The sequence below is a fragment of the Lentibacillus populi genome, from assembly GCA_014642895.1.
GTDB classification, from domain to species: Bacteria; Bacillota; Bacilli; order Bacillales; family Amphibacillaceae; genus Lentibacillus_C; species Lentibacillus_C populi.
The window spans coordinates 1-57,671 of record BMJD01000026.1 but is presented as its reverse complement, the minus strand read 5'-3'; the positions used below and the strand labels follow the sequence as shown (position 1 = coordinate 57,671).

General features: G+C 41.0%; 61 protein-coding genes, 1 pseudogene and 1 riboswitch. Of the genes and pseudogenes, 50 read left to right on the top strand and 12 right to left on the bottom strand.

The genetic code is table 11. From position 1 onward, the window contains the following. Window positions 1-333 precede the first annotated feature (333 nt). The 7 genes from IEX12_RS14915 to msrA all read right to left on the bottom strand — a co-directional run bounded on the left by IEX12_RS14915 (window position 334) and on the right by msrA (window position 3,893). Window positions 334-1,104, bottom strand: a complete 771-nt coding sequence (locus IEX12_RS14915) for a hypothetical protein (protein ID WP_102415866.1) — start codon at window positions 1,102-1,104, stop codon at window positions 334-336. Beyond that, window positions 1,086-1,634, bottom strand: coding sequence for a T7SS effector LXG polymorphic toxin (locus tag IEX12_RS14910; RefSeq protein ID WP_214613727.1), 549 nt, complete (start codon window positions 1,632-1,634; stop codon window positions 1,086-1,088). The genes IEX12_RS14915 and IEX12_RS14910 overlap by 19 nt, the downstream gene beginning before the upstream one ends. After that, window positions 1,624-1,911 (bottom strand): TIGR04197 family type VII secretion effector, encoded by a 288-nt coding sequence (locus IEX12_RS14905; protein WP_088053248.1) that lies wholly within the window; start codon window positions 1,909-1,911, stop codon window positions 1,624-1,626. The genes IEX12_RS14910 and IEX12_RS14905 overlap by 11 nt, the downstream gene beginning before the upstream one ends. A 5-nt stretch (window positions 1,912-1,916) precedes the next feature. Then, complete coding sequence (locus IEX12_RS14900) at window positions 1,917-2,228, bottom strand: YwqH-like family protein (RefSeq protein ID WP_155554833.1); 312 nt, start codon at window positions 2,226-2,228, stop codon at window positions 1,917-1,919. A gap of 118 nt (window positions 2,229-2,346) precedes the next feature. After that, a complete protein-coding gene (locus IEX12_RS14895) occupies window positions 2,347-2,529 on the bottom strand; it encodes a hypothetical protein (RefSeq protein WP_088053250.1) in 183 nt (60 codons plus the stop codon). A 147-nt stretch (window positions 2,530-2,676) separates the two neighbouring features. Then, a complete protein-coding gene (locus IEX12_RS14890) occupies window positions 2,677-2,961 on the bottom strand; it encodes a helix-turn-helix domain-containing protein (RefSeq protein WP_155554834.1) in 285 nt (94 codons plus the stop codon). 401 nt (window positions 2,962-3,362) lie between these two features. Then, window positions 3,363-3,893, bottom strand: a complete 531-nt coding sequence (msrA, locus tag IEX12_RS14885) for a peptide-methionine (S)-S-oxide reductase MsrA (protein ID WP_188725435.1) — start codon at window positions 3,891-3,893, stop codon at window positions 3,363-3,365. Between the two features lie 195 nt (window positions 3,894-4,088). Here msrA and IEX12_RS14880 point away from each other — a divergent pair, with 195 nt between their 5' ends. From IEX12_RS14880 to IEX12_RS14870, 3 genes are all read left to right on the top strand, one after another. Next, window positions 4,089-4,799 (top strand): MOSC domain-containing protein, encoded by a 711-nt coding sequence (locus IEX12_RS14880; protein ID WP_188725434.1) that lies wholly within the window; start codon window positions 4,089-4,091, stop codon window positions 4,797-4,799. 488 nt (window positions 4,800-5,287) lie between these two features. After that, window positions 5,288-5,503, top strand: a complete 216-nt coding sequence (locus IEX12_RS14875; RefSeq protein WP_088053254.1) for a DUF2922 domain-containing protein — start codon at window positions 5,288-5,290, stop codon at window positions 5,501-5,503. A gap of 92 nt (window positions 5,504-5,595) precedes the next feature. After that, window positions 5,596-5,730: a YvrJ family protein gene (locus IEX12_RS14870; protein ID WP_088053255.1), complete on the top strand. Its 135-nt coding sequence runs from the start codon at window positions 5,596-5,598 to the stop codon at window positions 5,728-5,730. 258 nt (window positions 5,731-5,988) lie between these two features. Here the strand turns inward: IEX12_RS14870 and IEX12_RS14865 are convergent, their stop codons facing one another. After that, the gene (locus IEX12_RS14865) at window positions 5,989-6,420 is read right to left on the bottom strand and encodes an Hsp20/alpha crystallin family protein (RefSeq protein WP_088053256.1); all 432 of its coding nucleotides are present in this window, start codon (window positions 6,418-6,420) and stop codon (window positions 5,989-5,991) included. A 228-nt stretch (window positions 6,421-6,648) separates the two neighbouring features. On the opposite strand from IEX12_RS14865, the gene IEX12_RS14860 reads away from it, so the two are divergent. The 16 genes from IEX12_RS14860 (at window position 6,649) to IEX12_RS14785 (ending at window position 22,580) form a co-directional block, all read left to right on the top strand. Next, window positions 6,649-7,251, top strand: coding sequence for a DUF2179 domain-containing protein (locus IEX12_RS14860; RefSeq protein WP_230856102.1), 603 nt, complete (start codon window positions 6,649-6,651; stop codon window positions 7,249-7,251). A gap of 283 nt (window positions 7,252-7,534) precedes the next feature. After that, a riboswitch (purine riboswitch) is annotated at window positions 7,535-7,635 on the top strand. Next, a complete protein-coding gene (locus IEX12_RS14855; protein ID WP_088053257.1) occupies window positions 7,633-7,887 on the top strand; it encodes a hypothetical protein in 255 nt (84 codons plus the stop codon). It overlaps the preceding riboswitch by 3 nt. A 13-nt stretch (window positions 7,888-7,900) precedes the next feature. After that, window positions 7,901-8,392, top strand: a complete 492-nt coding sequence (purE, locus tag IEX12_RS14850) for a 5-(carboxyamino)imidazole ribonucleotide mutase (RefSeq protein WP_088053258.1) — start codon at window positions 7,901-7,903, stop codon at window positions 8,390-8,392. Next, window positions 8,379-9,512, top strand: coding sequence for a 5-(carboxyamino)imidazole ribonucleotide synthase (gene purK, locus IEX12_RS14845; RefSeq protein WP_088053259.1), 1,134 nt, complete (start codon window positions 8,379-8,381; stop codon window positions 9,510-9,512). Before purE ends, purK begins: the two co-directional genes overlap by 14 nt. Then, entirely contained in the window at window positions 9,505-10,800 is a 1,296-nt protein-coding gene (gene purB / locus IEX12_RS14840) for an adenylosuccinate lyase (RefSeq protein ID WP_102415864.1), read from the top strand. The genes purK and purB overlap by 8 nt, the downstream gene beginning before the upstream one ends. Window positions 10,801-10,896: 96 nt before the next feature. Beyond that, a complete protein-coding gene (gene purC / locus IEX12_RS14835) occupies window positions 10,897-11,610 on the top strand; it encodes a phosphoribosylaminoimidazolesuccinocarboxamide synthase (RefSeq protein ID WP_088053261.1) in 714 nt (237 codons plus the stop codon). Beyond that, the gene (gene purS, locus IEX12_RS14830; protein WP_088053262.1) at window positions 11,607-11,858 is read left to right on the top strand and encodes a phosphoribosylformylglycinamidine synthase subunit PurS; all 252 of its coding nucleotides are present in this window, start codon (window positions 11,607-11,609) and stop codon (window positions 11,856-11,858) included. The genes purC and purS overlap by 4 nt, the downstream gene beginning before the upstream one ends. Beyond that, window positions 11,855-12,538, top strand: a complete 684-nt coding sequence (gene purQ, locus IEX12_RS14825; RefSeq protein WP_088053263.1) for a phosphoribosylformylglycinamidine synthase subunit PurQ — start codon at window positions 11,855-11,857, stop codon at window positions 12,536-12,538. The genes purS and purQ overlap by 4 nt, the downstream gene beginning before the upstream one ends. Then, complete coding sequence (purL, locus tag IEX12_RS14820; RefSeq protein ID WP_188725433.1) at window positions 12,522-14,765, top strand: phosphoribosylformylglycinamidine synthase subunit PurL; 2,244 nt, start codon at window positions 12,522-12,524, stop codon at window positions 14,763-14,765. Before purQ ends, purL begins: the two co-directional genes overlap by 17 nt. Continuing rightward, window positions 14,741-16,147, top strand: a complete 1,407-nt coding sequence (gene purF, locus IEX12_RS14815) for an amidophosphoribosyltransferase (protein WP_088053265.1) — start codon at window positions 14,741-14,743, stop codon at window positions 16,145-16,147. The genes purL and purF overlap by 25 nt, the downstream gene beginning before the upstream one ends. A 21-nt stretch (window positions 16,148-16,168) precedes the next feature. Next, a complete protein-coding gene (gene purM / locus IEX12_RS14810; protein ID WP_188725432.1) occupies window positions 16,169-17,182 on the top strand; it encodes a phosphoribosylformylglycinamidine cyclo-ligase in 1,014 nt (337 codons plus the stop codon). Beyond that, the gene (purN, locus tag IEX12_RS14805) at window positions 17,182-17,757 is read left to right on the top strand and encodes a phosphoribosylglycinamide formyltransferase (RefSeq protein WP_188725431.1); all 576 of its coding nucleotides are present in this window, start codon (window positions 17,182-17,184) and stop codon (window positions 17,755-17,757) included. The genes purM and purN overlap by 1 nt, the downstream gene beginning before the upstream one ends. Beyond that, complete coding sequence (gene purH / locus IEX12_RS14800) at window positions 17,757-19,280, top strand: bifunctional phosphoribosylaminoimidazolecarboxamide formyltransferase/IMP cyclohydrolase (RefSeq protein WP_188725430.1); 1,524 nt, start codon at window positions 17,757-17,759, stop codon at window positions 19,278-19,280. Before purN ends, purH begins: the two co-directional genes overlap by 1 nt. A gap of 145 nt (window positions 19,281-19,425) precedes the next feature. Next, a complete protein-coding gene (gene purD, locus IEX12_RS14795) occupies window positions 19,426-20,688 on the top strand; it encodes a phosphoribosylamine--glycine ligase (protein WP_188725429.1) in 1,263 nt (420 codons plus the stop codon). Window positions 20,689-20,805: 117 nt separating this feature from the next. After that, on the top strand, window positions 20,806-21,894 hold the full coding sequence (locus IEX12_RS14790) for a sensor histidine kinase (RefSeq protein ID WP_088053270.1): 1,089 nt from the start codon (window positions 20,806-20,808) through the stop codon (window positions 21,892-21,894). 2 nt (window positions 21,895-21,896) lie between these two features. Then, complete coding sequence (locus tag IEX12_RS14785) at window positions 21,897-22,580, top strand: response regulator transcription factor (protein WP_088053586.1); 684 nt, start codon at window positions 21,897-21,899, stop codon at window positions 22,578-22,580. A gap of 186 nt (window positions 22,581-22,766) precedes the next feature. On the opposite strand, the gene IEX12_RS14780 is transcribed toward IEX12_RS14785, so the two are convergent. The 3 genes from IEX12_RS14780 to IEX12_RS14770 are packed head-to-tail and all read right to left on the bottom strand — an operon-like array spanning window position 22,767 to window position 24,862. Next, window positions 22,767-23,381: a DUF2306 domain-containing protein gene (locus tag IEX12_RS14780; protein ID WP_188725428.1), complete on the bottom strand. Its 615-nt coding sequence runs from the start codon at window positions 23,379-23,381 to the stop codon at window positions 22,767-22,769. 25 nt (window positions 23,382-23,406) lie between these two features. Beyond that, window positions 23,407-23,841 carry a hypothetical protein gene (locus IEX12_RS14775; protein ID WP_102415862.1) on the bottom strand — a complete coding sequence of 145 codons (435 nt, stop codon included), beginning with the start codon at window positions 23,839-23,841 and terminating at the stop codon, window positions 23,407-23,409. A gap of 16 nt (window positions 23,842-23,857) precedes the next feature. Beyond that, window positions 23,858-24,862, bottom strand: coding sequence for a DJ-1/PfpI family protein (locus IEX12_RS14770; protein ID WP_088053273.1), 1,005 nt, complete (start codon window positions 24,860-24,862; stop codon window positions 23,858-23,860). 295 nt (window positions 24,863-25,157) lie between these two features. Between IEX12_RS14770 and IEX12_RS14765 the strand changes: the two genes are divergently transcribed. The 28 genes and pseudogenes from IEX12_RS14765 to rlmD all read left to right on the top strand — a co-directional run bounded on the left by IEX12_RS14765 (window position 25,158) and on the right by rlmD (window position 55,233). Beyond that, window positions 25,158-25,844 carry a response regulator transcription factor gene (locus tag IEX12_RS14765; RefSeq protein WP_088053274.1) on the top strand — a complete coding sequence of 229 codons (687 nt, stop codon included), beginning with the start codon at window positions 25,158-25,160 and terminating at the stop codon, window positions 25,842-25,844. A gap of 1 nt (window position 25,845) precedes the next feature. Continuing rightward, window positions 25,846-27,171: a sensor histidine kinase gene (locus IEX12_RS14760; RefSeq protein WP_088053275.1), complete on the top strand. Its 1,326-nt coding sequence runs from the start codon at window positions 25,846-25,848 to the stop codon at window positions 27,169-27,171. A 515-nt stretch (window positions 27,172-27,686) separates the two neighbouring features. Beyond that, entirely contained in the window at window positions 27,687-28,094 is a 408-nt protein-coding gene (locus tag IEX12_RS14755; RefSeq protein ID WP_102415861.1) for a DUF6220 domain-containing protein, read from the top strand. A gap of 1 nt (window position 28,095) precedes the next feature. After that, window positions 28,096-28,281: a DUF5957 family protein gene (locus IEX12_RS14750; RefSeq protein WP_088053277.1), complete on the top strand. Its 186-nt coding sequence runs from the start codon at window positions 28,096-28,098 to the stop codon at window positions 28,279-28,281. A 205-nt stretch (window positions 28,282-28,486) separates the two neighbouring features. Further along, window positions 28,487-30,229: an adenine deaminase C-terminal domain-containing protein gene (locus IEX12_RS14745; RefSeq protein ID WP_188725427.1), complete on the top strand. Its 1,743-nt coding sequence runs from the start codon at window positions 28,487-28,489 to the stop codon at window positions 30,227-30,229. Between the two features lie 42 nt (window positions 30,230-30,271). Further along, a complete protein-coding gene (locus IEX12_RS14740; protein WP_088053278.1) occupies window positions 30,272-31,303 on the top strand; it encodes a DUF3048 domain-containing protein in 1,032 nt (343 codons plus the stop codon). A 62-nt stretch (window positions 31,304-31,365) separates the two neighbouring features. Continuing rightward, window positions 31,366-31,677, top strand: coding sequence for a YerC/YecD family TrpR-related protein (locus IEX12_RS14735; protein ID WP_088053279.1), 312 nt, complete (start codon window positions 31,366-31,368; stop codon window positions 31,675-31,677). 522 nt (window positions 31,678-32,199) lie between these two features. After that, window positions 32,200-32,607: a YwqH-like family protein gene (locus IEX12_RS14730; RefSeq protein WP_088053280.1), complete on the top strand. Its 408-nt coding sequence runs from the start codon at window positions 32,200-32,202 to the stop codon at window positions 32,605-32,607. Further along, window positions 32,608-32,889 carry a YwqI/YxiC family protein gene (locus tag IEX12_RS14725; protein ID WP_088053281.1) on the top strand — a complete coding sequence of 94 codons (282 nt, stop codon included), beginning with the start codon at window positions 32,608-32,610 and terminating at the stop codon, window positions 32,887-32,889. A 57-nt stretch (window positions 32,890-32,946) separates the two neighbouring features. Continuing rightward, the gene (locus tag IEX12_RS14720) at window positions 32,947-34,677 is read left to right on the top strand and encodes a ribonuclease YeeF family protein (RefSeq protein WP_188725426.1); all 1,731 of its coding nucleotides are present in this window, start codon (window positions 32,947-32,949) and stop codon (window positions 34,675-34,677) included. Between the two features lie 13 nt (window positions 34,678-34,690). After that, window positions 34,691-35,152 carry an Imm30 family immunity protein gene (locus IEX12_RS14715; protein WP_088053283.1) on the top strand — a complete coding sequence of 154 codons (462 nt, stop codon included), beginning with the start codon at window positions 34,691-34,693 and terminating at the stop codon, window positions 35,150-35,152. A gap of 149 nt (window positions 35,153-35,301) precedes the next feature. Beyond that, window positions 35,302-35,487: a hypothetical protein gene (locus IEX12_RS23485; protein WP_286171173.1), complete on the top strand. Its 186-nt coding sequence runs from the start codon at window positions 35,302-35,304 to the stop codon at window positions 35,485-35,487. Between the two features lie 83 nt (window positions 35,488-35,570). Further along, window positions 35,571-35,861, top strand: a pseudogene (locus IEX12_RS14710) (ATP-binding cassette domain-containing protein); the annotation flags it as partial. Between the two features lie 228 nt (window positions 35,862-36,089). Next, window positions 36,090-36,803 (top strand): heptaprenylglyceryl phosphate synthase, encoded by a 714-nt coding sequence (gene pcrB / locus IEX12_RS14705; protein ID WP_371871327.1) that lies wholly within the window; start codon window positions 36,090-36,092, stop codon window positions 36,801-36,803. Window positions 36,804-37,066: 263 nt separating this feature from the next. Then, entirely contained in the window at window positions 37,067-39,277 is a 2,211-nt protein-coding gene (gene pcrA, locus IEX12_RS14700) for a DNA helicase PcrA (protein WP_188725439.1), read from the top strand. Window positions 39,278-39,292: 15 nt separating this feature from the next. Then, the gene (ligA, locus tag IEX12_RS14695) at window positions 39,293-41,296 is read left to right on the top strand and encodes an NAD-dependent DNA ligase LigA (protein ID WP_102415854.1); all 2,004 of its coding nucleotides are present in this window, start codon (window positions 39,293-39,295) and stop codon (window positions 41,294-41,296) included. A 203-nt stretch (window positions 41,297-41,499) separates the two neighbouring features. Continuing rightward, a complete protein-coding gene (locus IEX12_RS14690) occupies window positions 41,500-42,741 on the top strand; it encodes a CamS family sex pheromone protein (protein WP_188725425.1) in 1,242 nt (413 codons plus the stop codon). A gap of 115 nt (window positions 42,742-42,856) precedes the next feature. Next, the gene (gene pruA, locus IEX12_RS14685) at window positions 42,857-44,410 is read left to right on the top strand and encodes an L-glutamate gamma-semialdehyde dehydrogenase (protein ID WP_102415852.1); all 1,554 of its coding nucleotides are present in this window, start codon (window positions 42,857-42,859) and stop codon (window positions 44,408-44,410) included. A gap of 245 nt (window positions 44,411-44,655) precedes the next feature. Continuing rightward, the gene (locus tag IEX12_RS14680; protein WP_102415851.1) at window positions 44,656-45,921 is read left to right on the top strand and encodes a helix-turn-helix domain-containing protein; all 1,266 of its coding nucleotides are present in this window, start codon (window positions 44,656-44,658) and stop codon (window positions 45,919-45,921) included. Between the two features lie 12 nt (window positions 45,922-45,933). Next, on the top strand, window positions 45,934-46,074 hold the full coding sequence (locus tag IEX12_RS14675; protein ID WP_188725424.1) for a hypothetical protein: 141 nt from the start codon (window positions 45,934-45,936) through the stop codon (window positions 46,072-46,074). Between the two features lie 326 nt (window positions 46,075-46,400). Next, entirely contained in the window at window positions 46,401-47,921 is a 1,521-nt protein-coding gene (putP, locus tag IEX12_RS14670) for a sodium/proline symporter PutP (RefSeq protein WP_088053289.1), read from the top strand. A 173-nt stretch (window positions 47,922-48,094) separates the two neighbouring features. Then, window positions 48,095-48,385: an Asp-tRNA(Asn)/Glu-tRNA(Gln) amidotransferase subunit GatC gene (gatC, locus tag IEX12_RS14665; protein ID WP_088053290.1), complete on the top strand. Its 291-nt coding sequence runs from the start codon at window positions 48,095-48,097 to the stop codon at window positions 48,383-48,385. Between the two features lie 12 nt (window positions 48,386-48,397). Then, window positions 48,398-49,873: an Asp-tRNA(Asn)/Glu-tRNA(Gln) amidotransferase subunit GatA gene (gene gatA, locus IEX12_RS14660; protein WP_088053291.1), complete on the top strand. Its 1,476-nt coding sequence runs from the start codon at window positions 48,398-48,400 to the stop codon at window positions 49,871-49,873. Further along, on the top strand, window positions 49,870-51,300 hold the full coding sequence (gene gatB / locus IEX12_RS14655) for an Asp-tRNA(Asn)/Glu-tRNA(Gln) amidotransferase subunit GatB (protein WP_088053292.1): 1,431 nt from the start codon (window positions 49,870-49,872) through the stop codon (window positions 51,298-51,300). The genes gatA and gatB overlap by 4 nt, the downstream gene beginning before the upstream one ends. A 191-nt stretch (window positions 51,301-51,491) precedes the next feature. Then, window positions 51,492-52,400, top strand: a complete 909-nt coding sequence (locus tag IEX12_RS14650) for a diacylglycerol kinase (protein WP_088053293.1) — start codon at window positions 51,492-51,494, stop codon at window positions 52,398-52,400. Window positions 52,401-52,811: 411 nt separating this feature from the next. After that, on the top strand, window positions 52,812-53,366 hold the full coding sequence (locus IEX12_RS14645; protein ID WP_088053294.1) for a DUF6036 family nucleotidyltransferase: 555 nt from the start codon (window positions 52,812-52,814) through the stop codon (window positions 53,364-53,366). Next, a complete protein-coding gene (locus tag IEX12_RS14640; protein WP_286171170.1) occupies window positions 53,345-53,722 on the top strand; it encodes a hypothetical protein in 378 nt (125 codons plus the stop codon). The genes IEX12_RS14645 and IEX12_RS14640 overlap by 22 nt, the downstream gene beginning before the upstream one ends. A 125-nt stretch (window positions 53,723-53,847) precedes the next feature. Beyond that, window positions 53,848-55,233: a 23S rRNA (uracil(1939)-C(5))-methyltransferase RlmD gene (gene rlmD, locus IEX12_RS14635; protein WP_188725423.1), complete on the top strand. Its 1,386-nt coding sequence runs from the start codon at window positions 53,848-53,850 to the stop codon at window positions 55,231-55,233. Between the two features lie 12 nt (window positions 55,234-55,245). Here the strand turns inward: rlmD and IEX12_RS14630 are convergent, their stop codons facing one another. After that, complete coding sequence (locus IEX12_RS14630; RefSeq protein ID WP_188725422.1) at window positions 55,246-56,646, bottom strand: recombinase family protein; 1,401 nt, start codon at window positions 56,644-56,646, stop codon at window positions 55,246-55,248. Between the two features lie 50 nt (window positions 56,647-56,696). Here IEX12_RS14630 and tnpA point away from each other — a divergent pair, with 50 nt between their 5' ends. From tnpA to IEX12_RS14615, 3 genes are all read left to right on the top strand, one after another. Next, complete coding sequence (gene tnpA / locus IEX12_RS14625) at window positions 56,697-57,026, top strand: IS66 family insertion sequence element accessory protein TnpA (protein WP_088049256.1); 330 nt, start codon at window positions 56,697-56,699, stop codon at window positions 57,024-57,026. Next, on the top strand, window positions 57,020-57,376 hold the full coding sequence (gene tnpB, locus IEX12_RS14620) for an IS66 family insertion sequence element accessory protein TnpB (protein ID WP_102414971.1): 357 nt from the start codon (window positions 57,020-57,022) through the stop codon (window positions 57,374-57,376). The genes tnpA and tnpB overlap by 7 nt, the downstream gene beginning before the upstream one ends. A 67-nt stretch (window positions 57,377-57,443) precedes the next feature. Next, a partial coding sequence (locus IEX12_RS14615) for an IS66 family transposase (protein WP_188725437.1) occupies window positions 57,444-57,671 on the top strand: 228 nt, incomplete at its 3' end.

Here is a 57,671-nt window from a genome sequence, read left to right as displayed (position 1 = left end):
CAGGCATCTAGGTGAACGAGCGTTTGCCTATTATTGATAAATGAACCCTGGTTTAGGCATAAAAAAGGCAGGAGATTTTTATTTTCCCCTGCTCTCTTCGTGATCCAATTTAAAATAAAAACTTTTCAACACCAATTAACACAATAGATAATAAAACAAATCTAATAAATACATCTTTCTTTGATAGCTTTTCTTTTTCAATATATTTATCTGCCAGTACTAGCAGGAAAGCTAATATTATTAAACTAATGGTAGGCATGTATCCACCCCGATTAAAATTTATATTCTAATTCATCGTAAAACCTTTTCAACACTTTACCAATCAAATATTAACTAAAATTCTTTTGAGGTTATACCACCGTCCGCATGTACTTCAAAACGTACCTTTCCATCCCACGTTTTGCCGTCATTATCGCTAATGTATAGGATAACTTCTTTGCTACCTATTTTAGGGACAGAAGTACCAACAATCTTATTCCATACTGGTATTTTATCTTGAATCGTATAAGATGCCCCGTGTTTTGCAACCCCTTTTACGTTTGGATTTATTTTAATTTTATTTACTACGTTTTTAATCGTATTTATTTTATCAACAGAATACTTTCCGATTCTTCCAACGGCCAATGTTCCTAAAAAATTTGCCGTTATCCAAGTACCTTTTGCTGCATAATAATTAATTACACCCTGCTCGGCGTTTTGCGTGAAGTATTTTAAATCAGGGTTATCCTTAAAAATGATAAAATTACCGTCTTTCATGGTGTAATTAACGTCATAACCTTTTAGATCAATGGTCGATGGATTAATGCCTAATCCGTCATAATCAACCCGTTTACCCCTACTGACCTCCATATTATTTTTTTTCCATTCTACTATTCCGGAACCGTCTGCACCTTCCGTATTATAAAAATTTTCCTTTGATACGGTATGACCAAATTCAGTATAAGGCAATCCCATTGCATTAAACATATTTTCTCTCCGGTACGTTTGGATGTAACCTTTTAACACTGGAAGCCCTTCAAACGCTAACGTACTCATATAATCTGTAAAACGTGCTTCTCCTTTTTTCGTTCCAGCTCTGTCCATTGTCACTTGGATTTGATGCAATAAGTCCTCTGTTTGGTGTCTATTCTTCTGTTGAGTAAAGGAAGCAAGCTTTCTTCTAAATCTGTTATGGTTTTAATCGTATCATTTTTTATACTTGTAACGGGCTTAAAATCAGGTTTAATTGCACTGCTAATATCGGCCACATTATCAATGGTTCCATTAATGGATTGTTTTACATTCTCCATTTTCCCATACATTTCTTCAATATCTTGTTCCAGGTCGAGCAAATAATTGCTTTGGATACGTGCAGCGCTGCTTGTATCTACGTTGGTATAAAAAGTCTCTATATGCTGTTCTAAATTTTGCTGAAGGTCTGTGAATAATTTGATGAAGGCATCTAATAGTGTCAAATGAATTTCTGCAAAATAATTTTTTGCCTGATCTGCTGCTTTTCCGGAAAAAGAATCCATTGTTTGAATCTTACTGATACCCGACTTAATGTTTTCCAGGGTTGTTTTTGTTTCTTCTGCGGACACTTTGAGGTAATTTGAAAACTCGGTTACTTCTTCCATATCCACCTTATGGGCCATTGGTTTCCACCCCCATTTCATTTGCCAATTGTTTATCTGTTGCTTGCATACGCTCACCTACATGTACAAGCGTATCCAAATCTGAATTAAGTAATGTTTGGTATTGATGAATCATTGTTATGGATTGCTTTGTCATTTCTAAATCCTGTACAAATACTTCTATGTTGGTTTGATCGAATTCTGTTTCAGTTCCGGGTTTTAAATTAGAAAGAACGGATCTCACATTTTCAATGTTCTTCCGTAATTCATTAAATTTAATATTAATCTCGTTGGCCATCACCTTCACCTTTTACTCATATTATCCGACAGAATGGCTTTTAATGATTCCGTCCTCCTAATATCATCATCTATTGTTTCTTTCGTATCTTCTGCATTTGAAATATAGGCTTTTATTGCATTTTTTAAATCCGCATACTGTTCAACAAATTTGTTTTCTTCCTTCCCTTTCCAAATTCCTTCATTAACCATTAAATTATCGGCATAGGTTTTCAATGCTTCCAGTTCCGCAATATGGTTGGAAAGTGTTGCAGACGCTTGTTGCAATCTTGTTGCCTTATCCGACAGGGCCGCTATTTGAATCCTGGTATTACCTATTTGTGATCGTCCTTTCTCATTGTTCGGAAAATTTTTATCGTACTTTTATTTTATAACAATGATTTATGGTTTTAAACGCTTTTGAGGAAATAAATTCCCATATTAATTTCCCACACATCTAATAAACCTCTGTCTGAATACCACCTTCACTACCAACACGACTTAATAATCCTTCTTTATATGTAGCTGCAGACACATAACAGAAGGATCCACATTCTCTATCGTCCTCTAACGTTTTAAAACCAAATTTATTCATGAGTTTTGTTGCAAGTTCCCGGTGAAAATCATTTTTAAAATACATCTTTATTCCTCTCCTATTTATTAATCTTAAAGTTATCATACTATAAAATAGAACAATAAAATATACGAACATGCGTTTATCCTTAATGCTGCTTTAGTTGTTTAGTACATAATGATATGGTTATGCGTAATTTACAAAGCCCAAGAATCAGTCAATATGTTTCCATGTTCTTCTCAAAACAATGTCAGATATGGTTGATCTTGATACATTAAATTTCATTGCCAACTCTTTTTGCGATTGTGTTTTTTTGCACCCCTCTTCCAAAAGCTCCTTATATAAAGTCCGTATATAACGAACACTTTTATCATTTAGTTTTGATGATGGGTTTGTATTTCCAAGTTTTGTTTCAGATAATTTCTTAAGATACTCCTTATCTGTCTTTCTTTTTTGCGTAGCAGCTTTCGTAAAGCTACACCTCTGATCGTCCGTCAATCTTTCAAACTTCGTCTTTGTGACCCACATCGTGATGCCCTTAACTAACATTCAGTGGGGGATGAAGGCATAAGTGGCTCACATCCTCATGCCTTCGCCTGCATTAGCACTTCCTGTTCGCCAAAACCCCCACTAAATGAAGTTTCACTTTATTGGATTTATTCGTATGATGATTAAAACCTTGGAGTAGGTGTGATGCTATGATGGTGGTTACGGGTTAAAAACAGGATGAAGTTTGGGAAATTGCTTGGGACGAAGATGATACCCTCGATAAGTGATTGAAATGACAGGGGAGCAGAGTCGATGAAACGAACTATTCGTGAAATCATTGCCGGACGTTTGTACAAAGAATAATGAGAGATAATAGTGGAATCCTCGGGGGTACTCCCCAAAGACCCCGGTTAACTCTTCCAATTAGTCTCAATAAATTCATCCCTGCCAGATTTGGCGCGATCTTCTTGATATTCTTGTTTGTTCTTCTTATAAAAGTCCTGATGGTATGTTTCGGCAGGATAAAATGTTGATGCCGGAAGAATGCTTGTAACAATCGGTTTAGCAAATTTCCCACTTGCATCAAGCTCTTGTTTGGATGCTTCAGCAATACTTTTCTGCTCCGTGTCATGATAAAAAATAGCAGTACGGTAAGAGTCACCGCGATCATGGAATTGCCCGCCGTCATCGGTTGGATCAATTTGCTGCCAATAGATCGTTACAATTTCGCGATAAGAAATAAGCGCTGGATCATATGTTATTTCAACAGCCTCGTAGTGTCCGGTTGTACCTGTTTTGACATCCTCATATGTCGGGTTTTCCGTATGACCGCCAGTGTAGCCCGAGACAACGCGGTGAATTCCGTCCCATTGATCAAATGGTTTTACCATACACCAGAAGCATCCCCCTGCAAATGTAGCTTTTTTTAGTACGTTATTCATGCCGATTCCCCCGCAGTAGATAGTTTTTTTACAGTATTTGCAGTAAACTAGAAATAGTATTTTTTAAGAGATAAGAAATTATATAAATCTAGACTTTATTCAGCTTATGGCAGAGCAGGATGTTTCATGCGTCCAGTCGCGAAACGGACGTTTACGCCTTCGTTTACTATATCATATTTGACAGGAGGAAACATGATGAATGCACCGTATGTAGATAAATTACTGACAGGTAAAGTGAAAAAAATGGGTCGGCCTAACGAGGAAGAGCGGATGGACAGGCTATGGGAAAGTGGTATGTTTAAAAATACGGTTGATGCAAAAGTATGGCTGGGGAAAAGCGGATTAGCAGAAGACGAAGTGGCGGACACCAAAAATCATGGCGGACCGGAAAAGGCGATATTTTCCTACCCAATGAACCATTACGATGATTGGCGGCGGGAGCTTGATTTGGCTTCGATCGGCGTAGGTGCAATGGGAGAAAACCTTTCTGTCATGAATATGGATGAGAAATCCGTTTGTATTGGTGATACATATAAGTTCGGTGATACCATTATTCAAGTCTCACAGCCCCGCCGCCCTTGCTGGAAACCTGCCCGCCGTTTTCGGATTATTGATTTTGCCCTCCGCATCCAAAATAGCGGACGGACAGGCTGGTATTTCCGAGTATTACAAGAAGGGTTTGTGCAAGCTGGTATGGAGCTGGAATTGGTGGAACGCCCATATCCGAACTGGACAATCGCAGCTTGTAATGAGGTCATGTACGTTAAAAAAGGTGATGTAATGCTTGCTGAAGAACTGGCATCCTGTGAATTTTTAGCGGAGAACTGGAAACGTACGTTACATAAACGGTTGGCCGGGAGGGAATCTTCTATTGAAAAACGAGTGTATGGACCGAATAAAAACTAGTTTAAGGAGTTTTCTGTCGGTGCAGAAGGCTCTTTATTAAACTTATAATGGCAGGGCTCACCTGCTTGGCGTAAGAAAATCGGCGTGGAGATTGCAGCAATTACAGTAATGCGTATAACATCTGCAGAAGCGCGTCAACATCAACAGAGAATGGCCAAACATCAACAGTAAATCATGTAACTTCAACAGAGAATAGCCAAACATCAACAGTGAATCATGTAACATCAACAGAGAATGGCCAAACATCAACAGTGAATCATGTAACTTCAACAGAGAATCACCAAACATCAACCGTACTGTGCAATATCAACAGGTAACGAACCGAAGCACGAAACATCTCCTTTTATCGACCCTTTCCAGCTTCCTTATAATTATAATCGTTTTTTATCACGCAAATGGGGCAGCCTGGTTCAAACTAAGTTATTTACATAACCTTGCCACTTTCCACTACACATTATTCGATTGTAGTGGTGAAAGGAGGGGAGATGTTGAAAAAGCTTGAGCTTAAATTTTTGAATGAGCATGGCAAAATCGTCACTTATGCATTGGAAACACCGATTGAACCAGTTGCCCCGACTGCTGTAAAAAGTGAAATGAAAGAAATCCTGGTACAAAATTCTTTTACTGGTTCAGGTGGGGATCTTGTTTCGATAAAAGGAGCCCGTTTTGTGGAGCACAACGTAGAGGAGATCGAATCTGTTTAATTAGAGCAGGAAGGATTTGCCCAATAATTTTCTTCCTATGACCAGTGGCTTGGCCTTGGTTTCATTTTTTCAAAAGATCGGAGGGAGCATATATGGAGGCGTGGATGTCGTTTGTAACAGAGGTTGGCTTTCCGATTGTCGTGACATTTTATTTGTTGCATCGAATTGAAGGAAAACTCAACACCCTAATCGAATCGATACATGCATTGCCGGAAAGAATGAAATAATGGAAAGGTTGTCCATCAAGGATCAAACGAATTTGCTCACATGGACAACCTTTTTCACCGATAAACTTCCTAATTCATATTACGTACTATTGGAAAGTTTTTAAAAGGGAAATTTTTACATGAGAAGGAATATTGTTTACCTTGGAAGAATTTCAAAAAAGACTTAAGGATAGGTCAATGTTTAACAGACCTATTCAGTTATATAATAAAGGGCTGAATATCCCGCTGATTCCAGCCCGTTAGAGAAATACATGTTCATCAATCTGCAAGCAATTTGACTGGTACACGATGTTTGCTGCTGGTGTTTGAAATCAAGCGGTATAATTGAATAAACACAATCCCATCCCGGTAACTTGCTTTTATTTTGTCCGACCTTACTGGAAATGGCAGATTTATTTTTCGTTCAAATACGCCTTGCAAAATTTCCTCGTTTAGCACTGTTCCGCCACTATGATTAACATCTATTACCCCATTTATTTCAAGCACCGTGTAATCCACATATATATCCACTTTGTTTAAATCGGTTAATCCGGGAATACTTATCAGGCATGTAACCTCATTTTCCGTTTGATACATGTTGATTTGTGGAATAGTAGGTTTTATAATACCTTCAAACTCGTTCCAAAAATTTTCGCCAAAAAATGTATCCATATTCTTTTTCCAATCAGCCATTTGTTTAAACGGATCCATTATTACACCCTCTTTGTTCCTGAATTAGATGATATGCAATAGGTTATGCAGGTTATTTTAACTGGGTGAATGTCATAGTATTTAATTTTGGGGGGATTTGTGTATATTGAACAAAGGCGCAAGAGCTGGGCGCTTGTGCTGGACGTGGCCTACTCTGACATGTGCGGAATAGAGCCCGTATTCTTATACTTTCTTACCTATTAAAATAAACGTTCGGGGGAATTTGTTGTGCTGAGTAATGCATATGTAATGGTTGCCATTATTCTTGTCATTAATATTGTTTATGTCTCATTCTCGACGATGCGAATGATTTTGACATTGAAAGGGCGCAGGTATTTAGCCGCATTTGTTAGTATGTTTGAAATCGTTGTTTATGTTTTAGGTTTAGGTCTGGTGCTTGATAATTTAAACCAGATCCAAAATATTATCGCATATGCGGTTGGGTTTGGGATTGGTGTGATTGTCGGGACAAAAATTGAGGAAAAACTGGCGCTCGGTTACATAACGGTCAATGTTATTTCATCCAATCCAGACATTGAATTTACTCGGAAGTTACGAGATAAAGGATATGGTGTGACAAGCTGGTTTGCTTATGGAATGGACGGGGATCGTTTGGCTATGCAAATTCTTACTCCAAGAAAATACGAGCTGAAACTGTATGAGACAATTAAAACCATTGATCCAAAAGCATTTATTATCTCATATGAACCAAAGCAAATTCATGGTGGTTTTTGGGTGAAACAGGTACGGCGAGGACGATTGGGCAAAAAGGGATCTGTAGGTAGTAAACCTGGTGCACAATCGCAATTTACAGGTTCAAATCTAGAATAGCAGGAATAATCCTTATGACACTTTGGGAAGTACTACTTATGAATTGAAATGCAGATATAAAGGACCCTGTTAACGATAATGTTCGCTAACAGGGTTTTTATTGTTAGCTTTAGGTGGAGATATCAACGGTTTGTTTTCATCTGTTACAGGGCAGTCATTCATGTGAACGGTGGGCCCGATTAGGTTCTTAAGTTTAAAAACCGAACGTTAATCAGTGTTAATTATCTATTGTTCGATTTTGTGTTGACATGTATGGAGGCCGTTTGCTATGCTAAGGACATCAAATCAAATAAATACGGTACCTCATATATTTCCTGAGAATATGGCTTGGAAGTTTCTACCCAGCACCGTAAATGCTGGACTATGAGGGAGGGTGAATCGTTGTTGATAACAATGATCTGTTTGTTGATGTTTGAAAAAGTCTATTCATCTTCTCTCATAATAGAGGGGAGACGAATAGACTTTTTTAATGGAAAAAGGAGAAATGCTGAAGATAGATACGAAATGGCTGAACCTCGACATGAAAATGCTGGATTTTGGAATAAAAGTGCTGAAGTTCTAGAAGAAAATGCTGAAAAACGGCATAAAAGTGCTGAAGTTCACATCTCGTTCATCAAGCTAGGAAATTTCACATGAAAAGAGGGGTAAAATGGCGCTTGTTGGCGTAATCATGGGCAGTATATCGGATTGGGAAACAATGAAGCATACATGTGACGTGCTGGATGAATTGCAGATCCCGTATGAAAAAGAGATTATTTCCGCCCATCGGACACCAGATGAGATGTTCAACTATGCAAAATCAGCCCGGGAACGTGGTTTGAAGGTGATTGTTGCTGGTGCGGGTGGCGCAGCACATCTGCCGGGAATGGTGGCAGCACAAACGACATTGCCTGTTATTGGTGTTCCCGTTCAAAGCAAGGCATTGAATGGGCTTGATTCCTTGTTATCCATTGTGCAAATGCCTGGTGGTGTTCCAACAGCGACGGTAGCCATTGGTAAGGCAGGTGCGATAAACGCTGGAATCCTGGCTGCACAAATGATCGGGGCTTTTAACGATGATGTTGTGGGGAGACTAACGCAGTATCGTGACAAAATGCAGGCAAAGGTTGCGGAAATGAGGGAAGATCTTGCAAAAAAATAATGTGATTTTACCACCAAAGATGATCGGCATTATTGGCGGCGGACAGCTTGGAAGAATGATGGCAATTGCGGCGCGGCATATGGGGTATACGATTGCGGTTCTTGATCCAACACCAAATTGTCCGACAGCGCAAGTAGCGGATGAACATATTGTTGCGGCATACGACGATATGGAAGCAATTAAGAAGCTGACGGAAATCAGTGATGTGGTCACATACGAATTTGAAAATGTTGACCTTACAGCCGCTAAATATATCGAAGCAAAGGGAAAACTGCCACAAGGTGCACATGTCTTGGAGGTCACGCAAAATCGGGAAAAAGAGAAACAGCAAATGAAGGAAGCGGGATTACCGGTTCCAGACTTTTCGATCGTAACAAACGGGGAAGAATGCAAGACTGCTTTAGAAAACACCACATTTCCCGCTGTAATCAAAACATGCCGTGGCGGTTACGACGGCAAGGGTCAACTCAAACTGACCGGGAAAAGCGAAGAACAAGAGGCAATCGAATTCACTGAAAAGCACCAGCATTGCATTATCGAACAATGGGTGCCGTTTGATAAAGAAATCTCGGTTGTGTTTACGAGAACGCAAAATGGCGGATTAGAAATTTTTCCGATTGCAGAGAATACACACAAGGATCATATTCTGTATCAGACTGAAGCCCCGGCATCCATTAGTGAACAGGTAAGGATTAAAGCGGTTGAGGCAGCAACGATCTTAGCTGAAAAAATGCAGATCGTTGGTACATTTGCGATTGAAATGTTCGTAAAAGGGGACGAAATCTACTTAAATGAAATGGCACCGAGGCCGCATAATTCTGGCCATTACACAATTGAAGCGTGTAATATATCACAATTCGGGCAGCATATTCGCGCAATTTGCGGGTTGCCGTTAACCCCAGTAAGACAGCTTCAAAAAGCGGCAATGGTGAATATTCTTGGTGACGATATGGAGCATGCATTAACGAAAATGCCGGTCCTGGAAAAGGGATCCTTCCATTTGTATGGAAAAGCTGGCGTTAAGCCAAAACGAAAAATGGGGCATGTGACGTTTACCGCAAGCAAGGATGAAGAAGTTAGTGATTTGGTAAATGCATATAGGAGGAAAAACAATGATTGATCGTTATACACGTGAGGAAATGGGAAATATTTGGACGGATGAAAATAAATTTGAGGCTTGGCTGGAAGTAGAGATTTTGGCATGTGAGGCCTGGAGTGAGCTTGGCGTCATCCCAAAAGAAGACGTTGCCAAGATACGACAACATGCTTCATTTGATATCAATCGCATTTATGAGATTGAGCAGGAAACACGACATGATGTTGTCGCATTTACCAGGGCCGTTTCCGAAACACTCGGGGAAGAGCGGAAATGGATCCACTACGGATTAACGTCTACGGATGTTGTTGATACAGCTCTTTCTTATTTATTAAAGCAAGCAAATGACATCATTCGGAAGGATATCACCAATTTTGTCGAAATACTAAAAGCGAAAGCAATTGAACACAAGCATACGGTTATGATGGGTAGGACGCACGGTGTTCACGCGGAGCCGACAACATTTGGGCTAAAGCTTGCATTATGGTATGAAGAAATGAAGCGGAATCTGGAGCGTTTTGAGTTGGCAGCGAAACAGATTGAATTTGGCAAGTTATCTGGTGCAGTTGGAACGTACGCCAATATTGACCCGGCTGTTGAAGCCTATGTTTGTGACAAATTAGGACTGACACCTGCACCGGTATCAACGCAGACCCTGCAGCGTGATCGCCATGCTAATTACGTTGCCGCACTGGCACTTGTTGCAACGTCGATCGAGAAGTTTGCAACGGAGATCCGCGGTTTGCAAAAAACGGAAACACGGGAAGTAGAAGAGTTTTTCGCAAAAGGACAAAAAGGGTCATCGGCAATGCCGCATAAGCGCAACCCGATTGGTTCAGAAAATATGACAGGGATGGCACGGGTTGTACGCGGACATGTCGTTACGGCGTACGAAAATGTTTCCTTATGGCATGAACGAGATATCTCCCATTCCTCTGCAGAACGAGTGATTTTGCCGGATACAACAATCGCCTTGAACTATATGCTAAATCGCTTTGGTAATATTGTGAAAAACCTTACAGTGTTCCCTGAAAATATGAAAAAGAACATTGATAAGACACATGGGGTTATTTTTTCACAGCGTGTGCTTCTAGCCCTTATTGACAAAGGCATGACGCGTGAAGCGGCGTACGATCTCGTGCAGCCGAAAGCAATGCAGGCATGGGAAACGGAAACCCATTTCAAAGAGCTGGTGGAACAAAGTGAACGAATTACGAGCAAGTTGTCACAGGAAGAAATAGACGATTGCTTCGATTATACGTACCACTTGAAAAATGTTGACCGGATATTTGCGCGAATCGGACTGAATTAGTAAGTTGCAAAAAGAGGAAGTGCAGTGACTCTGGTTAGACTATTAGAAAAAGCTTCCATGATCTTTTTGCACATCCTATAAAACGGGGGGAATATCGTGAAGGCGGAACTTTTATATGAAGGAAAGGCAAAAAAGGTCTATCGGAAAGAAGGAACAATGGATCAGCTTGTTTTGGCTTACAAAAATGATGCGACCGCATTTAACGGGAAAAAGAAAGCGAGTTTTTCCGGGAAAGGCCGATTGAACAATGCAATTTCTGCACAGATTTTCCCGTATCTTCTGGAAAATGGAGTGGAAACCCATTTTATTGAAAAAATAAATGAGACGGAGCAGCTCGTTTGGCAAACGGAAATTATTCCACTAGAGGTTGTTGTTCGTAATCTTGCTGCTGGAAGCATTACGAAACGGCTGGCAATCGAAGTGAAAACACCTTTTGACCCGCCTGTCTTAGAGCTTTTTTATAAAGATGATGCATTGAACGATCCGTTAATCAATGATCAGCATGCATTTGTGTTATGTAATGTGACAGAGGCGGAACTGGAGGAGATTAAAAAAACAGCACTAAAGGTTAATCGAGTATTATCCGAATTGTTTCAATCTATTAACCTCAAGCTGGTAGATTTCAAGCTTGAGTTTGGCAGGCTTGCTAGTGGGTGTATCGTGCTTGCTGATGAAATTTCCCCGGACACATGCCGCTTGTGGGATCTGGATACCGAAGAAAAAATGGATAAAGACGTATTCCGCGAAGATATTGGTGATTTGCTGGGAGTATATAACGAGATTTTAAGGCGACTGGAGGACAGATCATGAAAAAGGTAATCGTGTTTATTACGTTAAAGCAAGGAGTGCTTGATCCTCAGGGGAAAGCAGTGCAAACGTCACTACATTCGCTTGGATTTCAGGAGGTGGAAGAAGCACGTATCGGCAAATATATTGAGCTGTATGTGGAAGACCAGGAAAATGTTAGTGAACGTGTGCAAGCAATGTGTGAACAATTGCTGGCCAATCCAGTTATAGAAGACTACCGTTTTGAGATAGAGGAGGCTGTTCACTCGTGAAATTTGCCGTCATTGTTTTTCCAGGATCAAATTGTGACCGGGATATGTATCATGCGGTGAAAGATATTCTGGGCGAGGAAGCGGATCTCGTTTGGTATGAAAATAGCAACCTTGCAAACTATGATGCGATTCTATTACCAGGTGGATTTTCCTATGGCGACTATTTGCGTTCCGGATCGATCGCTGCAACATCTGATTGTCTTAAACAAATCAAAGCACATGCGGCTAAAGGGAAGCCCGTATTAGGTGTTTGTAACGGATTTCAGATTTTGCTGGAGGCGGGCCTGCTTCCAGGAGCAATGCTGTGCAACAAAAATCTCGCGTTTATGTGTCATCAGGAAAAGTTAAGAGTTGCTAACCATACAACATTGTTTACCAGTGAATATGAGGAAAATGAGATCGTTCAGTTTCCAATTGCTCACGGAGAAGGCAATTATTTTTGTGATGAGGCGACAATTAAAGAATTACGGAAAAATAAACAAATCGTTTTCACATATGAAGCGAACCCGAATGGATCGACGGAGGATATTGCCGGGATTATCAACAGAGAAGGGAATGTCCTAGGCATGATGCCACATCCGGAGCGTGCGGTGGAGGCATTGCTTGGCAGTGCTGACGGCTTAAAAGTCTTTCAGTCAATCGTAATGAATTGGAGGAATTCCTATGTTGCAAGTGTCTGAGATCAGCCCGGAACAAATTGAAACGGATAAAATCTATCGAGGCATGGGCCTCTCCGAACAGGAATATAACATGGTGAAGGCGATTCTAAAACGCCGGCCCAATTTTACGGAAATAGGGATTTTTTCTGTCATGTGGTCAGAGCATTGCAGTTATAAAACGTCAAAGCCTTTACTGAAGAAGTTCCCGACGAAAGCAGCCAATGTTCTACAGGGTCCTGGTGAAGGGGCTGGAATCATTGATATTGGTGATAACCAGGCAGTCGTATTTAAGGTGGAAAGCCATAACCATCCATCGGCAGTGGAGCCATATCAAGGTGCAGCAACAGGTGTTGGTGGAATTATTCGTGATGTTTTTTCGATGGGGGCACGTCCTATCGCTCTGCTTAACTCGCTCCGGTTTGGCAATTTAACGTCGGACCGGGTGAAGTATTTATTTCAGGAAGTCGTTCACGGAATTGCCGGATATGGGAACTGTGTCGGTGTGCCAACGGTTGGTGGTGAGGTACAGTTTGATGATAACTATGAGGGAAATCCACTTGTTAATGCGATGTGCGTTGGGCTAATTAACCATGAAGACATTCAAAAAGGGGTTGCAGCAGGAGTCGGTAATACGGTTATCTATGCTGGTGCGGCGACAGGCCGTGACGGTATCCATGGAGCAACGTTTGCTTCCGATGATCTTGCCGAAGATGCGAATAAGGACCGTCCGGCAGTTCAGGTCGGTGATCCATTTATGGAAAAACTGTTAATTGAAGCTTGTTTAGAAGTGATTCATTCCGATGCATTAGTGGGCATGCAGGATATGGGGGCGGCAGGATTGACTTCATCAGCGAGTGAGATGGCAAGCTCAGCAGGAACAGGTATGGAAATGAATCTTGACCTTGTGCCACAGCGAGAATTAAACATGACCGCCTATGAATTAATGCTATCCGAATCCCAGGAACGGATGCTGCTTGTTGTTAAAAAAGGCCGCGAACAGGAAATCATTGATGTTTTTGAGAAATATGGGCTACAAGCAGTTGCGGTCGGTGAAGTGATCGAAGAAAAAACATTTCGCCTGATTCACCATGGGAATATTGTAGCGGATATACCAGTGGATGCTTTGGCGGAAGAGGCACCAGTCTATCATATGTTGTCTGAAGAACCGGAATATTTCAGGAGGTTCCAGCAGATGGAGGAAAGTATCCCCCATGTAGAAAATTTTACTGGAACACTAAAAGCGCTATTGGAACAGCCGACAATTGCCAGTAAAGAATGGGTTTATGACCAATATGATTCCATGGTCCAGACTAATACTGTTATTACCCCGGGATCGGATGCAGCAATCGTCCGGATAAAAGGAACGGATAAAGCACTTGCCATGACCACAGACTGCAACTCCAGGTACATGTATCTGGATCCGGAAACCGGCGGGAAAGTCGCGGTTGCCGAGGCAGCAAGGAATATCGTTTGTTCCGGTGCAACGCCGCTTGGGCTTACGGACGGATTGAATTTTGGTAATCCAACAAGACATGAGATTTTTTGGCAAATGGAAAAAAGTGTTGCTGGTATGAGTGCTGCTTGCCGCTTATTGAAAACACCGGTCATCAGCGGAAATGTGTCCCTGTATAACGAATCAAAGGGAAAAGCAATTTTTCCGACACCGGTTGTCGGAATGGTTGGTCTGATTGAATCATTAGACCATGTAACATCTAGCTTTTTTCAGCGAGCAGGAGACGTGATTTTCTTAATTGGCGAGACAAAGCCGGAATTTGGTGGTAGTGAACTACAGAACATATTGGCAGAAGGGGATACTGATGAAATCTATTCCGGCAAAGCGCCAGCCATTGATTTAGAAGTGGAGGCAAAACGGCAAAGCCAGTTGTTGGATGCTATCCGCCAAAGTATCGTTCAATCGGCACATGACCTTTCTGAGGGTGGCCTAGCGGTTGCTTTGGCTGAAAGTGTGTTTACGGATAAAGGTTTAGGTGTACGTGCAGCTTTATCTGGTGATATGACCGTTGAACTGTTTAGTGAAACACAATCCCGGTTTCTTGTTTCGGTAAAACCGGAAGATGTGGAACGCTTTAAAGAAATTATTGATGATGCACGGCAAATTGGAGTTGTCACAGACGATGGTCAGTATACCATATTCGGCAATGGCAAACAGGTAATTGCAGAAGATGCTGAGGCACTTTGTCAACGTTGGAAAGGAGCTATTCCATGCTTGCTGAAATCAAGGGTATAAACGAAGAGTGCGGCGTTTTTGGAATATGGGGTCATGAAAAAGCAGCCGAGCTTACGTATTACGGATTGCATGCATTACAGCATCGCGGCCAGGAAGGTGCCGGCGTTGTTGTGAGCGACGGTGAGGTGCTAAAGGCACATAAAGGCTTGGGATTAGTAAACGAAGTATTTAAGGATGCCAACTTTGCTGAACTTTCCGGACGTGTAGCTGTTGGTCATGTCCGTTACACGACACAAGGTGGCAGTAGCTTGGAGAATGTACAGCCGTTATTATTTCGTTCCCAGGCAGCGAGCCTTGCTTTGGCGCATAATGGTAATATTATGAATGCTCATCAGCTGCGCGGAGAGCTGGAGAACATGGGTAGTATTCTGCAAACAACATCAGACACTGAAGTGCTTGCCCATTTGATTAAACGTGATGGGCAAGACACAACGACGGAAACCATTGCCCGGGCACTTAATAAAATTGTTGGTGCCTATGCGTTCCTTATTTTAAAAGAGGATAAAATGTTTGCAGCGCTTGACCCTAGTGGGATACGTCCGTTATCCATTGGCAGGCTTGGGGATGCATATGTCGTCGCGTCGGAAACATGTGCGTTTGATCAGATTGGTGCGACATTTGTTCGTGAAGTTTTACCGGGAGAGCTTGTGACAATTAGTGATGCCGGCATTGAATCCGAGCGGTTTGCCATTCGTGAACAGCGAAAAATGTGTGCGATGGAATATGTTTATTTGTCAAGACCCGATAGTGATGTGAATCGGGTCAATGTACATGCGTCAAGGAAGCGCATGGGTATGGAACTAGCCAAGGAAGCCCCAGCCAATGCGGATATTGTGGTTGGTGTCCCGGATTCCAGTATTTCGGCTGCAATCGGATATGCAGAGGAAAGCGGTTTGCCATACGAAATGGGCATCATCAAGAATCGTTATGTTGGCCGAACGTTTATTCAACCATCCCAGGAATTGCGGGAACAAGGGGTGAAAATGAAGCTCGCGCCAGTTCGGGGAATTGTCGAAGGAAAACGGATTGTGATGATCGATGATTCGATTGTAAGGGGAACAACGAGTAGGCGAATTGTGCAAATGCTAAAAAGTGCAGGTGCTAAAGAGGTACATGTGCGGATCGCCTCCCCTTCCATTCAGCACCCATGCTATTACGGAATTGATATGTCGACGAGAAACGAGCTCATTGCAGCGAATTATACCGTTAATGAAATTTGCGACATCATTGGTGCGGATAGTGTTGCCTATTTATCGGAAAAAGGGTTGGAAAAGGCAATCGTCAAGGATAAAAGCCTTAATCAGGGTATCTGTACAGCTTGTATGACTGGCAATTATCCTGTTAAGGAACAGGGGCAGACACCTGTAATGGTAACACACTAAGGGGGTAAAAGGAGGAGAAACATGTCCAATCGGTATAAAGAAGCTGGGGTCGATGTGGAAAAAGGCTACCAAGCTGTAGAATTAATGAAAAAGCATATTGCCAAAACGAACCGTAAAGAGGTGCTTGGCGGGATCGGGGCATTTGCCGGATTATTTGATCTAAGTGACTTCCGTTTTAAAGAACCCGTACTTGTCTCCGGAACTGATGGTGTTGGCACGAAGCTGAAACTAGCCCACCAGCTCGGGAAACATGATTCGGTCGGTATTGATTTAGTTGCCATGTGTGTAAACGATATTGTCGCACAAGGGGCACAGCCGCTATTTTTCCTGGATTACATCGCCTGTGGAAAAAATGACCCAGCGATGATTGAACAAATCGTAGCGGGTGTTGCTGCAGGTTGTGTTCAGGCAGGAGCTGCATTAATCGGCGGTGAGACTGCAGAAATGCCTGGGATGTATCAGGATGATGAATACGATCTTGCCGGATTTACGGTCGGTATTGCGGAAAAAGCACAGCTGATAACTGGTAAATCAATCAAGGCAGGTGATGCGATCATGGGGTTGCCGTCAAGTGGAATCCATTCCAATGGGTATTCCCTTGTCAGAAAGTTAATCGCTGACCTTGATGTAACGCAAAATGCTGCCGGGATGAAGCAGCCTTTACAGGATGTACTGCTTGAGCCGACAAAAATATATGCTAAACCGATTAAAGCCCTCATGGAGAAAGTAGCGGTAAAGGGGATTTCCCACATTACCGGTGGTGGATTTTATGAAAATCTTCCCCGCATGTTACCACGAGGACTCGGTGTTTCGATTGATCGTGCAAGCTGGGATAAACCAGAAATCTTCACGTTATTGCAGGGTCTGGGGAATATGTCCGATGATGAAATGTTCGGTGTCTTTAATATGGGCATTGGTATGGCTGTTGTTGTCGATCAACATGATGCACTTCAAGCTGTTGATCTATTACAGGGAAATGGTGAGAAAGCCAACGTAATTGGGTTTGTTACAGCCGATGAAGGGGTGCAATTTTGATGGAACGCAAGAAGGCAGCAGTATTCGCATCGGGTGCGGGAAGCAACTTTCAGGCGATGATGGAAAATAAGCTTGTCTGTGACATTGTTTTGCTAGTTTGTGATAAACCCGGTGCAACCGTAATTGATAAAGCTAAGAAATTCGGTATACCCGTTTTTGTCTTTGACCCGAAACAGTATCCGACTAAACTTGATTACGAGCAGGAAATACTGGCAAAATTGCAGTTTGCTGAAGCCGAGTGGATCTTTTTGGCCGGATATATGCGGATAATCGGACCAACCTTACTAAAACACTACAGGAAAAAAATCATAAATATTCATCCATCATTATTACCAGCATTTCCGGGGAAAGATGCAATTGATCAAGCTTATGTGGCAAAGGCTAAAACGACAGGTGTAACGATTCATTATGTTGACGAAGGAATTGACACCGGCCCGATCATTGCACAGCGTCAGGTCGAGATTTTACCCGGTGACACAAAGGAAACACTAAAGATGCGAATTCAGCGGGTTGAGCATCAATTGTACCCACAAGTAATCAATCAAATTTTAGGCAAACAACAGGGAGTGTTTTGATGAAAAAGCGAGCATTAATCAGCGTTTCAGATAAAACAAACATCGAAGTTTTGGCAAAAGGACTTATTGACAATGATTACGAAATTGTTTCAACCGGTGGCACGTTAAAAGCGATCCAAAATGCTGGTATCAAAGCTAGGGCTGTCGAAGAAATTACCGGATTTCCGGAAATATTGGATGGCAGGGTAAAGACGCTTCACCCATTTATTCATGCGAGTCTTTTAGCAAAAAGAGAAAACAACCGTCACCAGGAACAGTTGCAAGAAATTAGTGTCACCCCAATTGATTTAGTCGCTGTCAATTTATATCCCTTCAAAGCAACTTTAGAAAAAGCGGGCGTGACGGAAGATGAAATTGTGGAAAATATCGATATTGGCGGACCTACTATGTTGCGTTCGGCTGCAAAAAATTACCCAGACGTAACAGTAGTTGTTGATCCTGATGATTATGAAGCCGTACTTGCGGCGATCCAAACAAATACGCTAGACGAAGCAAAGCGAAAAGAACTTGCCGCCAAGGTGTTTCGCCATACGGCAAACTATGATGCGATGATTGCAAACTATTTCACAGAAGAGCCTTACCCTGAAGTCCTTACGAAAACATATGAAAAGGTGCAAACATTGCGTTATGGGGAAAATCCGCATCAGACAGCAGCATTCTATCAGGATGTTTGTCATACAGCAGGAACACTTGCTGGCGCGAAACAGCTTCACGGCAAAGAGCTTTCCTATAATAATATTCAGGATGCCAATGCAGCACTTGAAATTATTGCCGATTTCGACGAGCCAGCTGCTGTAGCGGTTAAACATATGAATCCATGTGGGATTGGCATTGGTGATACGGCTGAAACCGCATTTGCCGGAGCATATGACGCTGATCCGGTTTCTATTTTTGGTGGAATTGTAGCTGTCAATCGTGAAATTGACGTAAAGATAGCGAAAAAACTGAGTAACATATTCCTGGAAATTGTTATTGCACCAGATTTTAGTGACGATGCATTTGCCATGTTAACGAAAAAGAAAAATATCCGGCTGCTGGAATTGGATATGACGAACGGGAATACCGGCAAGCAAAAAATCACAAGTGTTATGGGCGGCATGCTCATTCAGGATTATGATACAGGAAAGGTGACCGAAGCGGATCTGGAATTCACGACGAAACGGAAGCCAACTGCACAGGAATTGGAAAACCTGTTATTTGCCTGGAAAGCGGTCAAACATGTAAAGTCAAACGCGATTGTGCTGGCAAACGATAAGCAAACGATTGGTGTTGGTGCCGGACAAATGAATCGGATTGGCGCCGCGAATATTGCCATTGAGCAGGCTGGTGAAAAAACAAAAGGAGCCGTCATGGCATCTGATGCATTTTTCCCAATGCCAGACACGGTAGAAGCAGCTGCAAAAGCAGGAATTACAGCTATTATCCAGCCTGGTGGATCGAAGCGGGACCAGGATTCAATTGATGTTTGTAATGAGTACGGCATTGCCATGGTCTTTACTGGAATGAGGCATTTTAAGCATTGACGAGGAAGTTCAAAAAGTGCCAAACGATAAGCGTTGATCGCTTCGTGGGCTTGGTTCTAATTTGGCGGCTTTTTGCACCCAACTTAAAAAGATATGCATTTTCACCAGATTTTTTAACACTCTATTGAAACCAAGGAGGTTGCAGATGAATATATTAGTAGTCGGTCGCGGCGGCCGCGAACATAGTATTGTGATGGCACTTGCTAAAAGTGAACGGGTGACAAAGCTTTATGCTGCACCTGGAAATGGCGGGATGGAAGAGCAGGCCACCTGTGTTGCGATTGATGAAATGGATATTGCCGAATTAGTCAAGTTTGCCAAGGAAAAGGCAATCGATCTAACCGTTGTTGGTCCGGAAAATCCACTGAATGCCGGGATTGCAAACCGCTTTCAGGAGAATGGTTTAGCCATTTTTGCACCGACGAAGGAAGCAGCCCTTTTGGAAGGAAGTAAACGTTTTGCAAAGGAATTTATGAAAAAATACGATATTCCAACAGCTGATTATGCTGCGTTTACCAATGCCGCTGATGCTAAGAAATATATTATGGACAAAGGTGCTCCAATTGTGATTAAGGCAGATGGACTTGCAGCGGGAAAAGGCGTTATCGTTGCGGAAACAGAGGTACAGGCTTTGCAGGCGGTTGATGATATGCTTGTTGGGCAAAAGTATGCCGAGGCAGGTGCGATGATCGTCATTGAAGAATGCCTAACTGGCCGGGAATTTTCACTAATGGCGTTTGTTGATAAAGGAGATGTCTATCCGCTGCTTCCAGCAAGAGATCATAAACGCGCATTTGACGGAGATGAGGGGCCGAACACTGGTGGAATGGGAGCATATGCACCAGTTCCCGATATTTCCGGAGATGTACTTGATTACACCTACAAGGATATCCTGAAAAAAGCAGCAGATGGGTTAATTGTAGAAGGACGTCCGTTTACCGGGATATTATATGCAGGTTTAATGATGACACCAGATGGTCCGAAAGTTATTGAATTTAACACCCGCTTTGGTGACCCGGAGACACAAGTGGTATTGCCATTAATGAAAAATGATCTGCTTGAAGTAATGGTGGACGTAATGGATGGAAGGGCCCCTAATCTGGAATGGAACGATGGTTTCTGTACCGGGGTTGTTGTAGCTTCGAAAGGTTACCCAGGTTCCTATCAAAAAGGTGTGGAATTACCGGAAATTGCGCTTGGTGAAAATTCCTTTATCGTGCATGCAGGAACAACACGTGTGAATGAAACATATCAGTCCGATGGCGGCAGGGTATTGCTCGTTGGCGGCCAGAGTAACTCACCAGAAAGTGCTGCCAATATCGTATATCAGACATTAGCCAATGTGGAACCAATGGATGGGTTTTTTTATCGAAAGGATATTGGGAAACATATATTGGGCATCCTCTAGAAGGGTGTCTTTTTGCTTTGTGAAGATATTATTCGTAAAAACGGGTAACATGTTTCTGCAACTTAATAAATTTTTAATAAGTGTACTGTACAATGTATCATGAAAGCAGGTGAAAGCGTGTCGATAAAAAAGCGGCTAATTTTATCAAATATCGGTATGGTTTTGATCCCAATTGCTGCCTTTTTGTTAATTGAAATTCTGCTGGGGTATGTTGTATTTCATTTAGTTAACGGCAACGCAGATGGGAATCAATTACGATTTTTTATGATACTAAGGTTTATTGGGTTACTGGTTGTTTTAATTGTTACCAATGGGCTGCTGACATATTTCGTTGCCAGAAGTATTATTCTGCCGGTTAAGGAGCTGGTAAAAGCAGCAAACGAGATAAGCGAGGGAAATCTCGATTATCATATACAGCCAACAGGAAAAGATGAACTTGGACATTTATCGGAAACATTTGAGATGATGCGGCAAAGGTTAAAGGAAGCACGGGATCTCCAAGTCCGTTACGATGAAAACCGTAAGGAATTGATTGCCAGTATTTCACATGATTTGAAAACACCAATCACATCAATAAAAGGGTATGTAAAAGGGATACGAGATGGGGTAGCAAGTACTCCGGAAAAGATGGACCGTTATATCGAAACGATTTATTCGAAGGCAAATGAAATGGATCAATTAATTGATGAGTTATTTATGTATTCCAAGCTAGATTTACAGCAGCTTCCATTTGATTTAGAGGAATTAGATTTGCAAGCCTATTTAGCCGATTTTATTGAAGAGCTTAGTTACGAACTGGAGCAAAATAATGGATCCGTTTCATTTATGGTCAATCCGGAAGAACGTTATATTGTCAAAGCGGATCGGGAAAAATTGGGACGGGTCATATGGAATATAGTCCAAAACAGTTTAAAATACATGGATAAACATGAAAAAAAGATTAGTATCCGACTTACTCAGGAATCCGATCAGGCAGTTGTGCAAATAAGCGATAATGGAAGCGGGATATCGAAGGATGCTGTTCCTTTTGTTTTTGATCAGTTTTATCGTACCGATGCATCAAGAAATTCAGCAACTGGTGGAAGCGGGTTGGGATTAACAATTGTAAAGAGCATAATAGAGGCACATGGCGGCAGCGTTTGGGCGGAAAGTGAACTTGGGGAAGGAACAAGTATTTGCTTTACCCTTCCGAAAGGGGTGATGTGATAGTGCGGAATATATTAATTATTGAAGATGAGGCAGCTATTGCGGAGTTAGAACGTGATTACCTGGAAGTAAGCGGCTTTTCCAGTGACATTGCCGGAACTGGTGAGGAAGGATTACAGAAAGCTAAAGCAAATACGTATGACTTAATATTGCTTGATTTAATGCTACCGGGGATGGATGGATTTGAGCTATGTCAACAAATTAGAAAAATAAGGGATATTCCTATTTTAATGGTTACCGCAAGAAAAGAGGATATTGATAAAATACGCGGATTTGACCGGGGTGCTGATGATTATATTGTAAAGCCATTTAATCCAGCCGAACTTGTGGCAAGGGTAAAGGCACACATAGCAAGGTATGACCGATTAGTTAATCGAAAACAGCTAAAACATGAAATCCATGTCAGGGGATTGCACATTGATCAAAAGGCACGGAAAGTCTATGTGAATGAGGAAGAAAAAATATTAACTGCAAAGGAATTTGATTTGTTAACCTTTTTGGCAACACATCCCAATCAAGTGTTTAGTAAAGATCATCTTTTTGAACGGATATGGGGGTATGATTCAATGGGAGACATTTCAACCGTCACCGTTCATATCCGAAAAATACGGGAAAAAATTGAAGAAAACCCAGCTGAACCAGACTATATTGAAACCATTTGGGGTGTTGGCTATCGCTTTAAATAAAGAAGTACACTAGTGCCGGTGCCGGACATGGAATATCTGGGCAATAACTTAATATCATTAAAAATCATATGGAAAATGCTGAAGTTATAGTTGAACTTCAGCATTTTTTTCTAGACATTGGGATTATCGTGTGGAAAAGTTAGTATCACAGATTTCTTCAAACACCACATTAATATTAATATCCAATTATATAAATACTTTTTTTCGTATCATGGTTTCTGCAATGCATAAACTGATTATCCAGCATAACCATACAGCAATTGTGTAGGAGGTACCATATGAAAATTGCAAGGCATTGTGTGAAATGGCCACAATGATGTAGATAATCATATTGGCAAAGGCAAGAAAGAAGCTTCTTGACATCCATGAACTATGCTTTATCACGTTTTTTCTTCTAATATTGATATAGCCTAGAATTGTTGTACCAAACCATAGTGTATTTAAAACGAGAAATCCAATGGTGCTCAACCATCCTCCTGTTGCAAAAAAAGAAACGTAAACACCAGGGATAAAGTTTAACAAAATAGACAGCACATATACTCGACCATACCAACGATGAAACTGGATATATTTCATACGCAATTTCTTAATTACGCCCAAGGGTCCAGTGATAAGGGAGATAATAGCAAAGATAATATGTAACCTGATCATCAGTACCCACAACGATTCGTTAGTTAGAACTTTATCTTTTTTAGCAAGAAAATCCTGAAAAGTGGGATCAACCATGAAGTTTTTTGAAAATGTATGCATGACCCACATGAACGACACGATTAAAAAAATGATCCAAATGTTCTTTTTCATTTATCGTTATCCTTTCCTCTTATATTTAGGCAAATAAACCATGATTTGTCATAACAAATACAACGGTAACAATAAGGAGAAATGTAAACCAGCCCAGTATATTTAGTTTGGCCATATTTCGTTGCAACACTTTGTCGGGATTCTTTGCTGGAATAACGCTTTTCAAGCCTTTTTGTATCATACCTATCAAGGCCCCAATAAGCATCAGCAGGATCAATGATAACACCACCCATAACAAGGAAGGATAAGTGGCATATCCCATTACCATCCATCCTCCAGTAATGATTAACAAAATTAATGCATAATGGCCAAAGCGGGTAAAGCCTACCAATGTTTTAACAGATATTTTTAATTCATTACCTGAACGTGACAAAAGAGATTTAAACGCAACTGGAAAAGCTAGAAAACTACCGAGCAATAAAGCACCTATTACATGAACAAATACAATAAATGAATACATAACTACAACTCCATTCTTAAGAAATACGATGTCCAATTAATTTTGATGAGGGAAGCATACCAGCCTTTGCTTCACCATACATACTGTTTCCATCTACAGAAACGATAAATTTTAAAGAAAGTCTTATAGGCTTCTTCACTTTCATAGACCACTTTAATTGATTCCCTACCTGTACAATATTGTTCAAAGTGACAATATCTCCTCCTTGCTTTGCAATTCCCGCTATACGACCATCTTCAGAAGATAAATCTAATAAAACGGAAAGATGGCCAATAGGAGTGGAAATTGTAGTATCCCATTTTCCTTGGAAATTAAAGCTCTTATCAGTTTGATTAGAGGAGCGGGAACTTGTCGCTTCCATTGGATTTTCATGTTTGCTTTCTTTAGGTGCATTTCCTTCAGCTTTCCAAACTGTGCCCCTGCGCTCGTACTCAAATAGTTGTTCCACAGCATGTGCTATACGGGGACCTAACTCTCGCTCAACTAAATAAAGCGCAACATCAAGTCCCGAAGTAACGCCACCACCAGTGATAAGATCACCGTCGTCTACAACCCGGGCATGAACTGGAATCGCATTTGTAGCTTGCAAAAGCCCTATACCCATGTGATGTGTAATTGCATGCCGATCTTCTAATAAACCACCCATTGCTAAAATGAGGGAACCACCGCAAACTGTAGATAGCAAAATATCTGGCTTTTTAATAGCTTCATTTAGTAAATTACTTAATTCTGTTTCAGTTACTTGTTGTAATTTAACTGGTATTGATTCTGGTCCATTGTCATGAACAGAACCAGATGCTCCCGGAACAAGAATAATTCCTTTACTGCTTAAATCAAGTTCACCACTTGCTTGAACCTGTAATTGATTTACTCCACTTGTCACCTTTCTCTGACCTTCAGCAGATACAAGTTTAACTGTTACTTCCTCGTTTGAGTACATTGCAGCAGCAGTAAACACTTCATAAGGAGCAATAGCGTCTAATAAATCAAATCCATCAAATAATACAATTTGAACATTCATACATATTACCTCCATTTTTCTAAATTTATATCAAGCCTTCTGGTGCTTAATTTGAACTTACGTGTCAAGGAAACTTTTTTTATTTATATAGTGGATACTCGTCTGATTGGTTCGCAATTAAAGAATAACCTTTAAGTGTCTCAAATGATGGTACATAAAGGTCACAAACTAATCACAATCCATCACAAAACATGTAGTGTCAGCTTGTTCCTTGGTGAAAAAATGATAAACTAAAAGTAGATTTCGATGGGAGATTCGTCTCTTTAGTGAGTGTCAAAGGGAAGGTGGGATTTTCGTGAGGGAATTACAGACGATTTTGGTGGTGGATGATGACAAAAGCATTGTCGAACTATTAAGAGACTTCTTGGAGAATGACGGTTTCTATGTAAAAACTGCTTATGACGCCGATCAAGCACTGTCCGCACTTAAGCAGGTTACAATTGATTGCATCATTCTTGACATCATGATGCCGGGACAAAATGGTTTCGAGTTCTGTCGGCAGGTACGAGAGGAAAGTAACATACCTATCCTTTTCTTGAGCGCCCTCAGTGATGATGTAGATAAGATTCGCGGGCTGGCACTTGGAGGGGATGATTATATAGTCAAAACCGCTACTCCGGGTGAGATAATTGCCCGAGTGAAGGCTGTATTACGACGTTCTGGTTCTCGGAAGGAGTTTAGCAGGAGGGTCTTGAATTATGGGAGCCTCACGTTGGATTTATCCACAAGAGAAGTGTTTGTGGAAGGAGGCTACATCTCCCTTACACCGAAAGAATATGAATTGTTGCGACTGTTTGCCGAGCATCCGCAAATTGTTTTTACATATGATCAATTACTGGAAAAATTTTGGGATGGGATTGGCGACAAGCATACTGTCCGCGTCCATATTAGCCGGCTACGTGAGAAAGTTGAGTCCAATCCAAACGAACCAAAATATATAGTTAACGTCTGGGGTATAGGCTACCGTTTTAAAGGAGAATAAAATGAGACCAATTCGCATTCGTACATTTTCTATACTTAGCTTGCTTTTAATCTTGATGCTGCCATGGGTATTTTACGTAACGGCCCACTTACTAACAACGAAATCACTCAGTTTCGATACGACTGATGCTCAGCAAGTAGATTTGAAAAAAATGAGTCAATTCATTGAAACAAATACAGAAAACTGGACTGATCCCAAATGGCAAGATGATCTAATAGAAAAGTTACAAGCATTGGACATGGGTGTAGAAATTTTAACAGAATCAAATCAAGAGATTTTTCGATTCTTCCCTGAGGAGGACCGCTCATTTATACGATCGGAACAGTTTTCAATTATGCAAGATGGTCGCCTATTTGGAAGAGTAATAATTTTTCAGCCGAATTCAAGAGTGGTTCAGATGATTATGGCATTTACGGGATTATTGTTAGCTTTTTTTATCATCGGTTATGTCATGAGAAGGTTCATTCTCAAACCGCTTGAGAAAATGAGCCTGGCAGTCCGACAAGTCGCAGAAGGGGATTTGGACGTCCAATTACCTGAGTCCCCGATCAAAGAAATTACGGAAGTTCATGGCGGAATTCAAATAATGACAGATAGTCTCCAAGAATCCATGCAAAAACAAGTGGAATTGGAGGAAGAACGCCGATTTATCATTGCTGCAGTCGCCCACGATTTACGGACACCATTATTCGCCTTACGAGGTTATTTGGATGGCTTGGAAAAAGGAATTGCTGATTCACCGGATAAACAAGCAAAGTATCTGGCGGTTTGTAAGGAAAAGTCAGCACAATTGGCCCGTCTTGTAGAGGAGCTTTTTACATTTACAAAGACGGAATATTTGGAGATGGAACTCAAAAAAAACACGGTTAATCTTCCGCTTTTATTACAGAAGTCGATTGACAGCCTGAATCCACTAGCTAAGCAAAACAACATCTCTATCATCGAAAAAAATTTTGGGGATGATTGTATGATCATGGGCGATTCGTATTTATTAGAGCGTGCCATGAATAACTTATTGGATAATGCTGTCAGACATACACCACACTCTGGTAAAATTTTTATCCAATGCTATAAGGACGGTAACAAAGTGGCCTTTACTATTCACGATACGGGGAAAGGTTTCTCTTCAGATGAGATTCATCATGTTTTTGAACCACTATATCGTGGTGAAGCGTCGCGAAATCGTTCAACCGGGGGGATAGGGTTAGGGTTGACTATATCAAGAAGGATCATTAGGCGACACGGGGGTGACCTTGTCGTAGATAACCATTCAGAAGGTGGTGCACTCATAAAAGGTTGGATACCAGCTCACTGTTCTACCATTTAAGGTGTTGGCTATCGCTTTAACTAAAGAAGAAGAAATACAGTAGCGCTGGAGCCGGACATGGAATTTCTGGGCAATAACTTAATATCATTAAAAATCATATGGAAAATGCTGAAGTTAATAGTTGAACTTCAGCATTTTTTTAAAGGGTAAGAAAGTATAAGAATCCCTACACTATTCCGCTCATGTCAGGGTAGGCCACGTCCGGCTCCAGCGCCCAGCGGCTAGTATGCTTCCTTCACCTCCGTACGATAAGTCAACATCGACTCCCTCTGGTCGTCGTGTTTCCTTTATCTCCTACGGCTCAGTCCAGCATATACGCCGCTAACCGGGCGCTTACGCCTTTGTTAAAGGCACGCAGGTGGTAAAACATCCCGGGAATTGGAAACACGATAAACGCATCTCCTTCCAAATATTTAATAAATCGTTAATAATTCCATAAGCAATATTTTAGAAGTGCCTTGTATGCTGGGAGTGTAGTTTAAAAGGAATGAACGATTTTGGAGGAGGAAGAGGAATTGAATGTAAAAAACCGGATTGGTCAAACGATTTATTTCGTTTTGGCGCTGCTTTTTTTACTATGTATAATGATACAAATTTTCTTAGCGGGTTTAGCCATATTTGCAAACCCTGTTCATTGGATAAAGCACACGATGTTTATCCATTTATTTGGATTTAATATTCCTTTGTTTATGCTTTTGTCTGCATACATTGGACGTATGCCCCGATGGAGTTACTGGTCCATTTTCGGAATGTTTGTTTCTGTGTTTTTGATGTATTTTACGGCAAACATGTCAGCACAATTTCCTTGGATTGCAGCGGCGCATCCGGTAGTGGCTATGCTGTTGTTCATTATTTCACTTGTTACCGTTTTAACAACCTGGAAATTAATAGTTAGTTCAGCAAGTAAGAAAGGTGGGGATTAAATTGAGAAACTTTTTGGCAATCATTGTTGGCTTAATTGGCGGCTTCATCTTGGGGATTGCATTGTCCAGTTTCATTGGGGTGTTTGGTATGATCGTGTTTGATAAACCTATTGGCATAAAGTATTTGCCATATTTCACCGCTCTTCTATGCGCTATTTTGGTACCGCTCTGGTCAAATAAGAGATAGCTATGTTTTACAATTTTATCAGGGAATAGGAGTGGCAAGGCTGGTTTTTGGGATCAGCCTTTTTGCATGTGCTCTTTAATAGGGGTAAAAAATCTTTAAGTAACGAAGTGTCACAAAAAATTCACTTCATTTAACAAAAACTTTACAGTATGAAAGCGGATTATATGGTAAAATAAAGGAAATCATAAATTTGGAGAGTTGTTCTATGCTGGAAAATGGTTATTACTGGAGAAATCGCGAACTGCGCAAACATGTTGCTGTGATTGATGGAAAAGTAGCACCTACTATTGTTTTAAAAAATAGTACTTATTTAAATATATTCACGAAGCAATGGCTAACCGCAAATATTTGGATTTCGGATGACCGGATTGTCTACGTTGGTGACAAAATGCCGGAAAAACAATTAACAACCGAGATCATAGATTGTAAGAATTATTATCTTGTTCCGGGCTATATTGAACCACATGCCCATCCATTTCAATTGTACAATCCCGAAGAGCTGGCAAACCATGCAGCGGCATTCGGTACGACAACATTGATAAATGATAACTTAATGTGGCATTTTTTGGCTAACAAAAAGAAAGCGTTTTCTTTGCTGGCGGAGTTTAATAAACTACCTGTTTCCATGTACTGGTGGGCACGGTTTGATTCGCAAACTGCCCTGCAGGACGAAGAAGCTTTTTTTAACAGTGAGGAGGTATTAGATTGGCTGTCCCACCATTCCGTTATTCAGGGTGGAGAGCTGACTGCGTGGCCAAGTCTGCTTGCTGGTGATGACCGGCTGCTCTATTGGATGCAGGAAGCGAAATCCAAGGGTAAGCCTGTCGAAGGGCATCTCCCTGGAGCTTCCGAACGAACCTTAACGAAAATGAAGCTGCTTGGTGTTTCAGCAGATCATGAGGCGATGACCGGTGCTGAAGCAATTGAACGTTTGCAGCTCGGGTTTCAGGTAGGACTGCGCCATTCATCTATCCGACCTGACCTGCCAAAGCTTTTGGATGAAATGCTTGCTGCAAATATAACCTCATTCGAAAACGTGACGATGACAACGGACGGGGCTACACCGGCGTTTTACGAACGCGGGATGATGAATATTTGTCTGGAAATTGCCATTGAAAAGGGGGTTCCGCTTGAAGAAGCGTACCGGATGGTGACATATAATGTGGCAAATCATTATAACCTGGCAGAAGAATTAGGAAGCATTGCACCTGGGAGAATCGCCCACATTAATATTTTGCAACAAAAGGATGATCCACATCCTGTTAGTGTGCTAGCGAAAGGCCAATGGATAAAAAGGAAAAACAATGGTAAGACATTGACAACCCATATCGATTGGGAGAACTATCAAATAGGACCGCTAAATCTTGACTGGGATTTGCAAATGAGTGATCTGCAGTTTTCAGTGCCAATCGGCCTTGATATGGTGAATGACGTTATCATCAAGCCATATGCGATTGAAACAGATGTTACCCTCGATGTGATACCTGAGCAATTTGCTGATGCCTTCCTTCTGCTGATTGACCGTGATGGCAATTGGCGGGTGAATACGACATTACGCGGATTTACCAATCGTCTGGGCGGGCTTGTGAGTTCTTACTCTACGACCGGCGATATAGTTTGTATTGGAAAAAATAAATATGATATCCAACTAGCGTGGAAACGGTTAAAGGAACTAGGCGGCGGAATTGTTTTAGCTCATCAAGGCGAAATATTATTTGAATTACCGCTTACACTTGGCGGAATTATGTTTGATGGAAAGATGGAGCAGCTTATTGAAAAAGAAAAACAGCTAAAGGCTACACTTAAAGAATTTGGCTATCGTTTTGACGATCCAGTTTATTCCGTGTTGTTCCTGTCAGCAACCCATTTACCGTATATCCGTATTACCCAGCAGGGCATCATTGATGTAAAGAAACGGGAGGTACTCTTTCCAGCAATAATGCGTTAGCGTATAATAGAAGAAAGACATAAATAAAAGGTGTGTTTTTGTATGAAAAAAACTTTCTTCTTTATATTACTTGGACTATTTGTACTCCTTGCCGGATGTTCCAAGGATAAAGAGAATGTGGAAAACAATGGTAAAGAAGAAAATGCGGCAGAAGAAATGAAATATGTCTACCCTCTGACTGGAATGAAAACAGATAAACCAGCTGATGACCGAATTGTTGGGGTGATGGTAAACAATCATCGGAAAGCACGACCGCAAACAGGTCTGTCTAAAGCGGATGTCGTTTTTGAAATTTTGGCTGAAGGACGAATTACTCGATTTCTGGCTTTGTTTCAAAGTGAAAAATCTGATGTAGTCGGTCCTGTCCGCAGTGCCAGAGAATATTATTTTGAATTGGCAAACGGATATAATGCATTATATGTTTATCATGGAGCAGCAAATTTCGTCAATGACATGATTGCTGATCGTGGGATTGAACATTTAAACGGGTCAGAGCATGATAATGATGGGAAATTGTTTAAACGGGAATCATTTCGGAAGGCACCGCACAACTCCTATTTACTTTTCGATGGCGTTGATGAAGCAGCCGAAGCTAAAGGGTATGATGTAACAGCATCATATAAACCATTACCGTTTTTAACAAATGATGAAACGCAGCAGCTTTCTGGTGAACCGGCACAACATGTACAGATTGATTACTCATTACGTGATATAATGAACATCGTGGAGTTTGACTATGATGCAGCAAATGAAAAATATACAAGATTTAGTGATCACGAAAAAACAGTGGAATTGGATACAGAAGAACCGATCCAGGTAGATAATGTATTCATTATCGAGACAAAGCATGGAGTGATCGACGATGCTGGCCGCCGTTCTGTGGATATTGAATCAGGTGGTGATGCCTTGTTGATCCGAAAGGGACAGGTACAACAAGTCCAATGGGAAAACAGAGATGGCAGAATCATCCCAGTTAAAGACGGGCAATCAGTTGGTTTTGTGCCAGGTAAGACATGGATTAATGTCATCCCGGAAAGTCCGGGACTGGATACTGCGGTTACGGTTTCCAATTAAAAAAATGTCCCAATTGAAAAGTTAGTTATGTTCTTATTTTTAAAAGGGCAGGAGGAAAAGATGTGCAAATTGATAAATTACGAGGAGAGCAATTAGATCAATTGTTTGACGCGATTTTGTCACTACAAACAAGAGAGGAATGTTATCGTTTTTTTGATGATATTGCTACAATGTCAGAAATCCATTCCATCGCACAGCGTCTGCAAGTAGCAAAAATGCTAATCGGTGGTCATACCTATAGTGTCATTGAAAAGGAAACAAAAGCTTCAACCGCAACCATTTCCCGTGTCCGCAGATGTATTAACTTTGGCAATGATGGGTATAAGATGGTTTTGGACCGTATTTTGGCGGAAGATATGGAAAGTGATGATTAAAAGTCGTACCTTTGATGGTGCGGCTTTTTTTAAAATAAGAAACCAACATGGCTCCGCTCCGCGTAGCTACCATCTATCATGAAAAGGAATATAGCCTAGATATGAGGTAAATCACATTCATTTATGCCAAACAATACAACCAGGTCGAAAATACTATGGTGGGTCCAGAAAGAGGATACCCTGTATAAGAAACGGGTTATGACAGTATAAAAGTACCATCTATTGTGACTATAGCGCGTTTTCCGGTCACCTCCTTAATAATGTACATGTTTTTGTGATTCTCCGATAAATGCCGCAAGTCGATTAGGGCACAAGAAAAATCAATCGAATGGTTTTTGACGACAGGGTACTATTTTAACGATCCCTGATTATATCCCTGTCACCAGTATAAATGTAATACACTCCAAAAAAACAAATAGTCCAAAAGACACCTCGCATGTGTACCGAATGTATCATATAATTTAGTATAATTGGTTTATTTTTCCCGTTCGGAAAATATCACGGTATGTAGAGGTGAAACTAATGGATGCGGGGACCCTTAGTAGTATAGCGTCAGTTCAAGGTTCAATCAGTAGCTTGAGTCTACAGTTAGGGGCGAAAAGAGAAGAAATGGAACGGCTTAATCAGGCTTCATCTGAATTGTTAGATTGCCAAGGTGACTTTCATGCGAAAAAACCGCTTTGTCTAAAACCAGAATTAACAGTAACCACCTGGTACGGGGAGTTGGCTGATAACTTTGACACCCTTAGAGAAGATGAATTGTATGGGAGCTATGTCGAGATCTCCGATGAACAATTGGACGAGGCGATTTCCAAGTTGGAAGCAAAAATCCAGGAAGTCAAACAGGAGATTCAGAGCTTGGAGGCAAGTATCGCAGCCCAGCGAGCCATGCTTGCCAGCTTGTATGCACAAGGAAAGGGGGCAAAGTAAATGGGTGAGGAGATTAAAGTAGTTCCGTTCTCAATTAAGTCGGCGTTGGCGGAATTGCAGGCGGCTGGTGAATCGTTGGAGACGGCCTTTGCCAAGGAAATAAATGGAGAGAACGTTCTTGAAATGGTCGATAAAATCAACGAGATGCAACAAACTTATGAAGCAATTTTAACCTCCTACAAAACGCTGCTAAAGAATAATGCTGACGAGACCGGGGTAGCAATCGATTCATTTGTGGAAAACGAAAAAGTGATTGCGGACGCCATTCAATTTATTAAATAGTTTTCAAAATTGTATTGGTGCCTGGCACGTGCATAATTTCGGAGAGGAGGGGAATTGGTGAAAATTTTAGATGCCGAGCATTTACATAAGGGGATTGATAATATAAAGAATGAGATCCCCGATTTTCAAAATCAAATCTCGGGCGTACAACAGGCTGTTAATGGCATTGTCTCATTAAATGATACACTAAAAGGAGAAGGCGGCGAGGCGATTCGCACTTTTTATGAACAGTGTCATCAGCCATTTTTAATTTATATGCAACATTTTTTAACGGATTATGAGGAGCTGTTTGATCAAGTTAAAGAAGCAGTATTATCCTTTGAACCGAATGAAAAAGCGATGATTAGAGAAGAATTTTTGGAAGATGATGTGACATCTGGGCTTGAAAAGGTAGAAGATGTGACTGTTAACCTGACAGATGAAGCAAATGCGATCATGGATAGTATCCGAGATATTGTGGCTTTGCCCAAATTGGATGATGAGGAATTTTTGCATAACGTCCAACGCGGGAAAAAGAAAACAAAGGAAACAGTTGAGGGACTTTATGATTTGGATGATTCGCAGACAAGTGCATTGGAATCGGTTGAAAAACAGTTGGAAACAATGAAGGGTTATATTACAGATATACAGGCCGTATTTACAAACGGTGAAATCTCATTGCAGAATATGGATGGATATACTGCGGAGGGCATGGGATTCTATCGTAACACGTTGGTAGATAAGCCAGCAGAATTCACAGCATTGCAAAAGCAGAACCAGTTCAATCGGGGTGCGTGGCCGTTTGTGGCGATGATGTATCCGAATATGATGTTTCCGATTACGTATCGGAATCATGGCAAATATATAAACAATGTTACGCCAAAGGATATAAGTGAACAGAGGTTTATTCAGGAGCTAGCGGAACAAAACAGGATGACAGACGAGGAAGCAATACAAATACAACAGTACCTGCAAAAAATAAGTGGAGAAGAAGTAACGACAACTGGGGTAGGAATTGCACCTCATAGTTCCTATAATCAGGAATTGGCACAAAAGGAAAAAGAGATAGAAGATCTGCAAAAAATGATCAACTCCTATCAAGCGTCAGCTTCACAAGGCGAGAGGGAAAATTATGCGAGAGAGCCGATTACTTTTGAGGATAAACGAAAGGTAATGGGTGGTAACTCGGACTTGGCTGGGGATCCGTATATGATGGGGCATATTGCTAGTGCGGGATTTGACTTTGCTTTCGATGATATTGAGACGATAGTTGATCCGGATGCAACGGCTGCTGATAAGATGATGGCTGGTTTGTTTTTAGGTGTAAAGCCAGCTAAATTAGTTGGTAAAAGTGCAGAGGCGTTTAAGGCTGGGGAAAAGGTTAAAGATGTCGGGGAAGCTAATAAGAGCATCTCAAATTCATTGTTGCCTTCAGAAGGAAAAGTAGATACGTTTAAACAACTCACTAAACAAGGTACAGCGTTTGACAATATTACACCGCACCATATGCCTTCCGCGAAAAAGATGAAGCAAGCCGGAATTAAAAGAAATAATGGTGTAGGAATGAATATGGAACAACCCCACCCTGGTGTAGGAGGAAGGCATAGAGAGACCTATACGTATGGTCTTAACGGAAAAAAACTAGAAGAATATTTAAATCTAACCTATCGCGATGCCCTTGCCCATGATATATTAGATGCTAGAAGAATATATATGAATGAGGGCTTGTACACACCACAAATAAGAAACGGGCTGAGTGAAGTAATTAGAAAAAATAATGAATTATATCCTGACCTATTTAAAAAATAAATGAGGTGTAATTATGAATGTTAAATTAGAATTAAATAAGATATATACTAATCGACTTTTACAAACTAGTGACGAAATTACTGAATTTGAACAGGCGTTGGAAAATGTTGTTAGCTTAGATGATGTATCGTTAATTAGTGATTTATGCTACAGTCTTGATGATGACACTGATAATTATGAGGTTATGTTCGGTTTAATTCATGGAATAGAGCATCTATATAAATATAGAATAGAAGAAGGACTTAATTTATTAGCATTGGCTGTTCCAAAGGTTATCGATAGAGCCGAGGAATGGATGGAAGTTCTACATTATAGGATATTAAATCATCCCAAGGTACGAGTTGCTTATGGAAGGGTTCTTTCTAAATTGGACGTTCAAACAAGAAAAATAATTATTGAATTATTAAATGATATTAAAAACGAGGATCCCGATATGTTTGGCGGTTCTGTAGATGAAGTTTTTAAAACCATGTAGATCTAACACCTTGAATGGCTTTATGCCATTCAAGGTGTTTTAGTGTTGTGTTGGTCAATATATAAGGTAGAACCTCACATTTTGTTTGATAAGGGGTAATGGGAAAGGATTTGTCCTCAAGCTAGGCTTGACAAGGTGAAAAACTGGATTTGGGGACAAAAAGGCATTATCTAATTTCTATTTTATACCCCGCTACGGAGGGCATGGGATTCTATCGTAACACGTTGGTAGATAAGCCAGCAGAATTCACAGCATTGCAAAAGCAGAACCAGCTCAATCGGGATGCGTGGCCGTTTGTGGCGATGATGTATCCGAATATGATGTTTCCGATTTAATCAGGAATTGGCACAAAAGGAAAAAGAGATAGAAGATCTGCAAAAAATGATTAACTCCCAGCAAACATCAGCGTCACAGGGCGATTATAATGCTGGATGAACATACTGCTGCTCTTGATCCTGCCCGGGCAGAACTGATTACGAATCTCACTGAAAAAGTGGTGAAACAATCGGGTTTAACAACAATAATGGTAACACACAATATGCAGCAAGCCTTAGATTTAGGCAGCAGACTCATTATGATGGATAAAGGACAAATTATTTTTGATGTACGAGGAGAAGCGAAACAAAAGCTGAGCCTGGAAGACTTGCTGCATGAATTTAGGCGGATACGCGGGAAACAATTTGAAAGTGATCGGGCTATATTAAGTTGATGTTTGGCACTGTAATTGCCAAACGAATAATGAAGCTAAACCCTGTCTAGTATGGCAGGGTTTTTGTGTAGACGGAATAGAGAATTTATGTAAGGATACTGTATATGGAACGTATATTCCTGTATAATGAATTTTATTATACTAGATGAATATTTCCCAAAATAATTTCCGCCAAAAACATTCATATTCACCCTAATCTCGAGGCAAAATTTTTGCTATAATAGACTAATGGGATTACGAAAATGGAGGTTAAAACCTTTGTATAAAGAGATGAATGAATGGAAGCATATATTCAAGCTGGATCCGGCGAAGGAAATAACGGATGAAAACCTGGAAAAACTTTGTGAATCCGGGACCGATGCAATTATTGTCGGAGGGACGGATAATATTACATTAGACGGGGTGCTGGATCTACTATCGCGAATTCGCCGTTTTACGGTCCCATGTATATTGGAAATATCTGATATGGATGCCATTACTCCGGGATTTGATTTTTACTTTGTCCCTATGGTGATGAATTCAACTGAGAAAAAATGGATGATGGATATACAGCATCAAGCCATTAAAAACTATAAAGATATCATGAACTGGGACGAAATTTTCGTTGAAGGGTACTGTATTTTAAATGAAGAAGCAAAAGCTTTCAGAAAAACCAATTGTGAACTGCCAGATACAGATGATGTGACTGCCTATGCTTTTATGGTTGAGCACATGTTTCATTTACCAATTTTTTATTTGGAATACAGCGGCACATATGGTGATGCACAGCTTGTCCGGCAAGTAAAAAATGAACTGAACAACACATTGCTTTTTTATGGGGGCGGAATTGAAAATAGCCAGCAAGCAGTTGAGATGAAAGAACATGCTGATGTGATTATTGTAGGAAACAGTATTTATACAGACTTCAAAAACGCGTTAAAGACAGTTAAAGCAGTAAAGTAATGTGTGCAGATAAAATATCAAGGAGTTTGGATAGTATTTTGCAATTTCGGATAGTATTTGTCCAGTTTTGGATAGTATTTCGCAATCTCGGATAGTATTTGCCCGGCTTTGGATAGTATTTACTCATTTTTGGATAGTATTCCGCAATCTGGATAGTACTACCCCATTCCGGAAGTTACCGACAGGCAGTTGTACAGTGTCAGATTACTTGAACAGACTCTGACAAGAAATAAAATAAGGTGGTGTCACCCGTGAGTCAAACGATGAACGACTTACTAAACGGATTAAATAAAGAACAGCAGGAGGCTGTCAAGCATACAGACGGACCGTTATTAATTATGGCGGGAGCAGGAAGTGGAAAGACCCGCGTACTGACACATCGAATTGCGTATTTATTAAGGGAAAAAGATGTTGCCCCCCGGAATATTTTAGCGATTACGTTTACCAATAAGGCTGCACGAGAGATGAGGGCTCGTGTCCATAGACTGGTTGGCGCGGGAAGTGAACAAATTTGGGTATCTACTTTCCACTCGATGTGTGTACGAATTCTGAGACGCGATATTGACCGGATCGGGTACAACCGGAATTTTACCATTTTGGATAGCAGTGATCAGCTGTCCGTTATCAAACAGATACTGAAAAACCTAAACATTGATCCGAAAAAATTCGACCCTCGAGCCATGCTAGGGCAAATAAGTTCGGCAAAAAACGAACTTGTTACGCCTGAAGAATACAGTAATAATGTTGGCAACTTTTATGAACGACAGGTTGCGCAAATCTATCAGGCATATCAAAAAATGCTGCAAAAAAACCAATCACTCGATTTTGATGATCTGATCATGCAAACGATCCATTTGTTTAAGCGGGTTCCGGAGGTACTTGAATTCTATCAGCGCCGGTTCCAATACATTCATGTGGATGAGTATCAGGATACCAACCATGCGCAATACTATTTAGTAAAACAGCTAGCAAGCAGGTTCCAGAATCTTTGTGTGGTCGGTGACTCTGACCAGTCCATTTACCGTTGGCGCGGTGCGGATATTCAGAATATCCTCTCGTTTGAAAAGGACTATCCAACAGCACGGACTATCTTTCTCGAACAAAATTATCGTTCAACCAAAGCGATCCTGGAGGCAGCCAACAATGTCATTCATAACAATCCAGGACGCAAACCGAAAAATCTGTGGACCGAAAATGCAGACGGAAAACAAATCAGCTATTTCCAGGGAGCAACGGAGCAGGAAGAAGCATTGTATGTAACGGATAAAATTCAGGAATTGACACGCGAACAAGGTTTTTCGCCCAGAGACATTGCCATCTTGTACCGGACAAACGCTCAATCCCGGGCCATCGAGGCAACCTTGATGAAATCGACCATTCCTTACCAAATGGTTGGCGGGCAAAAATTCTATGAACGCAAAGAAATTAAAGATTTAACCGCATATTTACGGTTAATTACCAATCCTGACGACGATATCAGCTTTGAACGAGTCGTAAACGTACCAAAACGCGGTATTGGCAAAACGTCTATTGACCGGCTGCGTGCTTATGCGACTGAACATGGTTTATCTTTTTACGAGGCAGTGAAGGATGTTGACTTAACCGGTGTTTCTAAAAAGGCTGCTAATCAATTAGAGCAATTTACAACGTTAATCCGATCACTAGCACAGCAGCAGGAATTTTTAACGGCAACAGACATGGTGGAAGCGGTACTGGAACGAACAGGCTATGAAAAAATGCTAAAAAACGAAAATACAATTGAATCACAAAGCCGGCTGGAAAACCTGGAGGAATTCATGACGGTTACGAAGGACTTTGAAGCGGGAAGTGAAGACAAAACTCTTGTTGCATTCTTAACCGATTTGGCTTTGATCGCGGATATCGATCGGGTTGATGATGACTCCGAGCAGGATGAAAAGGTTACACTGATGACACTGCATGCCGCGAAAGGACTGGAATTTCCAGTTGTCTTTTTAATCGGGATGGAGGAAAACGTCTTTCCACATAGCCGTTCCATGTTTGATAACGATGAAATGGAAGAAGAACGCCGCTTAGCCTATGTCGGCATTACCAGGGCGGAACAAGAGCTTTATTTAACCCATGCCAAAATGCGAACGCTGTACGGACGGACAAACATGAACCCAATCAGCCGCTTTATTCAGGAAATCCCGGAAGAACTGATTGATGGGATCGAGCAGGCAAGAGAAACCATGTTTGGCGGTGGAATGTTTGCCCAAAAAAACAACGAGCAGCCGAAACAGCTCAAAAGAAGAGCGGAAAGATTACAGAAGACAACTGGTGCTGAAAGTCAAACCTGGATGCCGGGCGATAAGGCCAACCATAAAAAATGGGGTGTTGGCACGGTCGTCAAGGTACAGGGGGAAGGCGAGGCAATGGAGCTTGATATTGCGTTTCCGGCCCCGACCGGGATTAAGCGGCTATTGGCAAAGTTTGCACCGATCACGAAGGAGTAGGATGGTGTTTGATGGATGAACAAACAACAAGCACAAGAAAAAATAGATGCATTAAAAGAACTGTTGAATCAATATGGATATGAATATTACGTACTCGATAAACCTAGTGTTCCGGATTCTGAATATGATGAAAAGCTGCAGGAACTGCGAAAACTGGAAGAGGCATACCCGGAGCTTATTACCGCCGATTCCCCGACCCAGCGTATCGGCGCAGAACCGCTTGCTGCTTTTCAAAAAGTCCAGCATAATGTACCGATGTTAAGTCTCGGAAATGCCTTTAATGCGGGTGATTTACGTGACTTTGACAGACGGGTAAGGGAAGGAACCGATCAGCCGGTAACCTATGTTTGTGAATTAAAAATTGATGGATTGGCGATTTCTTTACTCTACGAAGACGGCAAATTTACCCGTGGGGCAACCCGTGGAGACGGAACGACCGGTGAAGATATTACGAGCAATTTACGAACGATCCGCAGTATCCCGTTAACCATTAAAGATACCGAAACAATTGAAGTTCGCGGGGAAGCATATATGCCGCATAAATCGTTCCTTGCTCTAAATAAAAAGCGCGAGGAAAACGGGGAAGAACCCTTCGCCAATCCACGAAATGCTGCGGCAGGTTCACTACGGCAGCTTGATCCGAAAATTGCCGCAGAACGCAATCTCGATATCTTTTTATACGGTGTTGGGGAATGGGAAGCTGGAGCAATCGAATCCCACAGTGAACGGCTGGAGTATTTGCAACAATTGGGATTCAAAACAAATCCCGAATGGCGCAGATGTCAAACTATTGAAGCGGTCATTGAATACGTGGAATATTGGACAGCGGAACGTCCAAATTTACATTATGAAATCGATGGCATTGTTGTGAAGGTGGATAATTTGGATCAGCAGGAAGAGCTAGGCTACACAGCCAAAAGTCCACGCTGGGCAATTGCCTATAAATTTCCGGCTGAAGAAGTGATCACAACGTTACAAGACATTGAACTAAGTGTCGGACGCACAGGAGTCATTACCCCTACAGCGGTATTAGATGCCGTTAAAGTTGCTGGAACAACGGTCAAACGTGCATCATTGCACAATGAAGATCTTATTCGTGCCAAAGATATTCGTATTGGGGATAAGGTTGTTATTAAAAAGGCTGGCGATATCATCCCGGAAGTTGTTCGGATTGTTGAGGAAAAAAGGACGGGTAATGAGCAAGAGTTTCACATGCCGACCGAATGTCCGGCATGTGGCAGCGAATTAGTTAGACTTGAAGGAGAAGTGGCGCTTCGCTGTATTAATCCGAATTGCCCCGCCCAGTTGAAGGAAGGGCTTATTCACTTCGTGTCACGGAATGCGATGAATATTGATGGGTTAGGGGAAAAAGTGATTATCCAGCTTTTCCAGGAGAAACTGATCCATACCATTGCGGATATCTATCGGCTAAAGCGCGACGAATTATTAAACTTGGAGCGCATGGGTGAAAAATCAGTCGATAATTTACTACAAGCAATTGAAGCGTCAAAAACGAACTCACTGGAGCGACTTTTATTTGGTCTGGGAATTCGCTTTGTTGGAGCCAAGGCAGCCAAAACGCTTGCCGAGCAGTTCGAGACAATGGAAAAATTGCAGCATGCTACACTCGATGATTTGATTGCGGTTGATGAAATCGGCGAAAAAATGGCTGATTCCATTGTGCAGTATTTTTCCGAAGAGGAAGTGATGGATCTGCTCAAGGAGCTAAGCGGACTTGGTGTAAACATGGAATACAAAGGGATAAAGCGATCGGAACAAACGGCCGATACAATTTTCTCCGGTAAAACTATTGTGCTGACAGGGAAGATGGAGCATTATACACGCCCGGAAGCAAAGGAAATTATCGAGAATATGGGTGGAACCGTTACAGGTAGTGTCAGTAAAAAAACGGACATTGTCATTGCCGGAGAAGATGCCGGATCGAAATATGAGAAAGCACAAAAACTTGGTGTAACCATTTGGGATGAACAACAGCTAAAAGAAGCCTTAGATGTATAATTTTTGGTTAGCGTATCAATGGAAATGGAAAATAAACACATCCAGCTCCAGCGCCCAGCGGCTAGTGTGCTTCCTTCACCTCCGTACGATAAGTCAACATCGGTTCGCTCACGCTCACCGTGTTTCCTTTATCTCCTACGGTTCAGTCCAGCACATACGCCGCTAACCGGGCGCTTACGCTTTAGAATTAGGGAGTTGAAATCGTGAAGAAATTATGTGTAAGTCTTCTCTGCACGCTGCTTTTACTTGCGAGCTGTGCACCGAAAATGAATGAGGATGAAGTAGTTCAAAAAAAGAATGAACAGGCAAATCAGGAAAAATCCATTGTCCCAAGCTATCAATTGTCTGAGGAAACCTATAAAATGATCATGCCATACAAAACCAGTGCCGCCAGAGGAGTTATAACGAATCAAATGGGGAATCGCCTCGATATCGATGAAATGGAGGAAGGACTAAGGCGCCATTCCAAATCCGTTTACGACCCGAAAAAGTATTATTTTCAGGAAGGCCAATATTTAAAAGAAGACATGGTTTATAAATGGCTGGGCAGATCACTTACAAAGGAACAATTAAATGAAGCAGCCAAGGACAAGGTTAAATCGCTGGAACTAGGAAAGGGCAGAAAAGCAAGTAAAGACGAAATAGAAGAGGTTAAACAGGATCTGCAGCTTGGTTTGAACCCTCAACTTGCAGATGACGATGAGTATAGTGAGGAAGCAAATAGGAAAAATCCGACATACCTATCCCATATTCTGGAGCAGGATTATTTGAAGAAAAAGGAAGATAATAGTGCTGAACTAGTAGGAATTTCTATTGGACTTGCCTTGAAGTCAGAATATCGTTTTCAAAAGAAAAAAGACGGTCCATACTATTATGAAAAAATTTCAGAAAAACGAATGCTTGAGCATGGGAAAGAGATGGCAAAAACTGTCCTGGAACGTATTCGGAAAATAGATGGATTACAAAACGTTCCGGTTATGATCGGCTTGTACCGTGAAGAAGGCCAAGGTTCACCTGTACCTGGAAACTACGTAGCCAAAACCGTTGTAAATGGGGGCGAATCGGCAATTGACGATTGGGAAGCCATCAAGGAAGACTATGTTTTATTTCCAAATGAACAATCTGCGGAGAAATACTTTGATGATAACAAGCTTGTGGAAGACTTCGGAAAAGAAATTCAGCAATTTTTCCCTAACTATGTTGGTGTCATCGGAGAAGGGTTTTATATTAATAAAGATTTAAAAAAGCTGACACTGGAAATCCCTATTGAATTTTACGGAAAAGGGGAGGTTATCGGGTTCACCCAATACGCGTATGGCCTGATAAAGGAAATGTTCCCAAAATATTATGATCTGGAAGTTAAAGTCACCGCAAATAATGAAACAGAAAGTTTGATTTATCGTAGCGCTGGCGTTGATGATCCTACTGTTCATATTTTTCATTAGATCATTTCTAATGATTGAACTGTTTACAGAGTTCGGGTAAAATATGGGATGGACATACTCCATCCCATATTTTACTGAAAACGGAGTCACAGGATAATTTAAGGAGGTTTTTTTAATGGCAGTAGTACCATATAAACATGAACCTTTTACGGATTTCTCGGTAGAAGAAAATAAGCAAGCTATACGGGAAGCTATTAAGCAGGTTGAAGCTGATCTTGGCGGGGAATATCCGTTAATTATCGGCGGTGAACGCATTACTACCGAGGATAAAATTGTTTCGGTAAACCCTGCTAATAAAAAAGAAATAATCGGCTATGTATCCAAAGCAAATAAGGAATTAGCCGAAAAAGCGATGAAGGTTGCCGATGAAACATTTGAAACGTGGAGAAAATCAGATCCAAAATTTCGTGCAGATATTTTGTTCCGAGCAGCCGCAATTGTCCGTCGCCGCAAACTGGAATTCACTGCTCACTTGATTAAAGAAGGCGGAAAACCTTGGAAAGAAGCGGATGCTGACGTTGCAGAAGGCATTGATTTCATGGAATACTATGGCCGGCAAATGCTTAAAATAAAAGATGGTGCCGAAGTAAACAGCCGCCCGATCGAACATAATCAATTTCATTATATTCCGTTGGGAGTTGGTGTTGTTATTTCCCCATGGAACTTCCTTTTTGCGATTATGACTGGTACAACGGTTGCCGCAATGGTTACCGGAAACACAGTACTCCTAAAGCCGGCAAGTACAACACCAGTTATTGCTTATAAATTAATGGAAGTATTAGAAGAAGCAGGTATGCCAAAAGGTGTTATCAACTATATTCCCGGACCAGGAAGCGAAGTTGGGGATTATTTAGTTGATCATCCTCGTACACGTTTCGTAAGCTTCACCGGTTCCCGTGATGTGGGAACACGTATTTTCGAACGTGCCGCGGTCGTACAGGATGGTCAAAAATGGCTGAAACGGACGATCATTGAAATGGGTGGGAAAGATACTATCGTTGTGGATAAAGAAGCAGACTTGGAGCTTGCTGCAGAATCGATTGTGCAATCTGCATTTGGCTTTTCCGGTCAAAAATGTTCAGCATGTTCACGTGCGGTTATTCATGAAGATGTTTATGATCAAGTGAAAGACCGTGTTGCAGCGTTAACAAAGAAATTAACGGTCGGTAACACTTCAGATCCTTCCAATATCTTTATGGGCCCTGTCATTGATCAAGGTGCATATGATAAGATTATGAGCTACATCGAAATCGGTAAAAAAGAAGGCGAACTGCTTGTCGGTGGTACAGGCGAGGATAGTAAAGGCTGGTTTATTAACCCGACCGTATTTGCTGATGTTGATCCGGAAGCACGCATCATGCAAGAGGAAATCTTTGGCCCTGTTGTTGCATTAACCAAGGCTAAGGATTTTGACCATGCAATTGAAATTGCCAACAATACGGATTATGGGCTAACTGGTGCAGTCATTACGAATAATCGCGTACACCTGGAACAGGCTCGCGAGGACTTCCATGTCGGTAACTTATACTTTAACCGTGGCTGTACAGCGGCTATTGTTGGTTATCAGCCATTTGGCGGTTTTAATATGTCCGGTACAGATTCCAAAGCCGGTGGTCCGGATTACCTAATCCAACATATGCAAGGAAAAACCACATCTGAAATGTTGTGAGTAAATAGACACAATTTAACAAAAAAATTACACAAGACCTTTTTCTGGTAAAATAATGCAGAAAAAGGTCTCTTTTTTGCATAACTTTCCTCATTTTAGGAAAGTAGGCAAGTTTTTAGATGGATAATCGCCCAAAATACCCCTCAACTTTCCCAATATGAATTTTTGGAAATTCATGCTATTATATAAGTATAGAAATATCATGTAACGCCTTTTCGGATTCTGTTAGTGAGGTGGGTAAATAGATGGAAATTGGTTCTTATATCAAATTACACCGTATCAAACAGGAAATGACCCAAGCAGAACTTGCTGAAGGAATTGTATCTTTTGCCTACTTATCCAAGATTGAAAATGGGAAAACCGAAGCAAGCCCGGAAGTTATCAGCTTACTATGCACACGGCTTGGTATTCAGCTTGATAATGAAAAGGACATTACCATTAAGAATAAGTGCCAGGAGTGGTACAGCCAGCTATTTGAGGTCAATGACAAGGATGAAATTGAAAGAGGTTACAACGAGCTTGAGGCATTGATGGAAGACACGCATTCGGAAAGCATGGTAATGTTTGAGATACATAAGATTAGATACTTCTTAATATTAGGCCGATATGAAGCAGCATTGACACAAATTAACAGCCTTGCTGATTTATCAAGCACGTTTGATAGTTTACATCAGTTTTATTGGTATAAGTTTAAAGGGAACTATAACTCCCAGGTTGGTGAGTTTAACCAAGCGATGCGGATGTATAAGCTAGCAGAAGAAAAGTTAAATCATCTTGAACTGGCTGAAAGTGAAATTGCTGACTTGCAGTACACAATTTCGGTAACACACAGCAAACTGCGAAATACGCTGGATTCGATTGAGTATGCGAATAAAGCATTAGATGTTTTCCAAAGGAATTATAACTTTTTACGATGTGCACAATGCCATATTATGCTTGGTATATCTTATCGCAGACTTAAGATGTATGATAAGGCGATTAAGAATCATAATCTGGCTAAGCATTTGGGGAAATTGAATAAGAACAAGCAAATTATTCAATTAGTAAATCAGAACTTAGGAGTATTATATTCAACTAAAGGGCAACAAGAAGAAGCAATAAAGTTTTTTAGGGCAATAATTGACGATGATGAAGTCCACATAGTTGAAAGGTTTGCCGCTGTTGCATCAATAGTTAACGAATATTATAATGTACAAAACTTTGAAAAGGCAAAAGAGTTAGTAAATCAGGGATTCGAGTTGATGAAGCAATTCGGCAATATGGATCCATACAAATTATATTATTATGTTATGTATACGTATTATTTTGCCCTTAATGGTGAACATGAAAAGTTTGAAAACATAGTGATTAATGAGTTTATCCCATATTTAAAGAAACACAAGGATTATATAAATTTAGTGATCTATGCAAGAATGCTAGCGGAGCATTACGAAAATTCGCATCAATATAAGAATGCGACAAAGTATTATAAGCTAGCTAATTCTGCTTATGAGCAATTAACTATTCTATAAAGGGGGGATTACATGAAAAAGTTTTTTGCAAGTGCAATCCTAGGAACCCTGTTAGTAGCTGGCTTTTTCTTAACCTTTGATAAAGATTCATCAGACTTGGCTCATTTTGACAGAGAACCTAGCGTTCTTTCAATCAGCAACACTTATTTTTAAGATTTAACCAGTTTGATCTTTTTTTACCCTATTACTATGATTTGCCTGAAACGGTGTGGAAAGCTGTTTCGGGCCTTTTTTTGTTTCTGGTAATAAGCTAACCCGGTCGTAAAAAGTAACATGATGAATTGGATCGTAGTATATGCTATTATAAAAGTACTATTATGTTAATTTTATATTTGTGAATTATTCAGAAAGGAGTGTCAAGATGCAAGAGACAGAGTATGCGATTGCGGGTATTACATGGTTTTGGATATTTGTTCCAATGCCACTGTTAATTTTATTATCCATTGTAACGTTATTTACAGAGAGGAAGTGATTCGATTATGGAAATAGAAACATTGGTTACCTTTATTGTTTATTTGATTGGCATGCTTGTTATCGGTCTTATCATGTATTTTAGAACAAATAATTTAGCGGATTATGTTCTGGGCGGGCGTTCGCTTGGTGCGGGTGTTGCAGCCTTAAGTGCAGGGGCCTCGGACATGAGTGGCTGGTTGCTCTTAGGTCTGCCAGGGGCGATTTATGCTTCAGGCCTATCAGAAGCTTGGATGGCAATAGGCCTCTCGATAGGTGCTTATTTAAACTGGCAATTTGTTGCAAAACGTCTGCGTGTGTATACAGAAGTTTCCAATGACTCGGTTACAGTTCCAGACTTCCTGGAAAACCGTTTTAAAGATAAATCACATATGCTGCGGATAATTTCCGCATTAGTCATATTACTGTTCTTCACATTTTATACATCATCAGGTATGGTAGCCGGGGCAAAGCTGTTTGAGGCATCATTTGGCTTATCCTATCATACTGCCCTTTGGATTGGCACGATTGTCGTTGTTTCATATACACTTCTAGGAGGATTCCTGGCTGTAGCCTGGACAGACTTTTTCCAGGGGCTGTTAATGTTCCTGGCATTGATCGTTGTTCCGATTGTTGCCCTCAATCAAATGGGGGGCTGGGATGCAGCGGTTCAAGCTGTTGGCCAGATCGATCCCACCCACCTGAACATGGTACAAGGGGTTGGCCTGCTCGCAATTATTTCCTCTGTTGCCTGGGGATTGGGCTATTTTGGACAGCCGCATATTATTGTCCGGTTTATGGCATTACGATCAGCGAAAGACGTTCCGAAAGCTCGTTTAATCGGGACAACATGGATGATCTTGGGGCTTTATGGAGCAATCTTTACCGGTTTTGTCGGTCTTGCGTTTATCAGTACGCAGGATGTATCTGTTTTAGGGAAGTTTGGTATTGATGTCACAACAGAGGGCGGGTTGCAAGTACTTGCTGACCCGGAAAAAATCTTTATCGCATTTTCCCAGATTCTATTCCACCCGATTGTGGCAGGTGTCCTGTTAGCGGCAATTTTGTCCGCCATCATGAGTACCATTGACTCCCAGCTGCTTGTATCATCTTCTGCGGTGGCTGAGGATTTTTACAAGGCACTTTTCCGTAAAAAGGCATCAGATAAGGAGCTTGTCTGGGTTGGCAGAATTGCCACGCTAGCCATCGCCATCATTGCTGCCTTGCTTGCCTTAAATCCGGAGAGTTCGGTGTTGGAACTGGTAAGTTATGCCTGGGCTGGGTTTGGGGCTGCTTTTGGGCCAATTATCCTGTTATCTTTATTTTGGAAAAGGATTACTCGCAATGGTGCACTGGCAGGAATCATTGTTGGTGCTGCAACCGTTATTGTTTGGGGAGGATTTTTGTCAGGTGGAATTTTCGATTTATACGAAATACTTCCCGGCTTCTTGTTTAATCTAATTGTTACAATCATTGTAAGTTTGCTGGAAAAACCATCGGCTGAAATTGAAGCGGAATTCGATGAGACATTAGCGAAATTAAACGAATAACAAGTTCTTTTAAACACACTTCACACCTTTCCCAGGCTATTCCTTTGTCAGGCTGGTTAGAATAGTGAGGTGTGAAGTTTTTTTGTGTAGTAAAATTGGCCGATCAGTTGCCTATAGTCAACGAATTCTGCTATTATCAATAGTATTGTAAGAGTACTACAGGAGGTGTGAAAATGGCGGATATTTCAAGCGATCAAGTAAAACATGTTGCCAATTTGGCTCGACTTGCGATAACAGATGAAGAGGCAGAACGATTTACCAAGCAATTAAGTTCGATTCTTGAATATGCAGAACAATTAAATGAACTGGATACAACTGGTGTAGAACCGACTACCCACGTATTGGATTTGAAAAATGTCCTGCGTAAAGATGAGCCTAAAAAGACGATTACCCAAGAGGAAGCGCTGAAAAATGCACCAGATAAAAAAGGTGACTATTTTCGCGTACCGTCGATTTTGGAATAGGGAGGGAAGTACATGTCATTGTTTGATAACAGTATAAAGCAATTGGAACAAAAGCTACATAATAAAGAAATTGCAGTGAGCGATTTAGTCGATACATCCTACAAGCGGATAGCGGAAGTCGATGATCAGGTAAAAGCATTTTTAACATTGGATGAAGAAAATGCCCGCAATCAGGCAAAAGCTTTAGACACGGAGACTCCTGATTTCACAGTACATCCGTTATTTGGCATACCAGGCGGGATTAAAGATAATATTGTTACAAAGGCACTTCGAACGACGTGTGCAAGTCAATTTTTACGGAATTTTAATGACCCATTGTACAGTGCAACAGTGATTGAAAAACTTGATGAGGCAAAAACCGTGAAGATTGGTAAAACAAATATGGACGAGTTTGCGATGGGATCATCGAATGAGAATTCAAGTTTTGAACCAACACGCAACCCGTGGCATACCGATTATGTTCCAGGTGGCTCCAGTGGTGGATCAGCTGCTGCTGTTGCTGCTGGTGAAGTCGTTTATGCATTAGGCTCTGACACTGGTGGCTCAATCCGCCAGCCTGCAGCATTTTGTGGTGTTGTCGGCTTAAAGCCGACGTATGGCCGTGTGTCGCGTTTTGGACTAGTTGCATTTGCTTCATCATTCGATCAGATTGGCCCGATTACCCGCAATGTTGCGGACAATGCCCGCGTACTTGAAGTTATTTCTGGTCAGGACAAAATGGATTCTACAAGCGCGAATGTCGATGTGCCTGCTTTTACGGAAAGCCTGACAGGTGATATAAAAGGATTAAAAATTGCCGTGCCAAAGGAATATCTTGGTGAAGGTGTTTCCCCGGAAGTTAGGGATTCGGTAATGGATGCCTTAAAAGTTTACGAATCACTAGGTGCTGAGTGGGAAGAAGTTTCGCTCCCACATACGAAATACGCGGTTGCAACCTATTATTTACTTGCATCATCAGAGGCATCTGCCAACCTGGCCCGTTTTGACGGCGTGCGTTATGGCGTGCGTTCCGAAAATGCGAAAGACATGCTGGACATGTTCAAGCTTTCCCGCAGCGAAGGCTTTGGCGAAGAAGTGAAACGCCGCATCATGCTTGGAACCTATGCATTGTCATCTGGCTATTATGATGCATTTTATAAAAAAGCACAAAAGGTACGTACATTAATCAAAAACGATTTTGATGAAATTTTTAAAAACTATGATGTTGTTATCGGGCCAACCACACCAACACCAGCATTTAAGATTGGCGAGAAAGTGGAAGATCCACTAACGATGTATACAAATGATATTTTGACAATCCCGGTTAATTTGGCTGGTGTACCGGCAATTTCGATACCATGCGGGCTATCAAAAGGCGGATTGCCATATGGTCTGCAAATTATCGGTAAATATTTTGACGAAGGTACGGTTTACCGGACAGCTCATGCGTTTGAACAGGCAACCGATCATCATACAAAACGACCTCAGCTAGGGGGTGCAAGCAAATGAATTTCGAAACAATCATTGGACTCGAAGTACATGTCGAGTTAAAAACAGCTTCTAAAATTTTCAGTCCCAGCCCGAATGCATTTGGAGCTGCCCCGAATACGAACGTGAACCCGATCGATCTGGGATATCCGGGTGTGTTGCCGGTTTTGAATGAAGAGGCGGTAAACTTTGCGATGAAAGCAGCAATGGCACTAAACTGTCAAATTGCAACAGATACGAAATTTGACCGGAAGAACTATTTTTATCCGGATAACCCGAAGGCCTATCAGATTTCGCAATTCGATCAGCCGATCGGGGAACATGGCTGGATTGAAATTGAAGTAGGTGGAAAGACGAAGCGGATTGGTATTACCCGTCTCCATTTGGAGGAGGATGCAGGGAAACTAACTCATGGCGATGACGGATATTCACTGGTCGATTTCAACCGGCAGGGAACACCGTTAATTGAAATCGTATCAGAGCCTGATATGCGTTCTCCGGAGGAAGCATATGCGTACCTTGAGAAATTGAAAAATATTATTCAATATACTGGTGTCTCTGACTGTAAGATGGAGGAAGGATCCTTAAGATGTGACGCCAACTTGTCGATTAGGCCCATTGGACAAGAGGAATTCGGGGTTAAAACAGAGTTGAAAAACTTAAACTCGTTTGCCTTTGTACAAAAAGGGCTTGAATTTGAAGAAAAACGCCAAGAAAAGGTTTTACTGTCAGGCGGAGAAATTTTACAGGAAACCCGCCGCTATGATGAGAAGACCAAAGAAACGATTTTGATGCGGGTTAAGGAAGGTTCCGATGACTATCGTTATTTCCCAGAACCGGATCTTGTACCATTATATATTGATGAAGAATGGAAAGAGCGGATCCGCGGGGAAATCCCAGAGTTGCCGGATAAACGTAAAAAACGGTTTATCGATGAACTTGGCTTATCCGAGTATGATGCAGCAAACTTGACGGGCGCAAAGGAAATGGCCGACTTTTTTGAAGCAACAGTTGAGTATGGGGCTGATGTCAAACAGGCATCGAACTGGCTGATGGGTGAAATTTCCGGCTATATGAACAAGCACCAGAAAGAATTGCATGATCTGGCACTCACACCGGAATCACTTGGCAAAATGATTAAACTTATCGAGGATGGTACGATTTCATCGAAAATCGCCAAAAAAGTCTTTGCCGAATTGGTTGATAAGGGCGGTGACCCGGAGAAAATTGTCAAAGAGAAAGGGCTTGTGCAGATTTCCGATGAAGGTCAGCTCAAGGAAATTATTACCGGAATTTTGGATGTGAATGAACAATCGATTATTGACTATAAAAACGGTAAGGATCGCGCATTAGGCTTTTTGGTTGGACAAGTGATGAAACAAACAAAGGGACAAGCAAACCCGCCAATGGTTAATAAAATTTTGAAAGAAGAAATGGATAAGCGTTAACGTTTCCTAGCGTATTCTCGGCCATCTCAAGCATTATTTGCTATTGGGATGGTCTTTTTATTTCGGGAAATTTTATAAGAACCTTTTCAAAAAGGGGAAAAAGGGCTATGATAATGGTTGTATGAAAAAAAGTGTGACGTGTTTATTGGACAAACGATATAGAAACGGTCGATGCAATGGAGGGGTATATAATGAAGAAAGCCCGGATCATCTACAATCCTACATCTGGACGAGAAGCATTTAAAAAGGAACTGGCAAATGTGCTGGAACGATTTGAAGTAGCTGGATATGAAACATCGACACATGCGACAACATGTGAAGGCGATGCGATTAAAGCTGCCAAAATAGCTGTCGAGCGTCGCTATGACGTAGTAGTTGCCGCTGGTGGAGATGGAACGATTAATGAGGTCGTAAATGGGCTGGGAGAACAGGATTACCGCCCAAAACTAGGTATCATACCTGTAGGGACAACGAATGATTTTGCGCGAGCATTAAGTATTCCTCGCAACATCATAAAGGCTGTTGATATCATTCTTAACGATCAATCAATTCCACTTGATATCGGCAAGGTAAACGAACATTATTTTATTAATATCGCTGGCGGCGGCAAGCTTACCGAGTTAACGTATGACGTACCAAGTAAATTAAAAACAATGCTGGGACAGTTGGCATATTACATAAAAGGGATCGAAATGCTTCCTTCTCTTAAGCCAACCAATGTCCGAATCGAATATGATGGAGAAGTGCTGGAAGACGATATTATGTTATTTCTCATATCCAATACGAATTCGGTTGGTGGATTCGAAAAACTAGCCCCAACTGCCAAACTGGACGATGGCTACTTTGATGTGATTATTTTAAAAAAGACCAATCTGGCAGAATTTATTCGTGTTGCAACATTGGCATTAAGAGGGGCCCACCTTGATCATAAAAATGTGATCTACACGAAAGCAAGGCATATTAAAGTCGAGACAGACGAAAAAATGCAGTTGAATATTGATGGTGAATTTGGTGGTCTTCTACCTGGTGAGTTTATCAATTTAAAACAGCATGTGGAATTGTTTGTTCCAGATGAATTTGTGAAGAAGAATGATTGCTGATGGATCGGCAGTCATTTTTTTGTAGTGTTTTGCGACATTACCTATATGGTAAATTGACAGCATATCGGTGGCTTATTCTGTTATAATAGATGGAGAAATGTATTTGAGCGATAAGCTTTATGTCCTAAGTAAAGAAAGTATAAAAATTTAGGCTCTATTCTGCTTACGTCAGAGTTGGCCATGTCCAGCTCCAGCGCTAAAGCCAAGCAAACTTCACACTCCTTCACTACGATAAGTCAACATCGGTTCGGGTAGGAAGGAAGGCCGACTAAGAACGGGCTTTGCGCCCAACGTCGGCATACCCCTTTTGCAGGGGCATGTTTCCTTTATCTCATTGCGGAGTGCTCCAGTTTGTACGTTGCTAAACGGGCGCTTCCGCTTTTCTTAATTAAAAGGATGTGAGATAGTAACATGGGAAAAATAACAAAGGAGCTCTTTTTGGAAGTATTGGAAGTTTTAGATGAGAAGCTTGAGGAAAACAGGTTGGAACTTACGTTAAATATCTATGGTGGAACGGTTATGATGGCTTGTTTTGATGCAAGACCTGCGACAAAAGATATTGATGCATTATTCGATACATCTCCTCTTATTGACACTATCTTAATCGATATAGCAGAAACGTACGGCTTAGCTGAAGACTGGATTAATCAGGATATCAGAGAACCATTAAAATATATGAAGGATGAACACTTAAAAGAAGTATATCAGTTTAAAAATCTTAAGGTATTAGCACCAAGTGCTGAGCAAATGCTGGCAATGAAAATATTATTTGCCCGCCCTGAACCATACAGGGATTTTATGGATGTGGAATATTTGGTGAACTATCTTGAAATAGAAACATTAGAAGAAATCATTGAATTATACGATAAATATGTTGGTAGAAGGCATTTAAGGGATAGGCAAAAAATGTTTCTAAATTATGTTGGAAGGGACTTGAATAAGGATTGGAAAGAGTTTTCGATATAATAAACGCGGATGATTTTAATTTTTCCCTTACAAACCTGCTGATTGATCTATATTCCTCGAAGTATGAAATGTATTTTAACGAATTGGATTTTGATGAAAAAGCAATCGATAACCTGGATAGTAAACAACTTGATAAATTAACCAAGTTGGCAGCAGTTATTGAGTATGTAGGGAATAGACAGCCAAAAGCTAAACTGTACCCTTGGATTTTTTCCGGAAAATTAAAGCTGGAATATCCTTATACTCCTAGTGTAGAGAAGGGGAGTATTGCAAGAGTTAGACGGATTTTTTCTGCACCAAAGGAATTTACTTTAAGAAATGTGTTTTATGATGAACATACATTAAAACCCATATAAAAATAAACATGTAGCATTAATCCCTTTTTCGTTCGTTTGTGAACAAAAAGGGTATTTTTATAAAATCGAAACAAGATATGATAAGATGATAAGCATAACATAAACGAGCGTAAAGGAAGATAACAATGCCGAAGCAGACAGCACCAGTGAAAAAGAACGAGACTATTACCCTGACATTTGAAGATCTGACCCATGAAGGAAATGGTGTAGGGAAAATCAATGGCTATCCATTATTTGTCCCAAATGCACTTCCCGGTGAGGAAGCAAAGATAAAAGTGGTTAAAGTAAATAAGAATTATGGGTTTGGCAAGCTTCTGGAACTAACGAAGGAAAGTCCCGAGCGAGTAGAGCCAGCATGTGATGTTCATTGTAATGGATGCGGCCTCCAGCATATGAGTTACCGGCTGCAGCTGGAGATGAAACAAAATCATGTAAAAAACGCGATGAAGAAAATTGCCCATTTGGAAAACATCCCGATACATCCGATCATTGGCATGGAGAATCCACTAAACTACCGTAACAAAGTGCAGATTCCTGTAGGGGAAAGGGACGGCCAACTTATCACAGGGTTTTATCAGAAACGGAGCCACCGCATTATTGAGAATACAGATACATGTATCACACATAACGATGTAATCAATGAGGTAGTGAAGGCTGTCAGAGACATTGCGAACCGGCTTGGAATTGGGGCATATAACGAGGAAAAGCATCGTGGTGTATTAAGGCATATCATGGTGCGGACGGGACAAGCAACAAATGAAATCATGGTCGTACTTGTTACACGGACAGAAAAACTGCCGAATAAAGATGTTTTGGTAGAAGAGTTGACGAAGGCATTTCCTAATATGAAATCCATCATGCAAAACATCAATGATAAGCGGACAAACGTTATTTTAGGCCGAAAAACGAAACTGCTTTGGGGCGAGGAATATATTTACGATCGGATTGGTGGCCTGACTTTTGCTATTTCAGCTAAGTCATTTTATCAGGTGAATCCGGTGCAAACCAAAGTTTTATATGATAAGGCCCTTGAATATGCACAAATTGGTGGCAATGATGTTGTAATTGACGCATACTGTGGAATTGGAACGATAGCGTTATTTTTGGCGCAACAGGCTAAGAAAGTGTATGGTGTAGAGGTTGTTCCTGAGGCGATTAGCGATGCGAAAAAGAATGCCAAGCTAAACGGCATTACCAATGCAGAATTTTTCGTTGGAGAGGCAGAGAAGGTAATGCCATGGTGGAAGGCGCAAGGGCTAAAACCGGATGTTGTTGTCGTTGATCCACCACGAAAAGGCTGTGATGAGGCATTATTGAAGGCGATGACGGATATGCAGCCGAAGCGGATTGTGTATGTGTCGTGTAACCCAAGTACCCTGGCGAGGGATTTGCGGATTTTGGAGGATGGCGGGTATGATACGCAGGAGGTGCAGCCTGTTGATATGTTTCCGATGACTGGGCACGTTGAGTGCGTCTCGCAGATAGTTAAAAAGGAAGCAGGAACCGATTAAGGTTCTTTGCTTCTATTCAAATCTTGGTAGGTTGAATCGATAGTGAATTACGGGTGTACTATCTTCTTTTACTTCGATACGACTAATTAATCGGTGCAACATTTCTGGTGTTAATTCGTCGAAATTCAGAAATTGAAGAAGCTCTTTTTTTAGCTTTTTAATACTTTCAAAAACCTGTTCACTTTCTGATGAGAATAGTAATTCACTTTTTTTCTCCACCAACATAGCTAATTCAGCATTGTCGGATTCAATTATTTCGAGATAATCATCTTGGGTTATTTGATCATCCGCCAACAGCTTAATGTACTTTCGTTTTCGGGCTTTAAGTACATCAATTTGTTTAGTATATTTTTCAGCTTTCCTTTGTAGTTTCGTTTTTGATTTTTCGGTCTTGCTTTGTAATTCTTTGATGTAATTCTCTTTGTTAATTTTTTCAATTAACATCTTTATGTCGGATATGATTGTATCGATAAGCAAACTTTCTTTAATATTATGTTTGCTACAGGCCTTTTTACCGTGCCTAGAATAACTACCGCAAATATATCCTTGTCTATTGGCTCGATACCACAAACCGGAGCCACAATCGGAACAGAAAAGAATATTAGTGAACAAATGTAGTTTTGGTGCAGTGATATATCTTTTTCTAAGCTTTACTTGGTGTTGCACCGCATCAAAAACGTCTCTCGGAATTATAGCCTCATGGGTGTTTGGAATTATAATTTGTTCCTCTTTAGGCTGAATTTTACGTTTCTTGTTTGTTACACTGACGGTGGCTGTTTTGGCTTGAACAAGATCACCTACATAATGAGGATTAGTTAGGATTAATCGCAGTGTGGTATCATGCCATTTGTCACTAGCATTTGACCTTCCTGACACCTGAGCAGGTGTTCTTATTCCTTCGTTATACAATCGTTTTGCAATACTTACACGTCCGGAACCAGCAAGGTATTCATCGTAAATCCTTTTAACGATACTAGGTGTTTCATCATTTCTTATAAAAAGCCTGCCATCCCTTAGTTCATATCCATATGGTGGAATGGAACCCCTGAATAGCCCTTTTGTGGCTCGGGATTTAACCGATTCCTTTACACGATTACTTGTGTTTTGTGATTCCTGCTCATACATCCAAGCATAAAGGCCAAACATATGTGTATTACCGGTCAAGGTATTTATGGCATTGTCTAACGTGATGATGTGAATTCCTTGGTTTTCACACAAGTTTTTAATTTGATAAGATAATTCACCGTTACGTGCTAATCGCGATAGTTCCTTGGCAAGAATAACATCGAATTTTTTAGCCTTAGCATCTTCAATCATCTTTTGGAGATTTTTTCGTTTGGATGTGGTACCCGTTTGTACATCCACATAGAAATTAAAGATGTAAGCGTCAAGTACTACCCACCTATGATTCATGAGCTTATCATGCGATAATCTCCTTAGAAATTAATTCGGGAGGTTTTGCAATGACCCAAGCAGACAAAAGAATAGAATGGAAAATGCGGTTTGATGCCTGGAAAGCAAGTGGGTTAAGTGTGGCCGAGTGGTGTCGTAAACAAGGTGTTAAAGATCATCAAATGTATTATTGGATACAGAAATTCGATTATGAAGCACCCGAACAGGAATTATCTGAAACCCAATGGCTGACAGTCAAAGTTGATGAAGAGCCGATCAATGTCACTACTGGCCGAGAACCTGTATTCATTCATTTCGGAGCCATTTCAGTTGAAGTACGTCAAGGAGCTAATATGGCCTTATTATCTGATATTGTCCATGTGTTGCAGAATCAATGTTAACGAATGCTCCAATTGAACGGGTTTACTTAGCCCGCGGAAGTACGGATCTCCGAAAGTCTATAGATGGTTTAGCCGTTATTGTAAAGGAATGCTTTGATCTCGACCCTTTTTCACCAAGCGTCTTTGTTTTCTGTAATCGAAAACGCGATAAGCTCAAAATTCTTCAATGGGAACATAATGGATTTTGGTTGTATTATCGTCGGTTGGAACGCGGAACATTCCGATGGCTATCCGAAAAAGAATCCGGTGCCGTGCGCATTAGTCCACGGCAATTACGCTGGTTGTTAGACGGATTACCACTCGAACAAAAGCAGGCACACCATGAAGTTAAAGCGCGTACTATCCTATAATAAATGAAATATGGGGAAAATGGGAATTCGACTAGGCAAGTCGGATTCCTTCCCTTATAATGAAGGTATGGAAAACACGGCGCAATCATCAAAGGCAATTGAATATTATAAGGAACGTACTGAAAAGCTACAATTGGAAAAGGAAGCGTTGGAGGCTAAATTAAAATGGTATGAGGAGCAATTTCGCCTAAGCCAGCAACAACGATTCGGTTCTTCCAGCGAGAAAACCAATCCAGACCAACTTTCCCTTTTTAATGAAGCTGAGGACACAGCTGACTCAACAATCGAAGAACCA

Excerpts from the sequence above, each read along its gene's own strand:
- purF (WP_088053265.1), top strand. The coding sequence starts at position 14,741 with ATGCTTGCTGAAATCAAGGGTATAAACGAAGAGTGCGGCGTTTTTGGA.
- IEX12_RS14740 (WP_088053278.1), top strand. The coding sequence starts at position 30,272 with ATGAAAAAAACTTTCTTCTTTATATTACTTGGACTATTTGTACTCCTT.
- IEX12_RS14910 (WP_214613727.1), bottom strand. The coding sequence starts at position 1,634 with ATGGCCCATAAGGTGGATATGGAAGAAGTAACCGAGTTTTCAAATTAC.
- purE (WP_088053258.1), top strand. The coding sequence starts at position 7,901 with ATGGCGCTTGTTGGCGTAATCATGGGCAGTATATCGGATTGGGAAACA.
- tnpB (WP_102414971.1), top strand. The coding sequence starts at position 57,020 with ATGTTAACGAATGCTCCAATTGAACGGGTTTACTTAGCCCGCGGAAGT.
- IEX12_RS14770 (WP_088053273.1), bottom strand. The coding sequence starts at position 24,862 with ATGAATGTTCAAATTGTATTATTTGATGGATTTGATTTATTAGACGCT.
- gatC (WP_088053290.1), top strand. The coding sequence starts at position 48,095 with ATGGCGGATATTTCAAGCGATCAAGTAAAACATGTTGCCAATTTGGCT.
- purN (WP_188725431.1), top strand. The coding sequence starts at position 17,182 with ATGGAACGCAAGAAGGCAGCAGTATTCGCATCGGGTGCGGGAAGCAAC.
- putP (WP_088053289.1), top strand. The coding sequence starts at position 46,401 with ATGGAAATAGAAACATTGGTTACCTTTATTGTTTATTTGATTGGCATG.
- pcrB (WP_371871327.1), top strand. The coding sequence starts at position 36,090 with ATGGGATTACGAAAATGGAGGTTAAAACCTTTGTATAAAGAGATGAAT.
- purH (WP_188725430.1), top strand. The coding sequence starts at position 17,757 with ATGAAAAAGCGAGCATTAATCAGCGTTTCAGATAAAACAAACATCGAA.
- purL (WP_188725433.1), top strand. The coding sequence starts at position 12,522 with ATGTTGCAAGTGTCTGAGATCAGCCCGGAACAAATTGAAACGGATAAA.
- gatA (WP_088053291.1), top strand. The coding sequence starts at position 48,398 with ATGTCATTGTTTGATAACAGTATAAAGCAATTGGAACAAAAGCTACAT.
- pcrA (WP_188725439.1), top strand. The coding sequence starts at position 37,067 with ATGAACGACTTACTAAACGGATTAAATAAAGAACAGCAGGAGGCTGTC.
- IEX12_RS14745 (WP_188725427.1), top strand. The coding sequence starts at position 28,487 with ATGCTGGAAAATGGTTATTACTGGAGAAATCGCGAACTGCGCAAACAT.
- IEX12_RS14905 (WP_088053248.1), bottom strand. The coding sequence starts at position 1,911 with ATGGCCAACGAGATTAATATTAAATTTAATGAATTACGGAAGAACATT.
- IEX12_RS14715 (WP_088053283.1), top strand. The coding sequence starts at position 34,691 with ATGAATGTTAAATTAGAATTAAATAAGATATATACTAATCGACTTTTA.
- IEX12_RS14895 (WP_088053250.1), bottom strand. The coding sequence starts at position 2,529 with ATGTATTTTAAAAATGATTTTCACCGGGAACTTGCAACAAAACTCATG.
- IEX12_RS14880 (WP_188725434.1), top strand. The coding sequence starts at position 4,089 with ATGAATGCACCGTATGTAGATAAATTACTGACAGGTAAAGTGAAAAAA.
- IEX12_RS14780 (WP_188725428.1), bottom strand. The coding sequence starts at position 23,381 with ATGAAAAAGAACATTTGGATCATTTTTTTAATCGTGTCGTTCATGTGG.
- tnpA (WP_088049256.1), top strand. The coding sequence starts at position 56,697 with ATGACCCAAGCAGACAAAAGAATAGAATGGAAAATGCGGTTTGATGCC.
- purS (WP_088053262.1), top strand. The coding sequence starts at position 11,607 with ATGAAAAAGGTAATCGTGTTTATTACGTTAAAGCAAGGAGTGCTTGAT.
- IEX12_RS14675 (WP_188725424.1), top strand. The coding sequence starts at position 45,934 with ATGAAAAAGTTTTTTGCAAGTGCAATCCTAGGAACCCTGTTAGTAGCT.
- IEX12_RS14680 (WP_102415851.1), top strand. The coding sequence starts at position 44,656 with ATGGAAATTGGTTCTTATATCAAATTACACCGTATCAAACAGGAAATG.
- IEX12_RS14775 (WP_102415862.1), bottom strand. The coding sequence starts at position 23,841 with ATGTATTCATTTATTGTATTTGTTCATGTAATAGGTGCTTTATTGCTC.
- IEX12_RS14630 (WP_188725422.1), bottom strand. The coding sequence starts at position 56,646 with ATGAATCATAGGTGGGTAGTACTTGACGCTTACATCTTTAATTTCTAT.
- IEX12_RS14725 (WP_088053281.1), top strand. The coding sequence starts at position 32,608 with ATGGGTGAGGAGATTAAAGTAGTTCCGTTCTCAATTAAGTCGGCGTTG.
- IEX12_RS14870 (WP_088053255.1), top strand. The coding sequence starts at position 5,596 with ATGGAGGCGTGGATGTCGTTTGTAACAGAGGTTGGCTTTCCGATTGTC.
- IEX12_RS14865 (WP_088053256.1), bottom strand. The coding sequence starts at position 6,420 with ATGGATCCGTTTAAACAAATGGCTGATTGGAAAAAGAATATGGATACA.
- purM (WP_188725432.1), top strand. The coding sequence starts at position 16,169 with ATGTCCAATCGGTATAAAGAAGCTGGGGTCGATGTGGAAAAAGGCTAC.
- pruA (WP_102415852.1), top strand. The coding sequence starts at position 42,857 with ATGGCAGTAGTACCATATAAACATGAACCTTTTACGGATTTCTCGGTA.
- IEX12_RS14760 (WP_088053275.1), top strand. The coding sequence starts at position 25,846 with ATGAGACCAATTCGCATTCGTACATTTTCTATACTTAGCTTGCTTTTA.
- rlmD (WP_188725423.1), top strand. The coding sequence starts at position 53,848 with ATGCCGAAGCAGACAGCACCAGTGAAAAAGAACGAGACTATTACCCTG.
- purB (WP_102415864.1), top strand. The coding sequence starts at position 9,505 with ATGATTGATCGTTATACACGTGAGGAAATGGGAAATATTTGGACGGAT.
- ligA (WP_102415854.1), top strand. The coding sequence starts at position 39,293 with ATGAACAAACAACAAGCACAAGAAAAAATAGATGCATTAAAAGAACTG.
- purD (WP_188725429.1), top strand. The coding sequence starts at position 19,426 with ATGAATATATTAGTAGTCGGTCGCGGCGGCCGCGAACATAGTATTGTG.
- IEX12_RS14650 (WP_088053293.1), top strand. The coding sequence starts at position 51,492 with ATGAAGAAAGCCCGGATCATCTACAATCCTACATCTGGACGAGAAGCA.
- gatB (WP_088053292.1), top strand. The coding sequence starts at position 49,870 with ATGAATTTCGAAACAATCATTGGACTCGAAGTACATGTCGAGTTAAAA.
- IEX12_RS14730 (WP_088053280.1), top strand. The coding sequence starts at position 32,200 with ATGGATGCGGGGACCCTTAGTAGTATAGCGTCAGTTCAAGGTTCAATC.
- msrA (WP_188725435.1), bottom strand. The coding sequence starts at position 3,893 with ATGAATAACGTACTAAAAAAAGCTACATTTGCAGGGGGATGCTTCTGG.
- IEX12_RS14645 (WP_088053294.1), top strand. The coding sequence starts at position 52,812 with ATGGGAAAAATAACAAAGGAGCTCTTTTTGGAAGTATTGGAAGTTTTA.